Genomic DNA, 57,671 nt, shown 5'->3' with positions numbered 1-57,671 from the left:
TTGATCGTGATGTCAGTAGTAAGCAAGGAAAAATTATGACGTATCTTACAAAAAAACGAAGTAATATGTTGATTAATGTAACTATTTTGTTACTATTTATCTCTCATTTGACTTTATAATATAATGGGGGATTGACTATGATAATGTCGAAAATAGTACAATAGATAGGTAGCGTTTCTCGACAGTATCTGCTAAAATATGTAAGATAATATGTAAGATTAATAACTTCGAAAGGAGTGTAGGAGGAGACAGCATGAGGAAAATAGTTACATCAATTACAGTACTAGTATTGATATTGCAAATGTTTAGTTTTAGCTTAGTTGCTCAAAAAGCAAGTGCTGAAAGCTATTCTCAAAACCTATTAGACCAGTTTCAAGTTTCACCTGGTGTTACATATAAAAATATGAAACTTCAATCATCATCAACTACACAGGTTGCAAATGTACTAGACATTCAGTTGAGTGACCCATTCACGTCGATTGAAGTAGGAATTCCATCACCTCTAGATAAATTAACTACTGTTTCTAGTAGTGCAAAAGCGAACAGTAGTAATGAGCATCAAGTAGTTGGGGCAATTAATGGTTCTTTCTATCATACTAGCAATGGTTTACCAGCTTACTTAATTGCTAAGGATAATCAAATTTACAACGGAGGCACGATTGCATCAGGACGTGAGCATTATGTCAATGAAGCAATTGCTTTTGGTATTTTAAGTAATGGACAAGCTGCAATAGATCATTATGAAGTTAACATATCTCTTGCACACAACGGATCGACATATCAACTAAATGGGATTAACCGCGGTCGTGACTATGAAGAACTGATCGTATATACACCTAGTCATTCAAATGGTTACACGAATACGAATGAGTATGGAACTGAATTTGTTGTGACGACAGATCAACCGTTAGAAGGCTTACCGAGTTTTGGCGATGTATACAATGGTACTGTTCAATCCATTCGTCAATATGGGGATAAAACCAATACTGCTATCCCAAAAAATGGCTTTGTTCTTTCTATGACAGGAAAGTGGAATGAACGACTTCAACATGTAAAAGTAGGGGACCAGCTTCAAGTATCATTAGGAATTGATTCTCAATGGCAGAATGCTAAGTATATGTTAACGTCTGGACCTATGCTAGTGAAGGACGGCAAACCATACTTAACAATTGATGAAAACAGTTCCCGTGCAAAAGAAAAGGCACCTCGTTCAGCTGTTGCCATTGACAGTAGTAAAAATCGAGTGTTTTTTGTAACTGTTGATGGTAGACAATCTGGCTATAGTACAGGAATGAACCTTAAAGAATTCGCAGAATATGTTGCGAGTCTAGGTGCAGATCGTGCCATCAACCTTGATGGCGGTGGTTCAACGACGATGGTCGTCCGTGAGCATGGTGATCAATATGCATCAGTAGCAAATAAACCATCAGATGGCAGAGAACGCGCAGTATCGACGTCACTTCATGTCGTAAGCTCAGCGGCAAATGATGTTCCTGCAACTATTGAACTTCATATGAAGGAGCAAGGAAAAGTTGTAGAAGGTGCTTCGGTAGAAGTTGTCTTTGATTATGTAATTGACAAATATTATAATCCATTATCCTACGATTCTACTAAACTCTCATTACAAGTAACAAATAACCTTGGTAGGTTTGAAGGAATGAAGTTTATAGCAGAAAAAAGTGGTACTGGAAAAATTATTGCAACATATGAAGGCGCTGTGAAAGAACTACCAATCACTGTCGTTGATACGATTGACAAATTAACGATTTCTCCTGATTCATTAGTCGTCGCTTCAGGACAGACTCAGCAAATGAATTTACAAGCTTCAGATTCAAATGGTGACAAGCTTATCTATGATAGTAGCTTAGTTTCTTGGTCTGTAACGGAAGGGATAGGTACAATTTCAAACAGTGGATTATTTACTGCAGCAGACGCTGAAGGGTCTGGAAAGATTACTGCAACGTTAGGAAAAACGTCAGTATCCGTACCCGTAACTGTGAACAATAAGCCGTTAAGCCTTGATAGTTTTGACGATGTATCAAAATGGGTTGCTGAAAGTGCTCGTGCCTCAGCATCTATTGCTAAGAGCAGTGAATCAGAACCGCGTCATGAAGGTTCTGCATCTCTAAAGCTTACCTATGATTTTTCAGTTGGTGAGGAAGGAGTAGCAGCTGCATATGTAACTGCGAAACAACCGATCAAAGTATCTAGTAAACCTTTAAAGCTAGGTCTTTGGGTTTACGGTGATGGAAATAACCACTGGTTACGCGGAAAAATTAATGATAGCACGGGTAAGACCCATACGATTGATTTCACTTCCGAAGGTGGTTTAACTTGGACAGGATGGAAATACGTTGAAGCTGATATTCCACAAGATATTACAGCACCAATTGAGGTTAGTAAGGTATATGTAGCTGAAGGTGTAAAAGAGAAGCAAGGCAGTGGTGAAATTTATTTTGACAAGCTGCAAGCTGTTTTCAGTGAATCGTATAACGAGCAATTATTTTCAGATGTTCCAGAAGATAGTTGGGCAGTAACAGAGATTGAATATTTAGCGAGTAAAAAGGTTATTAACGGTTATCCAGATGGTAGCTTCTTACCATATAGTAACCTAACCCGAGCTCATGCTGCAGTCCTGCTAGATAGAGCACTTAACCTTGACACAAGTAATGTTACTAATCCGAACTTTAAAGATGTTCCAACAGACCATCAATATTATAAGACGATTGCAGCTGTAGCAAATGCAGGAATTGTCAAAGGGAAAGAAGATGGCACATTTGATCCAGAAGGGACTTTGACTCGTGCCCAAATGGCAGCCATATTACAGCGCGCGTATGATTTAGCTGGACAAGCAGGAACAGACTTTAAGGATGTCCCTGTCGATCATTGGGCTTATAAAGAAATTTCTGCATTAGCAGCAAATGGTGTGACGACTGGATATGAAGATCAAACTTTTAAGCCAAATAATTACGTCAATCGAGCACAATTTAGTGCATTTTTATACCGTATTTTCACAAAGTAAAGCTACTTCAAGCGGGAGGTAGCTCTCGCAAAGGATTTTTCAAAGAGGGTTCTTTTTAGCAACGCGTGAACATTGATGTTTTCAATAGAGCGTAAGAGGAACCCTCTTAAACTATTTAACAAGGCGTGGAACAACGATTGAGGACAGTGATTACCTTTTGTATCCGTCTTTTTTACATACTCAATATGACCAAGTATAAAAAATTCATAGCCGACGCTAACTTTAATCGTTAAGCTGTCTGCTATAGAAAGGGTGTAACTCGTGGGGAAAAAACTATCTTTATGGATATTGCTGCTTTGCTTCTCTACATTTTTCCTAGGTGCGCAAGTCAGTGCAGAGTCTGATCTTAGTGCGACTAATAACTCAGAGCCTTTGACACAGGTTGACCCTGAAGATCCACCTGAGGACGAGGGAGAAGAACCATCGGACGAGGATACAGGTGATTCGGTTGATGAGGAAGGGCAAGAAAATAATGAAGCATCTGATGAGGAAAACGAAGAAGGTTCTGATGAAGAAACAGCAGAAAATGATGAAGAAAATGTAGAAGGTTCTGATGAGGAAGAGCAAAGTAGTGATGAAGCATCGGAAGAAAATAGTGATGATGAAAATGCAGATGAAGAAGAAACTGAAGAAGATCAAACGGATGTAAATGAAGATCCAGAAAATGAAGAGGAACCTTCTGATCAGGAAAACGATGAACAGTCCGATGATTTTGATCAGCCAACACTTGAAGATTTTGTTGGTCAAGAGCAAGTGTTTATCGATATTAATAATGAACATTGGGCTATGCCAAACATTCATTATTTAGTATCACTAGGAATAATATCAGGCTATACTTTAGAAAATGACGATAAGCAATTTTTGCCAGAAAACAACGTAACCCGAGCGCAGGCAGCAAAAATGATTATTGAAGCGTTAGGGGAAAGTCAACTTGAGGTAGCAGAGGCAACTTTTACGGATGTACCAACGAATCACTGGGCATCAGGCTATATCGAAAAGGCTGTGCAGTTAGGTGTCATTTCAGGATACGGTGATAAATATCAACCGAATGACACGTTGAAAAGATCACAGATGAGTAAGATTATTACAGAGGCTTTTTCTCTACAGCAAACACAAGCAGCGCAACAAATCGATGCAGTATTTACAGACGTAGACGCTAATTATTGGGCATCTGGTTACATATCTGCATTGTATTATCAAGGAATTTCAAACGGAAGTAATAATCAATTTAAACCAGAAAAAGCTGTATCAAGAGCTGAGTTTTCAGTGTTTTTATCGAGAACATTAAATGATAACTTTCGAATGACTGTACCGAAGCCAGCTTCAGAGCCTGAAAGTGAAACTGGAGAGCTAAAGGGAGTCGTTACTGTTGACACGACGTTAAATGTTCGTCAGTCGCCATCAACAGAAAGTGAAGTGGTTGGCAAGCTGTGGAATGGAGACATCGTTGATGTAATGGACTTAAACGGTAACTGGGCACATATTCAATTTAACAATGAAACTGGATATGTACACAAAACATATTTGAAGCTTCTATCAACAGATAAAAACAATATGATTGAAGGTCGCATTATCGTCATTGATGCTGGACACGGTGGAGAGGATCCAGGAACGTCTGGCCATAATGAACAAGAAAAGAATATAAATCTTAAGGTTGCTAAATTAGTTGAGCAAAGACTTGACGAATTAGGAGCTCATGTCGTTATGACGAGAGATGGTGATACGAAGTTAGAGCTTCAGGATCGTGTTGATATAGCGAAAGAAAATTATGCAGATATATTTGTTAGTATTCACTCGAATTCGGCGTCCAATGAAGATGCAAACGGTACTGAAACTTACTATGATACTTCTACGAATGAAAATGGAGCGGAAAGTAAATTATTAGCTAGTGCTATACAATCTGAAATTGTGAAAATTGTTGGGTCGGCTGATCGTGGTATTAAGGATAATGAATTATATGTAATTAAGCATAATGATATCCCGAGTGTTCTCGTTGAGCTTGGTTTTCTCTCTAACGAAATCGATGCTGCATTACTGCTAGATGATAATGTTTTAGTGAAGTATGCAGACGGAATTGTTTCAGGAATTCAGTTATATTATCAACTATTTTAATATCAACATAGCAACGAGCTGCTTAGCTCGTTGTTTTCTTTAGGCTCAGGATATCAAAATAAGAGGACCTTTATATATGAACATATTATAAGTCTGTATATCGACTGTTACAAGCTATATGCGACCTTAAGCTATAAAGTAGAACGAGATTTAATTGTATACGTGACGATATTATTTGAAGACATAGCAATTACTTCGAAAACAGCGACAATGTAAACGGGTATTTATACGTGTTTATATTACGAAAAGTAACAATTAATGCATATATTAGACAATCAATGTGTTAGTTTTAAAAAAGAAAAAATCCCTATGCACATAGGTGTGGACATATCTATTCTTGTACGCAGAACTAGTTGATATAATCATATTCAGTAGACCAACAGTTTTATTATGACATATGTATGGTATAATATTCGTGGTATTTTTAATAAGAAAAGGACGAATAGACATGAAAATTGGGATTGTGGGTAATTATGGGAATAATAATAACGGAGATGAAGCGATCCTGTTAGGGATTATTCAACAATTAACGACACATTTTGATGTAAATAGACAAGATATAACGGTCTTTAGTGATAACCCGGATTTTACAAAGCAAAAATATGGGACGCAAGCAGCCTCTCTTTATTATAAAAAAGGGTCTGCTGTTAAAACGTTATTACATACCGTGAAACATAATCGGAAAGTAATGAAAGGGTTGGATGTTGTCATTATTGGTGGTGGCGGCATTTTGATGGACTTATACAAGCGTGAAGCACCGTTGTTTGGAACATATGGCTTGTTAGGACGGTTTTATGGGGCTAAAGTGATTGTGTACGGCTGTGGAGTAGGCCCATTGAATACGTCGATTGGTAGATTATTTATTAGACTACTTACGAGAGCTGCCGATAGTGTATCGGTGCGTGATCCTCAGTCTAAGGAGTTACTAAGGAAAATTGGTGTTAAAAAGGACATCGATGTCATTGGTGATCCTGCATTTTCTATTACTCCCGAAAGAACACACAAAAGTAGTGAGAAGGTAAAAAAAATTGGTGTAACAAGCTTGCCATATTATAACTTGAAATATTGGCCAGAAGCTAATGATGAAAAATATGAAATGTATGTAAATGGGATGGCTCAAAATTTAGATGCGCTTATTAAAGAAAAAGGAGTAGATATTACTTTCTTTTCTACAAAATTTCCACAAGATGTTTGGATGACGCAGGAAATTTATAATCGTATGAAATATAAAGATCATGCTACTGTCATTGATGAGCATTTGCAACCGCATCAACTGATTAATATATGTGCAGAACAGGATGTTGTTATTGGAACGAGACTTCATTCAATTATCTTTTCATATCTAGTAGAAACACCTTCCATAGGTGTTGCTTATCATCATAAGGTTGAGCATTTTATGAAGATGATTGACCAAGAAAATGCTTGTATTCCAATAGATAACTTATCATCGAAGGATACGATATTTTTGTCATCTGTTAATGAGATGGAACAGAACTGGAAACAAACAGAAACAGTTGTTAAGAAAATATCTGTTCAATTAAAGGAGAAAGCAGCACAAGGGTTAAAGCAATTTCATATGTTGCCGAGAAAAGAGGGTAAATGGCATGAAGAAAAAAGTACTTGTACTAAGTAATATGTACCCTAATGATGACGGCATAACTTTCGGTATCTTTGTGAAGAATCAGGTGGAAGCACTGAGGAAGCAAGGACTAAACGTAGATGTCATTGCGATTAATGACCCAAGTAATCAAAAAGTGAACGTAATAACAAAATATTGTAAGTGGTTGTTGCAAGCGTTGTGGACTTTACTGACGAAAGGAAAATCATATGATGTGGTCCATGCACATTATGTTTTTCCAACAGGGCTTATAGGTCTGTTATTTCAAAAAATTCACCGTACGCCATTAATTGTTACTGCACATGGCGGAGACATAGATCGCATGGCTAAGAAAAATCCACGCATTCGAAAGTGGACTCAAAAAATATTACAACGTGCTAATCATGTCATTGCTGTTGGACAAGGACTATATGATGAGATACACGAGCAATATGGAGTTGAGAAGGACAAACTGTCAATCGTTAACATGGGTGTGAACAGGAAAGTCTTTGTCCCATTCGAGAAACAAGCTATCCGACAACAACTTGGTTTGAAAGAACATGAACGTCCACTTATATTTGTCGGCAATATCATTCGTGAAAAAGGACTTATCGAACTGATTGAAGCATTTGCTTTATTAAAAAAAGAGCATAAGGATGCAGTTTTGTATGTAATTGGTCCAAGTCGTAACGAAAGCTTTATGAATGAGTTACAACAGAAGGCTAATGAACTACAGACAGCTGATATAAAATTTCTTGGTGCATTAACACAGCAGGAACTTGCTAAGTGGATGTCAGCTGGAGAGGTTTTTGTCTTACCATCTCATATGGAAGGGTTCGGTCTTGTAGCAGTTGAAGCGATGTCTTGTCACACTCCTGTAGTAGGTAGTGATGTTGGAGGTTTATCGTATTTGCTAGCAAATCAACATGGGATATTAGTGCAGCCACAGAATGCAGATGCGCTTTATGAAGGAATTAATGCAGTTATGAGTGATGACCAACTTAAACAGCAATTAATTAACAATGGTGAGAAACGTGCAGAAGAAAATGACGAAGATACTCTTATCGATAAGCTAATAAGCATTTATCATAAAGGATGAAAGACATGAAGAATCAACTTTTTAAAGCGATTGGAATCGTTACGATTATTAATATTGTTGCTAGGCTTATTGGTTTTGCTAAAGACGCGGTAGTAGGTATGTTATTTAGTAAAACAGAAGCAGATGCTATATTTTTTGCCTATACGATTCCAAACCTCATTTACCTAGTTGTTGGTGGTGCAATAACAACAGCGTTTATTTCAATTTATAGCAAATTACCGACGAAAGAAGAAAAAACGAAATTTCTAAATATCGTATTTTCTTATATGACGGTTATTTTTATTGCTGTAACTATATTATTAATGATATTTGTCGATCCAATCCTTAAATTATCCTTTAGGCAGCTTTCTAGTGAAAGCTTTGAAATAACAAAAAATCTTTACTTATGGATGACTCCATCTACCGTTTTATTAGTACTATCAATATGGTTAAGTGGAGTATTAAATGTTCATAATCGATTTAGTTTATCGACATTTTCAACGTTACTATATAATTTAGTATTTTTAATATTCGGAGTCGCACTTATGCCGATACTTAGCTTTTATTCATACGGTTTTGGTGCGTTACTCGGTGCAGTTTTTATGATTTTAGTGCTCATATACGGAATAAAAAAAGAAAAGATCCAATTTCGTTTTCAATTTGCATATACAAATGAAATGAAACGCTTAGTCAATATGACAGTTCCACTTATTTTAGGAGGGGCAGCTCTACAATTTTACATTTTTATTCAACGTATTTATGCTGCACGGTTCCCCGAATTTGATGGGTTAACGACACTGTTGAATAATGCTTCCAAACTTACACAGTTCCCTCAAGCTGTATTAATGACAGCTGTTACGACAGTTATTTATCCGTTGTTGTCTAAAAAAGTTGCAGCAAATGAGATGGATCAAATTGAAAGCTTATACCAAAGGGGCTTACGAGTCCTTAGGTTGATGTTATTACCGATTACAGTGTTCGTCTATTTTTACGCACAAGATATTGTAACGATCGTTTTTGAATATGGAAAATTAACAGCAGATGACACAATATTGACAGCTCCACTCGTGCAAATATTAGCCATTTCTATGTATGCTCTTGCCTCAAGCGCATACGTAACGAGATTTTTCTATGCGATGGAAAACACATTTTTACCTGTTTTGATTAACGTTATTTCCGTATTTGGTGTAACAGTTCTTGCAACAAATATTCTTATCGACTATGAAGGCACCAATGCCATTGCCTGGGGAACGACAATAAGTGCTATCTCTAACTACATTTTACTCGTAATGTTTGGACGCTTCATCCTACGATTAAAAGTGTATGGAAAAGATATGAAACAATTAGGGAAGACGTGGCTTTTCATTTTAGTCTTAGGTACAGTTACATACGTATCTTCTTTATTGCTCTCATTTGCTTCTTCTTTCTTCAATGTAGCAATGGGATTAGTCATATTTGTAATCGTAGGTGCACTTCTTATGAAGTTATTGAAATTTCCTGAGCTTGAAATATTTACGCGTTACTTAAGAAGTAAGAGAAATAAGCAAGTTGCTGAATAATTGTGACGGGGGAGGGTAAAAGGATGCTTCATAAAAAAGGATTTTTATTATGTACCATTACCGGCTTATTAATCACGTCTGCTTGTTCACAGGAGCAAAAAACATATGCAGGTAAAAATAACGAGGTAGCAACAGCAGAGTGGACTGAGCAAGAGCTAGGTGAAGTGACTGCAACTACACAAAGTGTAGAAGATAAAGTTACTATACTTGAGCAAGAAGTAGCAGACCTTTTAAATAGTTCAGAACAGCCAATTCAACAGCCGGTTTTCAATGATGTGCAAACTGAATATTGGGCTTTTGGAGAAATTATGAAATTGTATAATGAAGGAATTATTTCAGGCTATCCAGATGAACAGCTCTTTAAACCGGAAAATACAATTACTAGGGCACAAGCAGCAAAGATGATTGTCATAGCACTTAACCTCCCACTATCTGAAACACCGTCTATTTTCCATGATGTAGAGTCAGGTAATTGGGCAGAACAGTTAATTATGACTGCTTATGAACATGGGCTGATTGACGGTAACAACGGTTCATTTATGCCAAATGAACCAATGCAAAGAAAGCATATGGCTGTTGCATTACAAAAAGGTTTTTCTTTACAGCCATTAGATGTTGGTTTTACAGAATATGTGGATGTAACGAATGATAACAGTGATAGTGACATATATGAAGCAGTCAAGATTGTTACCCAGCACGGCATTGCGACAGGAAGCGCTGGCTATTTTAAGCCAGATGAGCCAACGAAACGCTCTCAGTTTTCTGCTTTTCTTGTACGAGCATTGGAAAAGAATTAAACAATTTGCGGTTTTCATAAATAGTAGTAAATACACAACAGCTGAAAATTTGAAACAAAATAGGGAAACATAAAGGAGACTTACGCTTCGTAAGTCTCCTTGTTTATGTTTATGAAGGTGTTAAGCGTTCATATTATCACTTAACTTCTATTCCTGTGTAATAATGCTTTAATATTTGGTCATATGTATAGCCTGCTGATGCCATGCTTCGTGCACCCCACTGGCTCATACCTAGGCCATGGCCCCACCCGTCACCAGTAAATTGATACGCTTGAGTAGATGTTGGATGAAGAGTTGTAGCCGTTTTAGTCTTTAATGTAATGTTGTCGTCAACGATTGTCTCTGTCGTATTGTCTGCTGTTTGCATCTCATAGCCGTAAAGGTTATCTACACTAGTCGTTGAGCCATCTGCAAGCATAATTTTGGCAGATGCATCACCAGTAACCGTAAATTTGGTGCTCTTTAAGTATTCTCCAAAGATGGTGCGGAATCCATCAGAAGAGCTTGTATATGTAGGTTTTAATGAAATGGACGATCTAGTATTTGATTGATTGTCATATACAATGGCTTCCATTTGTTGTACTGCACCAGCTATGCTTCTTTCAGTTACTGTTAATGAAAGTAAGGTGTTTTGTACACCACCAAATAGGCTGTTAGTAATGGTTGTAGCAGGTATGCTCATGCTCCAACCATAATGAGTGTTATCTGAGTGTTGATCAAATGAATCCTCTACAGCTCGAATATAAGGTATAGGATTTGACCAAACATCTTCACTATTTTCAGTATAACCACCACTACTAGAGTGGAAGAAGGCCTGAATCGGTTCGTTGTTATATGTTGCATATATGCCATTTGTTTCAGCAATTGCTTGATTAGTCGTTGGTGCTTCGTTCGTTTTACCACCATAAACCTGGCTAGCAACAGTCATGTTTAAATATTCCGATGTTTTCATTTGCGAGAACGCATAACTACGTGCTGCTACAGCTTGTGCTTTAAGTGCTTCAATTGGCCAATAAGATGGCATCTCACTCGGTACAACACCTTTGATGTAATCTTCAATATGTAATGTGTTAACTAAGTTAGGTGCTTCGTCTGTTAGCTGAGGTGTGATCGAAAACGAACCACGATATAGTACAGGCTTCGGTCCAGAACCTGTTTGGATGTTAGATATTTCTACAGCATTTTGGTCATTTTGTTCCACTTCATAGAGTCCATATCCAGAACTCGATTCGTATGAGTCACCATTAGTTGTTGCAATGACTGTACCATTCTGTTGCTGAAAAATAATATCAGTAGTATAAGGAAGTGTCGATTGATCATCTAGGTTTATAAAATGATATACCCCAAAAATTTTTGCTGAAAATGTTTTTTCTGGTAACAATTTCACCTTAATACTCGTCTCATAGAGTGGAGGTGATATACCGGCTGTCCCAGACCCAGCAGAGATGGTTGGGAGAAGAGTTATGAACATGATTGACATTATAGTGATAGCGAATTTTTTCATCGTATTTACACCCTATCGTTATGAGTTGTTTTCAAGCTTGTTTTTTAATTGATCTACTTGATCTTCAAGCTCTGTCACTCTATGTTCTAGGTTTTCTACCTTCTCACTCAATGGATTAATTTTTGACAAAACCCATTCTACACTTGCAATGACAGGCTCTGTATTAGCTGCAGTCTTAACTGTAAATATTGATAATGCAAGCATACTAGTTACACAGATTGTTAAAATCGATTTCTTAGAGAATTTCATTTTTTATTTCCTCCTAGTAGATAATGGTCAAAAAATGAAAGATTTGCACGAATAATATTATAGCAAAGAATTGATGACCTGCGTTTCACTATTTTTAGTGAATGTTATAAAAATAGCAGTAAGCTGTTAAAAATAGTTGCTTAGTATTCTATTTATCTTGTAAAGTAGTTATGATATAATGCAATTTGTATAACTAGAAAAAAAGATAGAAAATATACTTAAATTTAGAATTAATTGTAAATTTTTATCTAAAAAAGAAAATAGTTTTGAATGAAATTGGGCAACATATATTACTAAGGAGGGTCTACATGATTTATTTGACCTCATTGATTTGTTTAATAATCTCCATATTGATTACGCCACTTGTCAAGAAATTTGCGTATAAAATTGGAGCAACAGATCGTCCGAATCAGCGCAAAGTACATCAAAAAATCATGCCGCGTTTAGGTGGCTTAGCGATATATATAAGTTTTCTAATCGGTGTGTTGATTTTACGACCTCAAGATGAATTTCAATTAGCTATACTTATCGGTAGTGCAATTATTATCCTCACAGGAGTATTAGATGATGTATTTGAAATATCTGCGAAGATAAAATTAGGTGGACAGTTATTAGCTGCCGGTGTGGTTGTATTAGGTGGTGTACAAGTTGAATTCATCAACTTACCATTCGGTGGTGAACTAGAATTTGGCTGGTTCAGTATCCCATTAACAATACTATGGATTGTCGGCATCACGAATGCCATTAATTTAATCGATGGTCTTGATGGCCTAGCTGCAGGAGTATCTGCTATCGCGTTGATTACAATTACTGGAATGGCAATGATTAAAGGGGATATATTTGTTGTCAGTATTGGGCTAATTATGCTAGGAAGTATTTTAGGCTTTCTATTCTATAATTTCCATCCAGCAAAAATATTTATGGGTGATACAGGATCGTTATTCCTTGGTTTCATGATAGCTGTTCTATCGTTACTAGGATTTAAAAACGTTACATTTATCTCCTTGATAGTGCCAATCATTGTGTTAGGTGTACCGATTTCAGATACATTCTTTGCGATCATTCGTCGAATCGTAAACAAAAAACCGTTATCTGCGCCTGATAAATCACACTTGCATCATTGCTTGTTACGACTAGGATATAGTCACCGACAAACTGTTCTTGTTATTTACGGTATGAGTGCCATGTTTGGAATTGCTGCTGTTATTTTCTCACAAGTAACGATATGGTATGCACTCGTCATTATTTCAGTGTTATTACTTGCCGTGGAGCTATTCGTTGAAAAGATCGGCTTAATTGGTGAAAATTATCGCCCACTAATTAATTTTATTCGCGGCATTTTATATGCACCGAATGTAAAAAAATAATTAACGGTAAAGTAGAGGATGACTACTGATCTAACCCATAGGGCATGATCATAGTCATCCTCTTTTTAGCTTATTTTTGCTTTTCATTCATAGGTTCGTAGCATCTTTTCTATTGTTAACATTATTTTTTAGTGAAAAAGCAACAAAGCCTACGAAAAGAGCAGACCTAATCATGTGAAAATAAAACAGCTCTACTCGTCGAATATGGACGAATAGAGCTGTGTTTCTTAATTATTATCAGACGATTGTTGCTCGTTGTTTACAACCGAATCATTTGTTGTATTATCTGCGTTCACATTTAAATGCGTTTTTAATTCTTGCTTAATATTTTCTAATTGTTGATCATCTAGATCATAATAATAAATACCGTCAATCATTGCATTACTACCTTGTAATTGGAGATTATCAATTGTAAAGCTTGATGTTGCATAATCATAGAAAGAAATCATCTCGTCAAAGGTTAAGTTTGTTTTAATGTTGTTACCAAGTGCTTCGATGATTGCACTATATTTTGTAACTGAGCCTAATGAAGCTGCTTTTTCAGCAATTGCTTTCATTACGAGCTGCTGGCGTTCACCACGCTTTAAGTCAGAGTCAATTTTTCTCGTTCGAGCTAAAGCAAGTGCTTCTTCACCGTTAAGTGTTTGTAGCCCTTGTTCAAGATAAATTGCACCTTTACGATCTTGACTGTCTTGCTCAGAAAACGTAATTGGAACATCGACTTCAATACCATCAAGTGCATCAACTAAATCAACGAATGCGTTGAAGTTCAATTTTACAAAGTAATCAACTGGAATATCAAGTAAGTTCTCGACTGTCTCAACTGCACCGTCAGGTCCACCGAAAGCATGTGCATGATTTATTTTGTCATTATATCCAACTGAAGGGATATAAACATATGAATCTCTCGGAATACTTAATAGTTTTACAGACTTTTCTTCCTCGTTAAATGTAGCTAGTAATAATGCATCTGTTCTACTATTACCACTACCTCTTGCTTCACTATCATCTACGCCCATAAATAGAATTGAAATATTATCTGCTTTTGGGTGTACGACTTCTTCGCGTTTTTCTGATTTTTCGCCTCTGACTAATTCTTCATTGGCATCGTTAGCAGCTGATTGTGCCTGGTTTAGTAAAATTGAACCGTATGTTGATACGCCTAATATAATCACTAATAATGGGATAGTAAAAAGATATATTATTCTTCTTCGCTTCTTTTTTCGATGCTTTAACTTAAGATAGCGTCTATCATTATTCATAGCATTCTACTCCTTTAAGTTATAAAGATTGTTCGAATGGGCACAAACAAAGTCTAGAAAAAGAGCCACTATATAAAATGATCGTGGCTACTGTTGATTTCAAAAAAAAGTATAACAGCTTCCATTGTACCTTTTTTTTAAAGTCTCGTAAATGGGGAAAATTAGTAAAATGTTAAGCTAATATTATTCATAGCCAACTAACATGTCTTACTTCTAGGTGCTGTTAGTGGCTATATGTTGTTCCGACTGGTTGCCCAAAACGTAAGCCACTATATTTAGTATAACATGTTAGTGGTTGGTTCTAATATCCAATATTTAGGATGTGTTTTGAACGTTGAAATAGATCATTGGCCGTTATCGGAGCTATCGCTGCTAGGAGTCTCATTGTCTTCTAGATGATCTTGCAGTTCTTTTTTTACTTCTTCTAAATAAGCTTCATCTAATTCAAAAATATATGCTGCTCCAGCTGTTGAATCGTACCCTTGTAGCTGAAGTGTCTCAATTGTAAGATTAGACGTGGCATATTTGTATAATGAAGTGATTTCAGAAAAAGTAGTAAAATTATGCTTTAAGTTGTCTCCAAGTGCTTCAATCATCGTCCCATATTTCGTAATTGAACCGAGTGAAGCGGCTTTATCAATAATCGCCTCAATAATAAGCTGTTGACGCTTTCCACGTTCAAAATCATTATCAAGCTTCCTTACTCGTGCTAAGGCAAGTGCTTCCTCACCAGTTAATGTTTGCAGGCCTTTTTCTATATAAATGCTATTAAGTCGATCCTGACTATCTTGTTCAGAAAATGTGATAGGAACATCAACTTCAATACCACCAAGTGCGTCAACAATGGCAACAAATGCATTAAAATCTAATTTTATATATCGGTCAATCGGTAGATCAAGAAGCTGTGATACAGTTTCAATCGTTGCTTGAGTTCCGCCATTATGAGAATGTGTGATTTTGTCTTTACTATCCTTATATGGAATATATACATAGGAATCACGTGGAATGTGTAAAAGCTTCACAGATTTTTTTTCTTCATTAAATGTAGCAAGAAGTAATGCATCTACATTATTTGCATCCACCCTCGTTTCACTATTCTCTATGCCCATAATTAACAATGAAAAGTTATCTTTTTTCTTTATATCCGTTTCCTGTACTGGTGGAGTAGATGTATCCTCATTAGTTGGAACTTCTCGTGAATTTTCGAATGCGTTTTGCGCTTTCATATATAAATTTGCACCATAAGCAGTGGCAGCTATGATGATAATGAGCACTGGAATGCTGAAATAAATAAGTCTCTTGCGTCGTTTTGGTTTAACCTTTTCAGATTTATTGTCCTGATTGTCTTTCATTCCCTCACCCTTCTTCGTTTCGTATGATTGCTCATATTATAACGGTCTCCTCTAAATATGTGCTTATGCCCTCAGAGATGACAGCTTTACCGTTCGTTAAATCTGTCATCCATTCAATAAATTGTTGTTTTTGATCTTCTTCTACAAATACTTCAATTTCAACATCTTCTAAATAGTGAATTTCTTTTAGCTTGTATATTGAAGAACGTAACTCATTTTCAAGCTTGCCAAGCCAATTATAGTCAATTTTAGTGTGCATAACACGCATCAGCGTTCTTTCGACAATACCTGTCGCTTGAAGCCCCTCAGATACTGCTTTTCCATAAGCTCTAACAAGTCCCCCTGCACCAAGCTTAATTCCACCAAAATAACGAGTGACAACGACGACGGTATCTTTTAGGCCCTTCTTCTTCAGCACTTCAAGCATCGGTACACCTGCTGTGCCACTAGGCTCGCCATCATCGTTTGCTTTTTGAATCTGATCTCTTTCACCAATTAAGTATGCAGAACAATTATGAGAAGCATTCCAATGCTGCTTCTTAATATCTTGTATATATTGTTGCGCTTCTCCATCATCCGTTACTCGTTTTACGTGACAGATAAAGCGGGATTTTTGAATCGTAATTTCATGTTCTCCATTTCCCTTTACGGTATAATATTTTTGTAACAAACTGATAACCCTCCTGATTATGCCCTCTCATGTAACTTATATATTAATTTTAGGCTGTTTTCGCATTAATTGTTGTTTCAAACTAGCGCTTGTGATTATTTTCTGCTCCAATGATTGACAGCCCCTATTTAGTAACATCATTTTAATAAAGAGCCTAACTTTATGTAGCGTTTTCGTCAGCAAACCACTATATTCATTATAAAACGACAACAATTTCACAGCAAATAACTGTGTACAATTCATGCAAAGAAAACCAGCATATCAAATAATTGGTGAACAGGAATATTTTACTATACATTTTCCAATTTGTATAAATTTTATTAAGAAATGTAGCCAAAAAAAGCGAATGTTGTCGTTTGTTAAATGGGACAATATACTTGTTTACTCCATGATATAATGGGAAGTAAGAGGCCTTTTACAACACAATTTGACATTGTGTATACATAAATTGCTAATTGAATGATCAAAAGTCCTGAAAAGCAAATGTGGCGGTTTGCTTATCGGACGAGAGTATGAGGTTACAAGTTGATTGCTTCGTTGACCCCTACTTCAACAATGGGACTTTTCAATCAGGTGGCGTATACGTTCCACATACCCATTGCTCAAGCTCTATGAATGAGTTCACTCATTAAATACAAAGACCATGCTAATTACACCCCATGGCAAAATATAGGTCATCCTTACTTATATTATTTGACAAGGAGGCACAATGACAAAGAAAATTGACACCAAAGCACTAGACAAAATACTAGAAAGAATGATTGAAACTGTCGATAATAGTAAAGGCGAAATTTTTCGAATAAGTGAGCAATCTAGAACAGAGTATGAAAAATTAGTCGAAGAATTATCTAATACGCGTGTTCTTGTAAACGAAGTGATTGAAGATGGTGACAAGTTAGACACACATGAAAAGTTCGCAAGACAACGCTTAGTTGAGGTAAGTAAGCATTTCGAGAAGTATAGTGAAAGTCAGGTTCGTGAAGCCTACGAACAAGCACATGCGTTACAGATGAACCTTTCCATGATTCGTGAACGTGAAAAGCAGCTTAGAGATCGTCGTGATGATCTAGAGAGAAGAATATTAAACTTAAGAGAGACGATTGAACGAGCCGATCACCTTATAGGGCAAATTACAGTTGTTCTACATTATTTACATAGTGATTTTCGTCAAGTAGGTGAAATTTTAGAAGATGCCATCCAAAAGCAAGATTTCGGATTAAGGATCATCGAAGGGCAGGAGGAAGAGCGGAAACGGTTATCACGTGAAATTCATGATGGACCAGCTCAAATGCTTGCGAATGTCATGATGAGATCCGAGTTAATAGATCGCTTGTATCACGAACGTGGAGGAGAAGAAGCATTAAAGGAGATTCGCGACTTGCGAATCATGGTTCGCTCAACTCTTTATGAGGTTAGAAGAATTATTTATGACCTACGACCTATGGCTCTTGACGATTTAGGATTAGTACCTACCCTGAAAAAATACTTATCAACAGTCGAAGAGTATAATAATAATGCAAAGATTGTATTTACTAGTATTGGCAAAGATAACAGACTACCAACTCGTTTAGAAGTCGCGCTCTTTCGTCTAGCACAAGAATCTGTACAAAATGCGATAAAACACGCGGAACCAACTAAAATTCAAGTGAAAATTGAGATTAGAGCAAAAGATGTTATACTGATCATTAAAGATGACGGCAAAGGCTTTAATATTGATCATAAAAAGGAAAATGCATTTGGGCTAATTGGAATGAAAGAACGCGTAGACCTGCTAGAAGGAGAAATGTCGGTTGATTCCAAAATCGGTGGAGGCACGCTTATAATGATTAGGATTCCAGTTACGAATTAATCAGCTCACAAATATGGGGAGGATTACGATGAAGACAAAAATAGTAATTATAGATGATCATCAATTATTTCGTGAAGGTGTAAAAAGGATCTTGGATTTTGAAGATAGCTTTGAAGTAGTAGCCGAAGGTAGCGATGGTAACGAAGCTTTATCACTCGTAGAAACATATAATCCAGACGTTGTGTTAATGGATATAAATATGCCAATCGTAAATGGTGTAGAAGCAACAAAGCTACTTACAGAAGAAAAAACTGAAGCAAAGGTAATTATCCTATCGATTCATGATGATGAAAGCTATGTCATGCACGCTTTAAAAACTGGCGCACGCGGCTATTTATTAAAGGAAATGGATGCTGATGCACTTGTTGAAGCTGTGAAAGTGGTTGCTGACGGAGGATCTTATTTACATCCAAAGGTGACGCATAACCTCGTAAATGAATTTCGCCGTTTAGCTGAAGGTGGACAATCAAGTATGGTTAGTACATTGCAGAAAACAGAAATTCGCCGTCCACTACATATACTTACTAGACGTGAATGCGAAGTACTTCAATTATTAGCAGACGGGAAAAGCAATCGTGGAGTTGGTGAAGCGTTGTTTATAAGTGAAAAAACCGTTAAGAACCACGTTAGTAATATTTTACAAAAGATGAATGTAAATGATCGTACACAAGCGGTTGTCGTTGCCATTAAAAATGGATGGGTTGAAGTCCGTTAACGAAAAGATTGTTGAGTGAATTCTTAAAGATACATCTTTATTTGTTATCCTGCAAATTTGAGGCTGCGTGATACATATTAACATACAGGCGTTATACTCCAATTACTTAAGTGGAATTGGAGTTTCCGGCGGTATCCAATTGTGAAACTCGCTTGAGGGTAAGTGCTGTGCAGCGCTATTTGTTCAATTAATAAAATGTAACCCCTTTCATTAAAGTTGGCATGTTTTCGTAATATGACATCACTCAACGAAACAAATTGGAGGAAGCTCATTGAAGAGTTCTTGTATGGCGCACTCGTATGGTGACATGACTCTATGATTTTTTGTTATTTATTGTAAAATTGGCACGAGTTCTGTCAAGGTAAAGGTGCTACTCTGTACAATATTTTCTTCTTTGTACGAAGAATCGCAAAGGTAGCCTGTGAGAAAAATTAATGTTTTCGCTACATTTTAGTTTATAATTCATGTAAAATACAATATGCAATGATTATTTATTTCATAATCAAATTTTTAACAGTATTGATAAGGATGGGTTAATGTAATGAAAACGGCAATCTTAACTGATAGTACGGCATATATCCCTAAGAAAACACGTGATAATCTACATATATCAATGATCCCACTCGTTGTTAATTTTAAGAATGAATCATTTGAAGAAGAGATTGAAATTACAACAGATCAGTTTTATGAGAAGGTTCGTCAAAACGATGAGCTACCAACAACTTCACAGCCATCTATCGGTTTATTTGTGGAAAAGTTTGAACAGCTAGCTCACGATTTTGATGCGGTCATTAGCATTCACCTTTCCAGTGGAATAAGCGGAACATATCAAGGTGCAGTCGCAGCTGGAGAAATGGTTGACAATATTAAAGTATTTACATTTGATTCCGAAATTAGCTGTATGATGCAAGGTTTCTATGCCATTGAAGCAGCTCAAATGGCCGCTGAGGGAAAATCACCTAACGACATAATAGCTAGACTAGATGAAATGAAGAAAACATTGAAGGCATATTTTATGGTCGATGATTTGTCTCACCTCCAACGTGGTGGGCGCTTAAGCAGTGCTCAAGCAATGATTGGTAGCCTATTACAAGTAAAGCCTATTCTTCATTTTGTAGATAAAATGATTGTACCGTACGAAAAGATCCGTACGAGAAAAAAAGCACTCCAGCGTATAATCGAACTTTTTGAACAAGAAGCGGAAAAGGGTCTGCCTATGAAAGCAGTATTAATACATTCAAATCGTCAACAAGAGGTTGAAAAGCTGCAAGATCAGCTTGAACAGAAATTCCCTCATGTTGAATTTAGCATCAGCTACTTTGGGCCTGTGATTGGCACACATCTTGGAGAAGGTGCCATAGGATTTGGCTGGTATATAAAATAATGATTTTAATACATGACGTTGCAGGGAAACTATCTGCAACGCTATTTTTTTATAATGAGGTGTTTTTGAACAATCGCAGAGATATCACGATTTCAGGTAAATGAATGGGGCTTTGTTGGATTCAGCTGAGAGAAACAGGATCGACCAATAAGATGGAGCTGTTGGACAGTAAACCATAGTATTTCGACAGTAAGAGAGCGGATTCGGACAGTAAAAGAGCCAATTTCGACAGTAAGAGGTCGAGTTTGGACAGTAAAGAGGCATATTTCGACAGTAAGAGGTCGAGTTTGGACAGTAATAGAGCGTTTTTCGACAGTAAGAAGTCGAGTTTGGACAGTAAAGTACTTTTCGACAATAAAACCCTAAATTTGGACAAAAGACCAATGAAATCGGACAGTAAAATAAAAAATCTAGTCAGTAAAACAGCAGGCTAAGCTCAAATCAAAGATCTATACTGAAACATATATATTTTCAATGCTAAGAGGACTACAGTGAAAAATGTCGAATAACTTACTTGTCAAAAAATATACAAAAAGGAGGAATATATGCGCTTTTTAAGTAAACAGGGACTCCTTACCCCCGAACCCCTTGTACTACCCCCGAATCATGAACGAGCGAGATCAATTCGACATGCCACAGTCATTCACACCCCGATCTTAAACACTTCATTCAATTACTCAAAACAATTGCAACAGCTATTAGCAGGAAAACAAACGCTTCTATGTGCTATCACTCACCCGATTGAACAAATTCACGAGCATTATAAGAATGGATATGTATCATATACAAAAGGAATTGCTGAACAGAGAGGTTTACCTACTTGTGCGAGATGTGGGAATAACGACAAATATCTTTTCGGTGAATTTGACTGTACTCGCTGTCAAGAGTCGTGCACGTATTGCAGAAAGTGTATACAGCTAGGGCGAATAAGTTCGTGCACTGCACTTATTCATTGGCTCGGCCCTATTAATGCCCATGTCATAAAAACCCCGCTACAATGGACTGGCACATTATCGAAAGGACAACAAGTGGCTTCACAACGCGTTGTACAAGCAATAACAAACAATAAAGACCTACTAGTTTGGGCTGTATGTGGTGCTGGCAAAACCGAAGTTTTATTTCATGGGATTGAAGCAGCATTACAAACAGGAAAAAGTGTATGTATTGCAACACCACGTACAGATGTAGTGTTAGAGCTTGCTCCCCGTATGAGATCAGCCTTTCCACAGGTCGAAGTCATCGCTCTCTACGGAGGAAGTGAAGATCGCGGGAAAATAGCACCTATCACAATTACTACTACTCATCAGCTGCTTCGATATTATCAAGCCTTCGATATCGTCATTATTGATGAAGTCGATGCTTTTCCGTACTCTATTGATCCGATGCTCCAATATGCAGTCCAACAAGCAAAAAAACCTACTTCTCCAATTATTTATTTAACCGCAACCCCATCAAAAAAATGGCAACGAGAAATATTATCCAATAGGCGTGATGCCGTTACAATCCCAGCCCGTTATCATGGCTTTTCATTGCCACTTCCTACATTTCAGTGGTGCGGAGACTGGCGTAAGCTGTTACAGAAAAAACGTCTACCGAAACCTGTGCTCTCATGGTTGCTAAACCACCTCACTGAAAATAAGCAAGCGCTACTATTTGTCCCTCACATTGAAGCTTTATCGACAGTTGTCCAATTATTAAAACATCACCATTCGAAAATTGAAGGCGTTCACGCAAATGATGTGACACGGAAAGAAAAGGTGTCTGCATTTCGTGATCGTAGCATACCCATTCTCGTCACAACCACCATATTAGAGCGTGGAATCACAATACCTAATATTAATGTTGCGGTGCTAGGTGCTGAGGATCGAATATTTACTGAGAGCGCTTTGGTGCAAATTGCTGGGCGGGTCGGTCGTAGTGCCAAGCATCCAACTGGTGAAATCCGCCTATTTCATTTCGGTAAAACAAAGGCGATGCTTCATGCAAAACGGCATATAGCGTATATGAATGCTGAAGGTAAGAGGATGGGGCTGCTTCATAGGGGGTAATTTTTTGCCAGGTTATTAAAACTAAATTACCATTTTCCCTTGGTAATATACGACTTCTTTCGTTAAATATGTGTTTTAGTAGGAAAGATTACAGGAGGTTTGGTTATGTCATATTGCATACTTTGTCATGAGCCAATTAAACAGGAGGTCAGCTGGCATGACCTGGTTTTTAAAGTTGCTCAGCAAAAAGTTTGTTCAGCATGTCATGAGAGCTTTGCCTACATTGAAGGTGATGTATGTAAGGTTTGTGGACGACCGTTAGCAGAGCTTGCCAACAAATATAAGCACGGTGATTCATGCTATGATTGCATTCGATGGGAAGAAGATATTAGGTGGCAAGGTGTTTTAATGAAAAATAGATCAGTTTATTTGTATAACGATTTTATGAAGGAGAAGTTGAACTTATTTAAATTCCGTGGTGACTTTATAATCGCACATGCATTTAAACAACCGATTCAAGCGTGTTATAACAAGCACTTTAATGAAAACGACTATATTGTGCCGATTCCGTTAAGTGAAGAAAGGTTATACGAACGCGGCTTTAATCAAGCTATGGCACTTGCAAGTTTACTAGAACTCCCCATCCTAAAGCCACTTTCACGAACCCACCATGAAAAACAATCTAAAAAATCAAGAATGGAACGTCTACAATCAACCAATGTTTTTACAATGAATGAGGCTCATAGAAATGAGCTTAACAATAAATGTATACTAATCATTGACGACATTTATACGACTGGTTCAACCGTACGACACGCAGCAGAGGTGCTTCGACAAGCAGGTGCTAAGTCAGTTTCTTCTCTTACTCTAGTAAGAGGATGAGCAAGAGAGTTTATTATACGAGAAGTTTCACTTTATTATTATGACCCACAAACGATATAATAGGGTTATCTATTAGAATTCTACTAATCAACTGAAGAGAATGACGTCTGAAAGGAGAAAGGTGCTATGGCTGAGTTAGATAATTGCCCAAAATGTGACAATATATTTGTGAAAAATCAATTTCGTGATGTATGTGACAACTGCTATAAAGAAGAGGAAAAAGCATATCAAGAAGTATATAATTATATCCGCAAAAGGGAAAACAGAACTGCAACTATGGATCAAGTTGTCGTTGCAACAGGGGTAGAGGAAGAGTTAATCATTAAATTTATTAAAAAAGGTCGCTTAAAATTAGCTCAATTTCCTAACCTAGGTTATCAATGTGAGAGGTGTGGAACAACGATTCGCGACGGTAAAATTTGTCCAAATTGTGTGAGAGAGTTACAAAGTGAATTATATACACATAATAAAGAAGAAACACGTAAACAGGAATTGAAAGAAAAAGAAAAAGAAACCATTACTTATTTTTCGGTTAATAAAAATCGGAATAAGTGAAGCTAATCTATCAAATTACAAGAGGCTACATTTATAGTAGCTTTAAGATTTAACATTGCGCTGAAGGATCTTAACTCGCCTCAATACCTATTTGCTAGGCTGCGAGTTTGATCCTTTAACTGGGTCTATGGTTGATGCTTTTTGTACTGAGGCATATTAAACGATATTTCGTAGCACTTTTTCTTCTATAACAAGGTGAGAACGGTATAAAGCTTTATCTAACAATAGCACGATGTTTACTACAATAATCTACTTAATAACACCTCACAATATTCATACAATAAAATAAATAATTTTTCGTCATGCTACATTTAACAATCTCCCAAATTAACCGATAATAAAAACAAGATGAAACTTCTGCCGCGAGGAAAGTGAGGGATCGGCATGAAAATAAACCAATTCGGGGTATCTGGAATTAACCCGTATAAGCAACAACTGAATAAGCTTGATACAATCAAAAAAAACAACATGATGAAAGATAAATTAGAAATTTCTTCAGCTGCTAAGGAGCTTCAAGAAACGACAGACATGGAAGCTGCTCGTCAAGAAAAGGTTGAGGCAATTAAGCAACAAGTAGACAGTGGGACTTATACGATCAATCGTGAAGCAGTTGCAAGAGGAATATACGACTTTTATTCGAAAAAATAGGAGGGGAAACATTGTCAGTTCAAGCCTTACAATCAACGCTACAAAAAATGTACAAGATCCATAAAAGCTTGTACGACCTAGGCACCAAGAAAACGGATATTGTAAAAAAAGGCGACATTAAAGCCCTCGATACATTATTAAAGGATGAACAAAAACATGTCGCTGCCATTCGTACACTTGATGAAGAACGGAAAAAACAAGTGTACAAAATGGTCAGCGGTCACACAATTGCAGGAAGTGAGCCGACGGTTACAGATTGCATCGACATCGCAGCTGGTGATGACAAACAGCAATTAATTCACATCCAAACACAGCTTACTCAAATCATAAACGAGCTAAAACAACAAAATGAACTTAATCAACAGCTGTTATATCAATCGTTACAATTCGTAAATATCTCATTAGACATGCTCCTGCCACAACCAGAAGCATTTAATTATGAAAAGCCAGCAACGTCAGACGGGCATCAACCAAGTCGCTCATTGTTTGATTCGAAAGCATAAGCGTTTATTAGCATATGATCTTTGATGTGCGTGGAGTGAGACAAATAATAGATTTTAAATTCTACTTTCTTATGTTTTAAAAAGGAGGAAAAACAGCATGACTTCAACTTTTCATGGGTTAGAAACTGCCCGCCGCGGTATGACTACACAACAGTCAGCGTTATATACAGTTGGACATAATATTGCCAATGCCAACACACCTGGCTATACAAGACAACGAGTGAACTTTGTCCAAACAGAGCCATATCCATCAGCAGCGATCAATCGTCCAGATATGCCTGGGCAAATTGGAACAGGCGTTGAGACAGGTTCTGTTCAAAGAATGCGAGATGGTTTTTTAGATGTTCAATATCGAAATGAGAGTAGTAAGCTGGGATATTGGGATTCTCGCTCACAAGCACTTCAGAAGATGGAAGACATTATGAATGAGCCGTCAGATACCGGGTTAGCAAGTATTATGGATAAATTTTGGCAATCTTGGCAAGACTTAGCGGTTAATCCTTCGAACTCAGGGGCCCGCTCGGTCGTCAAGGAACAAGGTATTCTTGTTGCCGATTCGTTTAATTATATTGCAGATTCGCTAACAGCCATTAGAAATGATCTGAAGAATGAACTTGATATTACAAAGAAAGAGATAAATTCACTTACATCACAAATTAATGACCTTAATCGTCAAATAGCTGAAGTTGAACCTCATGGCTATTTACCGAATGATTTATATGATGAACGAGACCGATTAATCGATCAATTATCGTCTTATGCCAATATTAAAGTTACAACAACACCTAGTGGTGGACAAGCATTAGATATAGCAGAAGGGAAAGTAACCATTACAATGGTCAATGATATAGGAGAGCCAATCGGTACATTGGTTGATGGCAAATTCGACATTGTAAATGAACTAGATTATACAGAAAATAATGGTTTCGTGAACGAAATAACATTAGGTAACCCCCCAACTACAACTATTGAAGCCGCTAAATTAGGCGAAGTTGGTGAGTTTTCGAGTCTCATAAGATCATACGGTTATATGGATGGTACTGAAGAAAAAGGCATTTATCCCGAAATGATAGACAAAATAGATCAAATGGCTTTCGAATTTGCTACAGAGCTTAACCGTGTTCATCGAGCTGGGTGGAATATAACTGATATCAATGATGGGACCCACACCCCTGTAGATTTCTTTGAGGATCTTGGAAATGACCCTGCAGGTGCGGCTAGTAAATTAAAGCTAAGTAGTGCGATAGAAGCTTCGCTAGATAATATAGCGGCTGCTGGGGATAAAGACGGAGTCGTATACTCAGGGGATTTTAAAGGATATGCTGAAGAAATAAATGGGACACCAACCGGGAAAAATTTTACAAATATTCGAGTAGAAATCAATTATAAAGGAAGTGGATCTAGAGACAACCTTAATAGCTATACTTTCGAAATTTTTGACAAAAGCGTAGACCCTGAGGTGTCAGTAGGAAATGGGGAGCTTGCGAATTTAGAGAGTGAAACAGATATAATTGTAGATCTATCAGAAATTAGTGATGATTTCCAAACTGACAAACTAGAGATTATCGCTAATGGAATAGGTCCTGTAACAGGGAATCTCGGAGATGGTAGTAACGCGTTAGCATTAGCTGAAGTGAAGAATAAAACTTTAACGATTAACAATGACACTACGACTTTACAAAGTTTTTATGAAGGTATTATCGGTGAAATGGCGGTAGATGCGCAAGGGTCAGAAAGATTGGCTTTTAATAGTGCGGTCTTACGAGACTCTGTAGAAACGAATCGACTATCGGTAAGCGCAGTATCGCTAGATGAAGAAATGACGAACATGATTCAATTTCAGCATGCGTACAATGCCGCTGCACGTATGATTACATTGACAGATGAAATATTGGATAAAGTTATAAATGGTATGGGAACAGGTGGAAGGTAGGTGTTAAATAATGCGTGTCACACAAGGAATGCTAGCGAATAATTCATTACGACATATTAGCAACAGTTATGAAAAGCTTGGTACACTGCAGGATCAACTATCAACAGGGAAAAAAATCACGAGACCGTCTGACGACCCTGTTGTAGCCATGAAAGGTATGTATTATCGGACAAATTTAACTGAGGTTGAACAGTATAAGCGTAATTTGTCAGAGGCATATTTATGGATGGAAAATTCTGAGGACGCCATTTCTCATGCGAACACTGCATTACAGCGTGTGCGGGAACTTATTGTACAAGGGAAAAACGGAACATTAAGCCCTGAAGATCAAGAAGCTATAGCTAATGAAATTGAACAAATTAAAGAGGACCTTGTGTCAGTTGCTAATACAAAGGTGGCAGGTCGTTATATTTTTAATGGAACGGCAATTGACAAAGCTCCTGTGGACGGTAGTGTGATTCCACCTCAAGTAACACATAATACTGATCCATTTGCAATTGAAGTTTCACAAGGCATTCAGCTACAAGTGAATGTTGATCCAAGCAAAATATTTGGACAAGACTTTTTTGCAACTTTACAAGATATTGAAGATAACTTGAATGGAACTCCAAGAACTCCACCTCCTGACGATTTAGATACACTGTTAGAGAAAGTTGATGGTCACCTAGATCAGTTGAATGCGCAGCGCTCAGAGATAGGTGCACGTTATAATAGACTTGAGCTAATCGATGACCGTATTGGTAATCAAGAAATTATAGCGAATCGAATCTTATCTGATAATGAAGATATTGATTTAGAGCGTGTGATTATAGATTTAACTGTGCAAGAAAGTGTTCATAGAGCTGCACTAGGTGTTGGAGGACAAATTTTACAGCCAACATTAATGGATTTTTTACGATAATTTGAATTGATATGAAGATGACTCAAAAGGGTCTGACTCAACAAATCATATACTGTATAGCTTCCTTCATGGATGGAATGATACAAAATATGAAAATGTAGAGTCTGACCTTTTGCTTATAAGGAAATACTATTTGCAAACGAGGTGAGCCATATGCAGCTACCACAAATTCGCATAAATTCAACATTTGCACAAATTGAATTGTCAACTACACAAGCAGAGCAGCTAATTGAGCAGCCAAAAGCTGAGTTATCAATTCAACAACCAAAAGCGGACATGAATATACAAACAATTAAGGGTAAGCTGACGATTGATCAAACACAAGCATGGGAAGATATGGACTTAAAACATATCTCAAAACGAATTGAAGAAGCCGCTGATTTGGGATATCAAGATTGGCTAGATGGGATTGCGAGAAGAGCACAACAAGGTGACGAGTTAATGAAGATTGAAAATGGTGGGAACCCTATCGCTAGGCAAGCGAAGGAAAATAGCCAAGACCCAATGTATAATTTTAATATTGGTTACATTCCATCCCATTTTAGTGTCAAACTAAATTATGATCCTGCACGAGTTAAGATAGATGTGAAGACAAATGAGCCTATCATAGAAGCGGTGCAAAATAAACCAGTTCACGAATATACACCAGGAGACGTGCAGGTGAAAATGGCAAGGTATAACGATTTGCAAATTGATTTTGTGAATTTAAAGCATGTCGGTCCGAATTTTGAACTTGAAATTTAGCTGTGAGGGAATGAAAAGATGAAAATTCAAACAAAATATCATGGTGAAATACAGGTTGAGGAAGAGGGTGTTATCACATTTGAGAATGGCATACCTGGTTTTCTCAAAAAAAAGCATTTTGTCATTTTACCCTTCTCAGATGACACATCATTTTCGATTTTACAATCAACAGCTACAGCAGCTGTTGCATTTGTCATCATTGAAGCATTCACTTATTTTACAGATTATGATTTTCAGCTTGAAGATCATATCATTAAGCAATTGCACATCACATCTGAAAAAGATATCGCTGTTTACAATATATTAACCGTTCAAGATCCATTCGATCAAACAACGGTTAATCTACAAGCGCCGATCGTCATCAATGCCAACAAACACCTCGGTAAACAAGTCATCTTAGCAAATACGCCCTACCAAACTAAGCATGCCTTATTTAAGCAAAAGGCACAGTCGGTCAAATAAGGAGGGAGCACTATGCTAGTATTAACGAGGAAAAAGAATGAAGCAATACATATTGGTGAAGACATACAAATCACGGTTTTAGATATTGATGGCGATCAAATCAAGCTAGGCATAGAAGCTCCAAAGCAGGTTGAAATACACCGACAAGAAATTTATATAGCGATACAGCAAGAAAATAACGAAGCAACAAGCGCTTCAAAGGATTTATTAAGTCAGCTGAATAGTCAATTAAAACGAAACCTCTAACCAACATTGGCAAGGGGTTTTATTCATGATCTACTCTAATAAGAAACATTCCTTTTTCACCTCTTCAACAAAAAAATATCTTTTTCATCAAATTATTATAAAAAACTATTAAAACAACAGAAAAAGCGTCGATATATAAAGTACGAGATGGGAAAAAGGCGGCCGACTTTTTCCTGTCTACAAAAAATCCACAAGGATGTGGACAACACAATTTCAAGGAGGAATTATTAAAATGAGAATTAATCACAATATTGCAGCATTAAATACTTACAAGCAGTTAACAAGTGCTAATTCAGCACAAAGTAAATCAATGGAGAAGTTATCTTCTGGTCTTCGTATTAACCGTGCTGGAGATGACGCTGCAGGTCTAGCAATCTCTGAAAAAATGCGTGGACAAATTCGTGGTTTAGATATGGCTTCGAAAAACTCACAAGATGGTATTTCTTTAATTCAAACAGCAGAAGGCGCATTAAATGAAACTCATGCAATCCTTCAACGTATGCGTGAATTAGCAGTACAAGGTGGAAATGACACAAACGTTACTGCTGACCGTACAGCTATTCAAGATGAATTAAATCAATTGATGTCTGAAATAGATAGAATTAAAGATACAACTGAATTCAACACTCAGAACTTATTAAATGGAAGCTTTAGTGGAACATTACAAATTGGTGCTAATGAGGGCCAAATTATAAATGTTCAAATCTCAAATATGGGGACAGCATCATTAGGTCTTACTACTACATCCATTTCAGTAGGTTCTAATACTTTAGCTAGTGCATCAATTAGTGCAGTAGATGCTGCAATTGAGCTTGTATCTAGTCAACGTTCAAAACTTGGAGCTGTTCAAAATCGTCTTGAACATACGATTAACAACTTAGGTGCAGCTAGTGAAAACTTAACTGCAGCTGAATCTCGCGTGCGTGATGTTGATATGGCTAAGGAAATGATGGAACAAACTAAGAATTCTATTCTTGCTCAAGCAGCTCAAGCTATGCTTGCACAAGCAAATCAACAGCCTCAAGGAGTATTACAATTACTTCGATAATTTAGAGTAGTCATTTTATAGAAATATCGTGCTTTTGTTACGAGCACGATATTTTTATTAAAATGATTACACCTAGGGGGATAACTGAAATGAAACCTTTTATGTCATTATGTATGATTGTCAAAAATGAAGAAAAAGTGATTGATCGCTGTTTATCTTCTGTTGCTCACTTAGTAGATGAGGTTATTGTGGTAGACACTGGATCAACAGACTTTACTAAAAAAATTGTAGAGAAATATACTACTAATATTTATGACTTTAAGTGGATAAATGATTTTTCAGCTGCTCGTAACTATGCAGCATCTCAAGCTACTGGAGAATGGATTCTTGTTTTAGACGCTGATGAATATGTTGATGAAGAGAATTTTAAAAGCTTTATTCAAGAAATAAGAAATGATAATGGTATATATGACGTATATGCGCCAAAAATATTAAACTTTGTGGGTGATTTTGGTGAAGGGTTAGTTCAAAATTCCCATGATAGAATATACATGAATAATGGTGAAATTAGTTATTATCGTAAAATACATGAACAATTTAAAACCCAAAATAACAAGCCGTTGAAAACGAAACAATCGAGTTTATTAATATTTCATTCAGGTTACTTAAAACAAACAGCTGACGAAAAGAAGAAAAATAAGAGAAATAAGGAACTATTAGACAAAGAAATGAAAAGTGGTGCGATTAACGCGTTTGACTATTTTAATTTTGGGAATGAATACATGTCAAAGGGCGAATATTCAAAAGCACTTGAGTCTTATATACAAGCGTATAAGATGAAAGCCGATTTTCGTCTTGCTTGGGTTTCTGCTACTGTAATCCAAATAATCGTCTGTTTAATAAACCTAAAGAGATATAATGCAGCATTAGATGTTATTAACGACTCTGAACAAATATATCCTACATCACCTGAACTTCTTTATTTAAAAGGTGATATATTTTTCCATAGAGGACAACTGGATGATGCTAAAAGAGTGTTGCTCGAATTAATAAATAACAATGAGCTATATGATCATATTATTCTGAGAACAGATTTGAAGGATCAGAAGCCCTACCTACTATTAGGAGAAATTTTTCTTTATGAAGGTGAGTATGAACGAGCAATTTATCACTTCACTAGTGTATTGAATATTAATAAATACAATGGGCAAAGCATTCAAAAGGTAATCTATATCTTAAATAAATTTCATGCGTATGAAGAAATCGCAAAATTCTTGACAGAAAAAGAACTAATAGATGCCAAAAATTTAAAGTATTATATTAAATCAAGTTTTGACATTGGTAATGCTAAACTAGCATTATCTATTCTTGAACATTTTCACGAGCAAAATAATCTTTTACATAAAGTAGGATTGTTAAAAAGATTTTGTATTGATAAAGAAGGAGATATCGAAGAGTTCGATGATATATTAAAGTATCCAGTTATGAAGGAATTGATCCAATCAAATTGGCTTAATATTATTGATGTGATCTTATTAATCAAGAATAACGAACAAAATAGTAATATTGCAGAACTAATTAAAAAAATTGGGGAAATAAAAGAGTTTTCTATATTTATGAAAATTTTTCAAAACGAATCTTTGGATGAAGTGATAGAAGAGAATTTATTGGTTCAGTCTGTACAAATATTGATAAACTATAAGCAATTTTCTCTTTGTGACAAGATCTTAAGTAATATACAAAATATTGAAAAGAGTAGCATTCCTAAAGTAGCTGCTTTATTATTTGCAAACGATTTTCAAGCAAAGGCAATTCAGCTATATGAAAAGGCAGATTGGAACCACTTTGTCGAACAAGATTTTTTAAACATTATAACTAGTTTGTCACAAACAAATCAAATAGATCATGCTATGAAAATAGCTGATTATGCAAAATCTATTTTTAATGAAGATTTTAGATTTTATAAATTGATCTTAGAAAATACACTAACCGGAGATGAACGATATAATCAAACATTGCAAAGTGCAAAACAAACCTTTTTGAACAGCTTTTATTTAGAAAAGTGTTATTAGGTTCATATTAATTTAATGTATTTAGGTGTCTTAGTGAGAGAGAAGGAATAGAAGTGAGAATTTCTTTAACAATGATTGTTAAAAATGAAGAGAGGTATATTGAAAGATGTATTAAGAGTGCTATTGGCTTAGTAGATGAAATAGTGGTAGTCGACACTGGATCATCTGATAATACACTTGAAATATTAACAAGGTTCAATAATGTAGCACTGTATCATTATGATTGGTGTGATGACTTTTCCTTGGCACGGAACTTTGCGATTAAAAAAGCAACAGGAGATTATATCTTTGTACTAGATGCTGACGAATATGTAGTCAAAGGAAGTAGAAGTGAACTAGAGTTTATTATGGATAACAACCTCATTGGTAGAATCCAAATTGATAGTCATTTTAAAAAAGATAATCAACTACTTCATTCAAAGGCATATGTGTCTAGATTTTTTCCTAGAGACATAAGATTTACTGGAGCTGTACATGAACAACTGGATAGTGAGAAACCTAGGGTTAAACTAGACCTTGTAGTCTATCATGATGGATATTTTCAAACGAACAAGAGCCACCGGAATATCCCATTACTTTTAAAAACTTTGAAAAAACAGCCAACTGAAACCTATTATCTTTTTCAACTAGGTAAAGAGTTACGCATAACTAAACAGTTTAATGAAGCTTTTTATTTTTTGAAGAAATCGTATGAACTTATAAATAAAGCTGCTCCGTATTATGGTGAATTAGTAATTGAACTCATTAGTAGTGGAAAAGAATGTGGGAAAGAAGAAGTATTAAGTGTCATAAAGCAAAATGAAAATCTTTTAGATAAAATTACTGATTATCATTTTGCAAAGGGATTATATTATATGGATATTTCATTTAAGTCTCCAGAAAAAGCTGAGGCTTATATTCCAAAAATCGAAGAAAGTTATAAAAGGTGTATAGAGTTACAGAAAAAGGATTACATAGAATATGTGCAAGGGTCGAGTAGTTTTTTACCATTATATAATCTCGGTGTGTTTTATGAGGTGACAGGTAATTTAAACAAGGCACTAGATTATTATGAACAATCAGCTGCATATGGATATGAGTTAGCAATATCACGTATAAAAGCATTAAAAAGAGGATAATTATTAGTTTCTATAATTGGACATAACTAATAAAATAAAGGGCCTCTAGATTTTGGGGGAGAGAAATAATGGATGTCCTTAAAAGAATTACAGACTACATTATTAACGATAAGATAGAAGAAGCATTTAATTTAATTATTGAAGTTGAAGCTGAGTGTGTAAGTCATGCTGAGTATTGGAATTTGAGAGGGGTTTTGTGTTTAAAGGTAGGTGAGTATCAATCCTCAATTGGTTGTTTCGAAAAGGCAATTACAATAGACCATAAAAATAGTGATGTTTATTTTAATTATGCTTATGCGCTAGAGAAATTAAGTAATTTAGAAGAAGCTGCAAAATATTACGGTTTAGCTTTTCGTTTTACCAAAGATAATGAATTGGAAACTGAGCTAGAGTCAATGTATGAAGGAACTGAGGAACTACAAAACATATTTGAATCAGCAATTGATGGCGATATAAACAAACTTGTATTTCCTTCAGTAAGCATAATTATACCTTCATATAATCAAAAAAACTATTTAAAAGAAGCAGTTGAAAGTGCCTTGTCTCAGGATTATCCTAACTTGGATATTATTGTAGGTGACGATAATTCTAATGATGGTACTGATGAGATAATGCGGGATTATATGGCATATCCTAATCTCACATACATTAAAAGAACAGAAAATATGGGTGCTGGTAACAATTCAAGAGACCTATTATATAATCATTGTAATTCAAGATATGTTATGATCCTTAACCATGATGATTATTTAATAAAAAAGGATTATATTTCACAGGCTGTATATTTATTGCGGATGTATTCTAATATATCATTTGTTTGGGCAAATTGTTTTGCGAAAAATGAAGAAAATGGTGATTTAATAAGATTAGAACGTAATATTCCGCTAATCACAGATGGAAAAGAGTATTTTATCAATTTTGAAACCAATGAATATCCACAAATAACAGGGTTCTTAACGACTGTTTTTGATCGAGAAATGGCACTTGAATTAAACTGTTTTAAAGAGCGTACAAAATCTAAGGATCTCTTTTTACATTTAAAGCTAATGCTAGCAGGAGATGTTGGGTTTATTAAAGAACAGGTCGCAGTCTATAGAATACATAATCAAAGTCTTACCTATAACATGCCTTTAGAATACGATTATTCTACGATTGATGAACTGAAAAGCTTACAAGGTATTGCTTTAGAAAAAAATGGCTATAGTAAAGAAGCTTTGCATGAATGGTTAATGCTAAGACTAACTAATTATTTTGAATGGCGACTAGGTATTTTAAATGCTACTGGAGAACATGAACAAGCTTCCCTCATGCTTAAAGATATTATTACTAAATATCCTCAACTCTCTGAGTATTTAAATAAAACTCGCTAGCCTATAATTGATATATTTAATGGTTTGTATTCTTTTTCCAACATTAATTAGAGAAATAGAAAACCGGGTAATGATTTTACCTGGTTTTTCTTAATAGTTCGGTACTATGTGGATAATATAAAGAATGAATAGCTGTATTGTGAAAGCTATTTAAATGACATACATATATAGAATTTTTTCTAAAGGTTAAGAAGAATCACAGAGGTGAAATCTATGAATAAAATTCAAGTATCATGCCCTTCAATGCCGGTTTTCGAAGATTACATAACAGAGATAAAAGAATTGTGGGAAAGTCGTTGGTTAACTAATGTGGGTGTCAAACATAGGAACTTAGAAGAAGAACTATCAAAATTTTTAAATGCTCAATATGTTTCACTTTTTACTAATGGTCACCTTGCATTAGAGCTTGCGATAGAAGCCTACAACCTTTCTGGAGAAGTTATTACTACCCCTTTTACTTTTGTATCAACAACACATGCAATTATTAGAAATGGCTTGAGGCCAGTTTTCTGTGATATAAGCCAAGGTGACTATACGATCAATGTAGACAAATTAGAAAGTCTAATTACTGAACAGACTTCTGCTATCATTCCAGTACATGTGTACGGTAATATTTGTAATGTTAACGAGATAAATAGAATTGCACAGAAATATAATTTGAAAGTCATATACGACGCCGCACATGCTTTTGGAACGACTGTGGACGGTGTGGGGGTTGCAAATTTTGGAGATGCTTCCATGTTCAGTTTTCATGCTACAAAGGTTTTTAATACTATTGAAGGTGGTGCAGTAGTTTCTAATGATAAAGGGTTGATGAAAAAGTTAAATAGCTTAAAAAACTTTGGTATCACAGGTCCAGAGACTGTTGATTACGTTGGGTGTAATGCAAAAATGAATGAGTTTCAAGCAGCTATGGGGTTATGTAATTTACGTTCTATAGATAAAGAGATTTATAAACGAAAAATTTTAACTGAAAGGTATATTGATAGGTTGAGCAATGTAAGAGGGATTAAGATATGTAAACCACAACCTAAAGTGGTAAGCAATTATTCATATTTCCCAGTCGTCTTTGATGGATTTAATTTGAATAGAAACGAGATAATAGAGGAACTTGCAACAAAAAATATTTATTCACGAAAATATTTTTATCCACTTATTAATGATATGGAATGCTATAAAGGAATATTTGATGTAAACGATACCCCTGTAGCAAAATATATTGCGGAAAGAGTACTTACATTGCCCCTATACTCTAGTTTAGACTTAAAAGATGTTGATAGGATTTGCGACATTATTTTGAATAATGGTAGTTAGCATATATACAAATATTAATTATTGGAGGATTCAAGTGAAAGGAATAATACTAGCCGGTGGTTCAGGTACGCGCTTATATCCATTGACAAAAGCTGTGTCAAAACAAATACTTCCTGTGTATGACAAACCAATGATTTATTATCCACTATCAGTTTTAATGCTCGCTGGAATAAAGGAAATTCTCATTATATCAACACCAAGAGATGTGCAAGTTTTTGAGGAGTTATTAGGAGATGGTAGTAAACTTGGTTTAAGGTTTGAGTATACCATTCAAGAGGAGCCGAATGGCTTAGCTGAAGCATTTATAATTGGAGAAGATTTTATTGGTGACTCACCGGTTGCTCTAGTTTTAGGTGATAATATATTTTATGGCTCTAACTTCGGTAATAAGTTACAAAAGGCTGCTAAGTTAAGAGATGGGGCAATCATCTTTGGTTGCTACGTCAAAGACCCTCAAGCGTATGGTGTTATTGAAGTAGACAACGAGCAGAATGCAATATCAATTGAAGAGAAACCACAAAGCCCAAAATCTTCGTTAGCAGTACCTGGTTTATACTTTTTTGATAGTAATGTTATTGAAGTAGCAAAAAAAGTTGAACCATCTAAAAGAGGAGAAAGGGAGATTACTTCAATTATAGATGAGTACTTAAAGCGTGGTAAATTAAAGGTTGAAATTACAGGTAGAGGTATTGCTTGGCTAGATACAGGAACGCATGAATCATTAAATGAAGCATCAAATTTTGTTGAAGCAATTCAAAAGCGCCAAGGTTTATATATTGCTTGTATTGAAGAAATTGCTTTCAGAAAAGGTTATATTACTACCGAGGATTTATGTGAGCTAGCAAAACCATTGTTGAAAACAAATTATGGAAAATACATAGAAGAAATTGCTCGAGCCTCAAGGCACAAAGAATTAACGTTATGAAATTGTGAGGGAATTATATATGAACATATTAGTAACTGGCGGTGCAGGGTTTATAGGTGGTAACTTTGTTCATTATATGGTTAACAACTATCCTAAATATAATATATATAATTTAGACTTATTAGGATATGCAGGAGAACTAACAAAACATAAAGATATAATAAATAAAGATAACTATCACTTTATTAAAGCAGATATCGGCGACCGGAAAAAAATTATTTCCCTTTTTAAAGAGCTAAAGTTTCATTATGTTGTGCATTTTGCTGCAGAAAGTCATGTTGACCGATCTATTATTGAACCAGATATATTTGTACGATCTAATGTGCTAGGTACTCAAGTGTTACTTGATGCTGCTAAAGAAACGTTAGTAAAGAAATTTGTCCATATTTCTACAGACGAAGTCTATGGAGAACTTGATTTTCACACGAAAAGCCTTTTTACTGAAGAAACTCCTCTTCAGCCAAATAGTCCATATAGTGCAAGTAAAGCATCATCTGATTTTTTAGTACGAGCATATCATCAGACATATGGACTACCAGTTAATATTACAAGATGCTCTAATAATTATGGTCCATATCAATTTCCAGAAAAATTAATCCCATTAACTATATGTAAAGCATTAAGTAATGAAAAAATCCCAGTGTTTGGAGATGGAAAGAATATACGTGATTGGTTGCATGTTTATGATCATTGTTCGGCAATTGATATTGTTTTACATACAGGAGTAATTGGTGAAGTTTATAATATCGGTGGACATAATGAAAAAACAAATTTAGAAGTTGTTCAAAAGATTATTAAGTCCTTAAATAAATCAGAGTCCTTAATTGAATTTGTAACTGACCGGTTAGGCCATGATAAAAGGTATGCGATTAATTCAACAAAAATATGTAATTTGGGGTGGAGTCCCTTATACAACTTTGATTTAGGATTAGAACAAACTGTTCAATGGTATTTAAATAATACAGAATGGTGGGAAAGAATTACTAAAAATAATCAGAGTTAAAGTAATAGTACTTATGAGATTTATTAAAATTAAGGGGAGAAAATAAATGAAACTAGCAATTATGCAGCCTTATTTATTTCCTTATATTAGTTATTTCCAGTTGATACATGCTGTCGATCAATTTGTTGTATACGATGATGTGCAATATATAAATAGAGGTTTTATTAATAGAAATAGAATATTACTAAATAATAATGCTCACTTATTTACATTTAGTGTAAAAAAAGCACCTAGACACTATAAAATAAATGAAAGGCACTATTCGGGTAACTTTTATACAGAACGAGATACTTTTCTGAAGACTATCGAAAGAGCATATAAAAAAAGTAATAACTTTATAGATATTTATAATCTATTATCTGCATGTCTTAATATAGATATTGAAAACTATAATGTGGCACAAATAAATGAAAGAGTTATAAAACAGCTTTGTGAATTTTTGGATATAAATACCCAGTTCAAAAGATCTTCAAGCTTGAATATAAAAAGTGAGTTGAAAGGACATGAACGTATACTAGCTATCAACTTAGCATTAGAAAGTTCTCATTATATCAACTCTATTGGTGGCAAAAGCATTTATTCAAAAGAGTATTTTTCGGAGTTTGGAATAAACATGAGTTTTTTAGAGGCTAAAAAAATGAAGTATAACCAAAAAAGTAAAGAATTCATTGAGAATTTATCAATTATTGATATCTTAATGTTCAATCCAAAAGAAGAAATTAAAAAGAAATATTTAAATCACTATGAACTTATATAGATTACGAAGTTAGTGGGCGTATGGGACTGATTTATTTAATAATTATATTGGAGGAACCTACATGTCTTTTAATGACATTATTTCAATTCACGGTGTTCCGAGATCAGGAACAACTTGGTTAGGCCAAGTTCTAGACAGTTCACCACAGGTTAGGTACAAGTACCAACCACTGTTTTCATATGCTTTTAAAGACAGATTAAACTTACAAAGTAAAAATGAAGAAATACTGAACTTTTATCGAGAGCTATACTATAAATCTGATGATTTTTTGGATCAAGTTAAACAAAAAGAGATTGGCATTCATCCAAAGTTTACTGTAAAAAATAAACACCCAAAATATCTTGTTACAAAAATGGTTAGATATCATTATTTAATTCCGCATTTAATATCTAATGTTAGCAATATAAAATTTTTACTAATTGTTAGAAATCCATGTGGTGTATTGAACTCATGGAAAAAAGCACCTCGAGAATTTAATAGAGAATGGGACTTTAAAGATCAATGGGAATTTGCTCAAAATAAAAATATGTTTAGACCAGAAGAATATTTTGGTTTCAATAAATGGAAAGAAGCGACAAAGTTATTTTTAGAAATGGAACGTCTTTATAAAGAGCGTGTTATGTTAATTAAGTATGAAGAATTGGTAGAAAATCCAATGAAAGTAACTAAGCATATTTACAAATTTTTTAATATTGACCTCTCAATTCAAACTGAAGATTTCATTGATAGTTCTACAAAAATTTTTCTAGATGATATTTATAGTGTTTATAAAGGTCAAAAAGATGTGAATGATTGGAAAGGAGAATTGGACCAAAATATAGTTAGAAAAATATATGAAAGTTTAGAAAATACTGAATTTGAAAGGTTTTTATATGTTGAAAATTAATAGTATTAGAGGAGGCACTCACCATGACTTCACTAACTCACCTTGACCGACTAGAGGCTGAAGCGATTTATATTATACGCGAAGTAGCTGCAGAGTGTGAAAAACCAGTTATGCTTTATTCAATTGGAAAGGATAGCTCTGTCATGCTTCATTTAGCAATGAAGGCTTTTTTTCCTGAAAAACCGCCGTTTCCTTTTATGCATATTGATACAACATGGAAGTTTAAAGAAATGATTGAGTTTCGTAATAAGAAGGCTAAAGAATTAGGAATTGAAATGATTATACACACGAATCAAGACGGTGTAGATCAAGGAATTAATCCATTTGATCATGGTTCTGCTTATACAGATATTATGAAAACTCAAGCGTTAAAACAAGGGTTGGATAAGTATGGTTTTACTGCTGCTTTTGGTGGTGGCAGACGTGATGAGGAAAAGTCACGAGCAAAAGAAAGAGTTTTCTCATTCCGAAACAAATACCATGCGTGGGACCCAAAAAATCAAAAACCTGAAATGTGGAAACTTTTCAATACGCAAATTAATAAAGGTGAGAGTATGCGTGTTTTTCCGCTTTCAAACTGGACTGAAAAAGATATATGGCAATATATAAAAAGGGAAAAGATTGATATTGTTCCACTATATTTCGCAAAAGAAAGGCCAGTTGTTTTCCGTGATGGAAATATTGTCATGGTTGATGACGAACGTATGAAGTTAGAACATGAAGAAAGAATAATCATGAAAAAAGTACGTTTTCGCACTTTAGGCTGCTACCCTCTTACTGGCGGTGTTGAATCTAAGGCAGACTCTTTAGAAGAAATTATTGAAGAGACACTTGGTGCTGTTTCTTCAGAGCGAACGAGTCGTGTGATTGATCAAGAAGCTGCTGGTAGTATGGAAAGGCGTAAGAGAGAGGGGTATTTCTAAGTGAATGGTTTATTAAAGTTTATTACGTGCGGAAGTGTGGATGATGGGAAGTCAACATTAATAGGTCATATGCTTTACGATGCAAAATTACTATTTGCTGATCAGGAAAAAGCGTTAGAACTTGATAGTAAAGTAGGGAGTCGTGGTGGAGATATTGATTATTCGCTACTTCTTGATGGTCTTATGGCTGAACGAGAACAAGGTATTACAATTGATGTTGCATATCGTTATTTTACGACCGATTATCGTTCATTTATAGTTGCAGATACCCCGGGTCATGAAGAATATACTCGTAACATGGCAGTTGGAGCATCCTTTGCTGATTTAGCAATAATTCTTGTTGATGCCACGAAAGGAGTTATTACGCAAACAAAGAGGCATGCAATGATTTGTGCTCTAGTGGGAATTAAACACTTTGTATTAGCTGTTAACAAGATGGATTTAGTAGGATTTGATCAGCAACGATTTGATGAAATAAAAAATGATTTTTTTCAGATGACGTACGAATTTAACCTTAAAAGCATTCAAGTCATCCCTGTTTCCGCTACAGAAGGGGATAACATTACAAAAAGATCGAAAAATACACCTTGGTATAATAATTTGCCGTTATTATCCTATTTAGAAGCTGTAGATATTAACAAAGAAAATCAACAAATAAATTTTGTTATGCCGGTGCAACGAGTATCCAGACCAAACCATTCTTTCCGTGGATTTCAAGGGCAAGTTGAAGCTGGGCATATTACAGTTGGAGAAGAGGTCATTACTCTACCAAGTAATGAAAAAGCTAAAGTAAAAAGTATCTTTGTCACTGATCAAGAAACAACCTCTGCAATTGTTGGACAGGCCATCACACTTCAATTGGATCGTGAAGTCGATGTATCTCGTGGGTGTGTGTTAACTACATCTGACAATATTCAAGTTGCTAACATGTTTACAGCAACGATTCTCTGGATGGATAATACTGAACTTGTTGCAGGAAGAAATTACTTGGTGAAAGTAGGAACGAAAATTCTTCCAGGTAAGGTAATGTCGATAAAACATAGAATTGATATTAATACAGGAGAGCATCTATCAGCAGACAGAATCATAAAAAATGAGTTAGTAGAATGCGATATTGCCTTATCAGAAAATATCGTATTTGATTTATTTGAAAAGAATGAGGCCTTAGGTGGTTTCATTTTAATAGATCGTGTAACTAATATGACATCTGCATGTGGAGTAATTAATGATGTTCCCCGTAAATCAACTAATGTTTTATGGCAAAATACCGATATTACTAGAGAGATCCGTGCTCAACAAAAAGGGCATAACCCTTTAACGTTATGGTTTACGGGTTTATCCGGATCAGGAAAATCAACATTAGCAAACGAAGTAGAAAAACGTTTAGTATCTCTTGGATATCATACAATGATATTAGATGGAGACAATGTTCGTCATGGATTAAATAAAAACTTAGGGTTTAAAGAGAGTGATCGAGCCGAAAATATTCGACGTATTGCTGAAGTAGCCAAATTGATGAATGATGCAGGACTTATTGTGTTAGCTTCACTTATTTCGCCATATAAAAATGACCGTAATCATGCGAGAAATATTATTGGCGATGGATATGTAGAAATATTTGTTTGTACACCAATTGAAGAGTGTGAAAGACGTGATGTAAAAGGTTTATACAAGAAAGCACGTGCAGGTGAGATATCGAATTTCACAGGTATCTCAAGTTCGTACGAAGAGCCAGAAAGTCCAGATATTAAAATTGATACAAGTAAGTATTCATTAGAAAAAGCCACAGATTATATTTTGAAGCAAATTATAAAATATTTAGCTTAGAAAAATACATAGTATTGAAATATCTTTTGTAGTTTGAATGGTTGAAAAGGGAGCTCTACTTATGTCATTAGAAATGATATATGTGCTGGTAATGATAATTGCCATGTTTATTGCTTTATTATTAGATTTAGCTCGACCAGAAATTATTGTATCTACTATAGCGATGATATTTTTAATGACGGGAGTATTAACTGCAGAAGAAGCTCTGCTAGGTTTAGTTAATCAAGGTATGCTTACAATTGCATTATTGTTCATTGTAGCAGGTTCGATACAAAAGTATGGCACGATCGAACAAATGATGATGAAGGGGTTAAACAGTAGTAAGAATGTTAGAAAATCGATGTTTCGTTTCTTTTTACCACTACCATTGTTTTCTGCATTTTTAAATAATACACCAATTGTTGTAATATTTACTCCTATGATAAAGAAATGGTGTGAAGAACATGAGGTAGCTCCTTCTAAATTTCTAATCCCATTGTCGTATATTACTATTTTAGGTGGAACTATTACCTTGATGGGAACTTCCACCAATCTAGTTGTTCAAGGTATACTATTTGATTATCACTTAGATGGTTTTTCGCTATTTCAACTAGCAATTGTTGGGATACCTATTACAATTATTGGTTTTATTTATTTGTTTACCATAGGATATCGGCTTCTACCCGATCATGTAGGGTTTCGTAGACAAGCGATAAATAAGTCAAAAGAGTATATTGCTGAAGTAACTGTCTCCTCAGATTTTGCCTATGTAAATCAAACTATTAAAAAAGCGGGATTAAGGGAACTGAATGGTCTGTATCTATTCGAAGTCATCCGTGGAGAAAAACGAATTTCTCCAGTATCCGCGACGACAATTATTCAAACAGGGGACCGCTTAATTTTTACTGGGTTGATTTCTACAATAGCTGATTTACAAAACATAAAAGGATTAACACTTGAAACAGGATCTGAGTTCAAACTGGAAGGTTTAAAGAATGGAAATACTCAATTGGTTGAGGCAGTGGTATCAAATCAATCTTCAGTATTGTCAAAGTCTATCAAGGAGTCACAATTTCGATCCAGATTTGATGCAGGTGTGTTAGCCGTACACCGTCATAATGAGAGAATAAAAAGTAAGGTAGGGGACATAATTCTGCGACCTGGTGATACCTTATTACTACTTGTAGGAAATAGCTTTATTAGCAAATATCAACAATCAAGTGACTTTTATGTTGTGTCATCTATAGATGCACCTACAAACCTACATTATGATGAAAAAAAAGGGTGGTTTTCCATTGGGCTGCTAGTAGCAATGATACTACTTGTCAGCTTTGATTTGTTAAGTATGTTTAAAGCGATGCTACTCACTGTATTTTTATTGATTTTTACAAAGATAATCACTCTTGAGGAAGCAAAACAATATGTTCAATTTAATGTGCTTTTGTTAATAACTAGTGCGTTTGGAATAGGTGAAGCTATGACTAAGAGTGGCTTAACTGAATGGCTAGCTAGTGTTTTAATAACAGTAGCTGAACCATTAGGAATAACTGCCCTCCTTCTAATTGTATATTTATTAACAAACATATTTACAGAGATAATTACGAATAGTGCTGCAGCAGTTTTGATGGTTCCAATTGGTTTAGAAATAGCAGCTACTTTAGATATTTCATATATAAGTTTTGCTGTCGTAATCTCTATTGCAGCATCAGCGAGTTTTATTACCCCAATTGGATATCAAACCAATTTAATTGTTTACGGACCAGGAGGATATACATTTAAGGACTATGTTAAGGTTGGAACCCCTTTAAGCATTTTAGTGATGATTATTACAGTTATGATTGTTAAATTAATTTGGTTTTAAAATTACGCATGCATAATAGAGTCTTGGAGTCAAAGTGAATCCCATCCAAAATGTCACATCAAAAAAACTAGAGCAATAGAATTACTAATGAAAATGAGTAGAAAATAAGTACTAATTATTCAAATGGTGGTGTAAAGATGACAAACAAAATATTTTGTATTGGAAGAAATAAAACAGGGACAACTTCTCTAAAAAAAGCATTTGAAGATCTTGGTTACCATGTTGGGGATCAGCGAGAAGCTGAGAATTTATTGGTGAATTTTTTAGAGAAGGATATTGAGACGATAATTGATTATTGTAATTATGCAGAAGTGTTTCAAGATTTCCCATTTAGTTGGCCTGAAACCTATAAATTTCTAGATAAGGCATTCCCAAATAGTAAATTTATTTTATCTGTTAGAGATGATGCTAGCCAATGGTATAAATCAATTACTAAATTTCATTCTAAGTTATTTGCTGATGGTAAACGAATTCCTACAAAAAAAGATTTAATGAATGCAACATATATATTTAAAGGCAGACCTTGGATTACACATAAAGCTATTTTTGGAGATACAGGTAATGATACATATGATAAAGACATACTAACAAAACATTATAATCAACATAATAAAGATGTAATTGAATATTTTAAAGATCGACCTAATGATCTATTGGTTATTAATCTAGCAGAAGCTGGTTCATATGAACGATTTTGTAAATTTTTAGACGTTAACCCTTTGTATGATGATTTCCCTTGGGAAAACAGAACATCAGCCATTAGAAAATAAAACTTTATAAAGACATAATTACTTTTATGAAAAATATGTTTTTTAAACGGCAAGAATATGTAAATTTGAGTTATAAAATAAATCATGGTTTTAAAGCCATGATTTTTATTTTTTTAAAAAAATTGGAGATCTGAAGTTTCATTTATTTGTTGTAAAAAACTCTTGAAATTACCCAAACAAAACTTACAACACAAGATTATTTATTCACCAATATCTTAGAACACAATGCCCTAAGATTAGTATTACCTAAATGTATGAGTTTTGGTTAAATAGTGTTCATGTGGTTGATATATAAAATTAGTAATTTCACTTTTTACTCAATAATTAACAATTTTAACCGATATTAAAGGAAAGTATGTATAAGGGAGCGAGTTTCATGGACATTGGAAATAATACTATAAAATCTCCATTACCCACATCCTCAACTGAGATAAAAATTACACAGCTAGAAACTCAGCTAAAATCTCAGCAAGAAACGAAACCTACAAATGAGACACAACAGATACTAACTAAGGATAAAGTTGAAGAAGTTATAGTAGGAATAAATGAATTTTTAGAGCCAACATACACATCCTTAAAATTTGAACTACATGAACAACTGAAAGAGTATTTCGTAGTTGTAGTTGATAAGGATACGAAGGAAGTTATTAGAGAGATTCCACCAAAGAAGTTACTTGATATGTATGCAGCTATGACAGAATTTGTAGGATTAGTAGTAGATAAAAAAATATAACGAGAAGAGGGGTATAAATGACTGGTTTACGTATAGGTGGTTTAGCTAGTGGGATGGACACTGACCAAATTATTGCTGACTTAATGAAAGCAGAGCGAATGCCACTTGATAGATTAACACAAAAAAGACAGATTTTAGAATGGCAACTTGATAGCTATAGAGAAATGAATACTCTATTATTGGATTTTCGTGAGGAATTAACACGAATGAAGATGCCGTCTACATATAGTGCTCGCACTATTACATCAACAAATGAAGCAATGGTTACTGCAATTGCAAGTAGCGCATCCCCTCAAGCAACCTATGCAATTGATAATGTGACGCAGCTTGCAACCGCAGCAACAAAAGTCAATGCTGGAGCAATTTCAGCGGATGCAGATAATAAAATTAATGTGGATAAAGGGTTATATTCTAACTCGAGCGCTTTTGCAGATGGTACAGCTTTTAACTGGAGAGTAGGTGCTGTAGAGTCAAAATCTATCTCAGTAGAAGTGGAAGGTGATTCTTTTCAGCTTTTTGAAGCTGGTGAAGTTCATCCTCCACTAAAAGATTTTGAATCTTGGAGTGTTACAGTAGATGGGAAGAGCTATAAAGTAGTCACTTCACCAGCCGAGCCACCTAAAGAAAACGAAGTATTTATTGATACTGATGGTTCAATGAAGTTTGGTACAGAATTAAAAGCAGATAGTTCAATTAATGTTAACTATATAGCCGATTATAAAACTGAAACAAAAACGTTAACAGAAGGGACGAAAGAATGGCAGTTACCGAATGGATCAATTAACTCTGTAACATCTTTTATAATTGAAGGGAACGAAGAATTCGTTCTCGGTGGATCAGATGGTGATGTTGAAAGAGACCTTGTTCTTAAGGATGATAGCAATGTCGTGATAGGGAAAATAAATACCGAAACAGGTAAAATTGTCTTTAACATGGACGAAGGTTTTCCTCAAGATACAGAAGTTGAAATTATATATGATCATAATTATACCAATTTTTCAATAGATACATCTACATCTAAAGGTGATATGCATCACAACTTCATTATTGGAGGAAATGAATCCCTAAATACTGTCATAAGTAGAGTAAATAATTCTGAAGTCGGTGTTACGATGTACTATGATAGTTTTTCAGATCAAGTAACACTAACAAGAAATGAAACAGGAGATTTTACAGATTCTGGTGATGAGATAAGAACGAGTGGAGGCTTTTTAAATGATGTGTTACGGTTTCGTGATGCAGATGAAACAGGTGGCACGAACATTAAATTTGAGGTGAATGGTCTTAGTACAGAAAGAAATTCGAACACATTTAACATGAGCGGTGTCGAATTTTCGATCAAACAAACATTCTCTAATAGCCCAGTCAGCATATCTGTTAATAATGATAGCAATCAAGTCTTAGAAAATATTAAGAGCTTTGTAGAAAAGTATAATGAATTGATTGACAAGATTAATCAAAAAGTATCAGAGGATAGATATCGTGATTACCCACCATTAACAAGTGAAGAACGTCAAGCTTTAAGCGAGAGAGAGCAAGAATTATGGGATGAAAAGGCAATGAGTGGGTTGATTCGCAATGATTCCATTTTGACAGGAGTTCTTTCACAAATGCGAACTGATCTATATGCTCCTGTGGATAATGATGATGTATCATCTATATATAATCAATTAGCTAGTATAGGAATAACCACTACTGCAAACTATTTAGAAGGTGGAAAATTAGAAATAAATGAAACGAAACTACTAAATGCTATACAGGAGGACCCTAGCTCTGTTGAAAAATTGTTTAACGCTGATGGAAATACTAGCTCTGAACAAGGGGTTATTCAACGACTATACGATTCAGTCAATGTAGCGATGGAAAAGTTAACAGATAAAGCTGGGAAATCATATTCTGCTGCTGAGTCGTTTGCAATTGGTAAAGAAATGTCGTATCTTGATGACCAAATAGATTCTTTTGAAAGACGTTTAATCCAAATTGAAGACCGTTATTGGGGTCAATTTACGGCAATGGAACTTGCAATACAACAAGCTAACGAACAAGCAATGTTTTTAGCAGGTCAATTTGGATATTAATAAAAATAGACATATCTCATATTATAAACATTATTATTGTTATAGAGGAGTTTATAAAAATATGGAATCACAGAACCCTTATCAATCATACCAACTTAACGCTGTGACAACAGCATCACCAGGGGAACTAACCTTAATGCTTTATAATGGCTGTTTGAAATTTATCAATTTAGCACGACAAGCGATTCAAGATAATAATATAGAGGAAAAAAATACGAATCTATTGAAAGCACAAAATATAATCCATGAACTGATGGTCACACTTAATATGGATGTTGAAGTGTCGAAAAATATGATGTCAATGTATGATTATATGCACCGTCGTTTAATTGAAGTAAATATTAATAATGATTTAAATGCTCTTTCAGAAATAGAAGGTCACGTAATAGAATTTCGAGATACATGGAGACAAGTCATTCAAAAGAATCGCCAAAAACAATTTGCACAAGGCGGTCAAGCTTAGTGAGTGTCGTTAAAGAGCTACATGAAGTAACAAAACAATTATTAGCGTTTTTACAAACAGACATTAGTAAAAGTGATCGTGAGGAACAAATAGACCGTATTCAACATTTTTTGAATGATCGCACACAGCTAATTGAGAAGTTGGAGCCTCCATATTCAAATGATGAAAAACGTATTGGGACTGAAATTGTTACTTTAAACAAAAAAATAGACGAGAAGCTTATTGCGATGAAGGATGAAATTAAGCTCGATATTGCTAGTTTAAAGAAGAAAAAACAGTCACAAAAAAAATATATCAACCCATATAATGCAGGTACTGTAGATGGTGTATTTTATGACAAACGGAAATAGGTGAGTACATGGTGAATTTAGACGCACCACAATACGATATGTTAAAACAGTATATCGAATTATTAGATACAATTGAATTAGGATTTGACTATGTTAAGGTGAGTTTTGACAGCCTTGAACGTAACGAAGGAGATCGGGTATTAGCTGACATATTTACTGCTTTTTCAAAAATTAATGATACGAATGAACAACTGTTAATCCTCTTTTCAAAAGATGAGATTGTTCGAAATCAAGTCAATCAATTCCCAGGAGTCATTGCTGAGTGTGTCAAGCTGGAGCAGCACTTCTCGAACCCAACGGAAAAGCAAGCTATTATTAATAAAAATATTATTCCAGCCTTTCTTGCATGGAAGGAACCCATTCAACATACATTTTCACGTTATATTACACAATAGTAAAATGCTCCTATACAAATGTATGGGAGTGTTTTTATTATAAAGAAGGATATAATCGTGACATCTAAGAAGTCATTTACTTTATTTAAGGTTGTTTTCGCATTAATTGTTGCTTTTCAATCTATGATATAAGCACGTATATATTTAGCATTCGCGACACTTTTACTACTTTCGTAACTATTGTTTGCCATAAAACGCATCAAACTGACCATTATTAGTAAAAATAGCAACAAAGTTTACGAAAAGAACCTTTAAATTTCGGAAAAAGGAATTTCCTCTCACATATCATTTTTCCTTACTGCATAACAATAAATACACATCAATTTTAACAATATATCGGTTATGTAAATAATGAAAATCGTCACAATTTATTCACAGATAATTTCACGTTTAAGAAGGAATTGTTAAGGGTATTGTAGAAATGTATATACATAGCTTAAGAAAACCGCTTAGCGGATTTCTAGAGATAAGAAATGGAAATGTGGATTTAATGTTTTAAGCATTTTCACACAGCTTAACTCGAATAAGTTATAAGTTTCAAGAAAATGAGGATAAGAAGAATGGGGAAAGAAAAGTCACACTAAGTGCCGTCACGATAAGTGGCGAATGAGTGGATTAGATCTTGTACAAGTTCATTTTTCCGAGACTTATTTGATCATCCTTTAAAAATGGAGTTCAAAAGGAGGAAAAAAAGGACGAAGAAGATTAAGGCGGTGTAGCTTTGAGTACCAGAGTGTACGTTTGAAGGGTACATGAGGAACGGAAAAGCAAACCAACGCAAATATTCACTGTCATTTTTCCCGGACTTTTTTGAACATCCTCAAGTTAACTAAAGGAGGAGTTCGTGTATGATTTACAACATTCGTGGTGAAAACATTGAAGTAACTCCAGCATTGCGTGAGTATGTTGAGAAAAAGATTGGTAAATTAGAAAGGTATTTCGATGAGTCTTCAGATGCCACAGTTCATGTTAATTTAAAAGTTCATAGTGATAAGCATTCTAAAATAGAAGTAACAATTCCCATGTCTCAACTACTGTTAAGAGCAGAGGAAAATCATGAAGATATGTATGCAGCGATTGACCTTGTTCTTGATAAACTTGAGCGTCAAATTCGCAAACATAAAACAAAGGTGAACCGTAAGTTCCGAGATACTGGAACTCCTAAATATATGTTTACAAATGAGCCTGTAGCGATTCCTGATGAAGAAGAGGATGACTTAAAGCTTGTCCGTACTAAGCGCTTTAACTTAAAGCCAATGGACAGTGAAGAAGCAATCCTGCAAATGAATATGCTCGGTCATAATTTCTACGTATTTACTAACTCAGAGACGAACCGTACAAATGTCGTTTATTTAAGAAAAGATGGCAAATACGGTTTGATTGAACCGAATTAATAATAATGATTAGAAAACGTTAGGTTGTTTAGAACCTAACGTTTTTTGATGTTAAATGTACTGTAGGATGTTTTTTTGTAGTTTATTGGTCAATTTCTCATTGCTCTTTTATCGAATGTTACTTTTTCAATATGATATAATAAAACATGTCTACAAACCTCATTTGTAGTCAATGGAAGGCTAGTTCGAGGATTATCTTTGATAATGAATGGAGGTGAATATGATGGAGAAGCTGTTACTAGAATTTATGAGCGAAATGCGCGAATTTAGAACAGAGGTAAATGGATGCTTCACAAAGCTAGAACATGAAATGAACGATCGCTTTACAAAAGTAGATGAACGTTTTACTCAAGTGGACAAACGCTTCACAAAGCTAGAAGGTGAGATGGACAAGCGCTTTACAAAAGTAGATGAACGTTTTACTCAAGTGGACGAACGCTTCACAAAGCTAGAAGGTGAGATGGACAAGCGCTTTACAAAAGTAGATGAACGTTTTACTCAAGTGGACAAACGCTTCACAAAGCTAGAACATGAAATGAACGAGCGCTTTACACAAGTAGATAACCGTTTTACTACAGTAGATATGCGACTATCAAAAATTGAAAACGATGTAACGGTAATTAAGGAAGCTGTTGTAAATAACCTTTCTGAGTCAAGGAGTCATTTCAAACATATCGAACAATCTCTTCAGCAACATCACTCCATGTTCCAGTTAATGACTGATGAAATTAATAAAAAATACCGCTATTAATATGTACTACTTCATTCAAAAACAATAATGTATACAAGTAAAAACAAAGTTGTTAAGACTCAACTTTCTAGGTCACTTTATAATAACACTTCATTAAACACACCACACCTCCAATTGTTAGCAATTGATCAGGCTTGGACGTCTACAGCCGATTATAAATAATTTACAATGAAGAAACGATGTGGTTGTCACATACCCCTCTGTTAACAGTACTTTTCGTAAACTACGTGAGTTATTAAAAAATGCTCTTATATGAATGATCTAACTCTTTTTCATACAAGTTTTGTTAAGGTTTTTGAATGAAATATAAAATATTCATATGATTCTGCCTTCTTATGCTCCCACATTCCTCCAAAATGTTGTTCACTTTGTCTCAAAATGTTAATATTAGAAATAGGATTTCTATAAGGGAAAAAACTTAGTATATACATTATTATATATCCAGTGTGTGTATATGTCGTATTGGGTGTAACTTATATGAAAATAGAGGAGCGTTTTGAATGCTTGGAATGATAAAGAAAGTATTTGATGGCAATAAACGTCAAATTACTAAATTAGAAAAGCTTGCAGCACAAATTGACTCATTAAGTGCAGATATGGCGAACTTAACGGATGAGCAGTTACAATCAAAAACAGCAGAATTCAAAGGTCGTTATGATAAAGGGGAAAAGCTTGATGACATGCTTGTTGAAGCCTTTGCGGTTGTTCGTGAAGCAGCAAAGCGTGTGTTAGGCTTATATCCATACAAGGTACAATTAATGGGGGGTGTTTCCCTTCATGACGGTAATATCTCTGAGATGAAAACAGGTGAAGGTAAAACATTAACAGCGACAATGCCAGTATACTTAAATGCGTTGACAGGTAAAGGTGTGCACGTTGTAACTGTCAATGAATACTTAGCAAGTCGTGATGCTCATGAGATGGGTCAGTTATATGAATTTTTAGGATTAACTGTCGGTCTGAACTTAAACGGCATGTCTCGTGAGGAAAAAATTGAGGCGTATGCTGCTGATATTACATATGCAACGAACAATGAGCTAGGCTTTGATTATTTACGTGATAATATGGTGCTTTACAAAGAACAGATGGTTCAGCGACCGCTATATTATGCGGTAATTGACGAGGTTGACTCAATTCTTATTGATGAAGCAAGAACACCTTTAATTATATCTGGTTCAGCACAAAAGTCAGCACAATTATATGTACAAGCTAATGCGTTCGTACGTACGCTCAATAAAGAATCAGATTTCATTTTCGATGAAAAATCAAAAAGTGTTCAACTAACTGAAGAAGGTATGAACAAGGCTGAACGTGCTTTCGGTATTGATAACCTTTTTGATATTACACATGTTTCGTTAAATCATCATATAAATCAAGCGTTAAAAGCGCATGCTAGTATGCATAAAGATATTGATTATGTTGTTCAAGATGGCGAAGTTGTGATCGTTGATCCTTTTACAGGACGTTTGATGAAAGGCCGTCGATATAGTGAAGGCTTACATCAAGCAATTGAAGCAAAAGAAGGACTTGATATTCAAAATGAAAGCATGACACTGGCAACAGTAACGTTCCAAAACTATTTCCGTATGTATGAAAAGCTTTCTGGTATGACGGGTACGGCAAAAACAGAAGAAGAAGAGTTTAGAAATATATATAATATGCACGTTGTTGGAATTCCAACGAATAAGCCGATCGTGCGTGATGATCGTGCCGATCTTATATATAAAACGATCGAAGGGAAGTTTCGAGCAGTTGTTGAAGATATTGCTGAACGTCATCAAAAAGGGCAGCCAGTACTTGTCGGAACAGTGGCTATTGAAACTTCTGAAATAATCTCTAAGTTTTTGAAGAAAAAAGGTATTCCTCATCACATCTTAAATGCGAAAAATCATGGGAAAGAAGCACAGATTATCGAAGAAGCCGGTCAACCTGGTGCGGTAACGATTGCAACGAACATGGCTGGACGTGGTACGGATATTAAACTTGGTGAAGGCGTGAAGGAAGCTGGAGGACTTTCGGTAATTGGTACAGAACGACATGAAAGTCGCCGAATTGACAATCAATTACGTGGTCGTTCTGGTCGTCAAGGAGATCCAGGTGTGACACAATTTTATTTATCTATGGAAGATGAACTCATGCGTCGCTTCGGATCAGACAATATGAAAGCGATGATGGAGCGACTCGGCATGGATGATACACAGCCTATTCAAAGTAAAATGGTTTCAAGAGCCGTTGAATCAGCTCAAAAACGTGTAGAAGGAAATAACTTTGACGCTCGGAAGCAGCTTTTACAATACGATGACGTATTACGTCAGCAACGTGAAATTATATATAAACAGCGATCTGACGTCCTTTCATCAGAAAACCTTCGTGATATCGTTGAAGGTATGATTAAGTCAACGATTGAACGATCTGTTGGATTGCATACACCGAAGGAAGAGCTTCCAGAAGAGTGGAATCTTAAAGGCATCATTGATTATACAAATGCAACAATGCTTGCTGAAGGTGATGTCACACTTGACCAAATTAAAGGTCAGGAGCCTGAAGAAATTAGTGAGCTTATCTATGCAAAAGTAAAAAAACGTTATGATGAAAAAGAACAGCAATTAGAGCCAGAGCAGATGCGTGAGTTTGAGAAAGTTATCGTTCTGCGAGCAGTTGATAGTAAATGGATGGATCATATTGATGCGATGGATCACCTTCGTCAAGGTATTCATCTACGAGCTTATGGCCAGATTGATCCATTGCGTGAGTATCAAATGGAAGGATTTTCAATGTTTGAAAATATGGTGGCTTCCGTTGAAGAGGACGTTGCGAAGTATGTGATGAAGGCGCAAATTAGAAACAACCTTCAACGTCAAGAAGTCGCAAAAGGACAGGCGGTTAATCCAAAGCAAGACGGAGAAAAGCAAAAGCGCAAACCAGTTAAAAAAGCAGTTTCGATAGGCCGAAATGACCCATGTTATTGCGGAAGTGGGAAGAAATTCAAACAGTGCCACGGCAAATAACAAGGGTAAAACCACTGATGCTTTAAAGAGATAAGGTGTATTTTTCTTTACTGTGAACAAAGGTGAGTTGGCAGTGGATGCTTGCTCACCTATTTTCTATGATAATGTGTTTTGATGTATTTATTTTACAGTCAACAGGATATACATGTAAGGTAGGTAAAAATTTTTATTGAGGTGGAAAATAAATGGATTTAGTTGAAATTAAGCAAGAGCTTGACAAAATGGCTACTCGTTTAGCTGATTTTAGGGGGTCTCTTTGACCTCGATACGAAGCAAGCTCGAATAGATGAGTTGGAAGAATTAATGGCAGCACCACCCTTTTGGGATGATCAACAAGCGGCTCAAACAGTCATAAATGAAGCAAATGGCTTAAAGGACTTAGTTAATAAGTTTACAGAGCTAAATGAGACATATGAAAATCTCGAAGTGACTCATGAACTTGTCAAAGAAGAGCCAGATGATGAGTTACAAAAAGAGCTTGAAAATGAATGTAAAGCATTAACGAAGGACTTAAATACATTTGAATTAGAACTGTTATTAAGTGAACCGTATGACAAAAATAATGCGATTTTAGAGTTACATCCAGGTGCGGGCGGTACTGAGTCACAAGATTGGGGTTCAATGCTATTGCGCATGTACACACGATGGGCAGAGAGAAGAGGTTACAAAGTAGAAACCTTGGATTATTTACCTGGAGACGAAGCTGGTATTAAAAGTGTCACACTGTTAATTAAAGGGCATAATGCATACGGTTATTTAAAAGCGGAAAAAGGTGTTCATCGTCTCGTTCGAATCTCACCTTTTGATTCGTCAGGTCGTCGTCATACGTCTTTCGTATCATGTGAAGTGATGCCAGAGTTTAATGAAGACATTGAAATTGACATTCGTACTGAAGATTTGAAAATAGACACGTACCGTGCAAGTGGGGCGGGTGGTCAGCACGTCAATACGACAGATTCGGCAGTAAGGATTACTCATACTCCAACGAACGTTGTTGTTACGTGCCAATCGGAACGTTCACAAATTAAAAATCGTGATAGAGCGATGAAAATGCTAAAAGCAAAACTCTATCAAAAGAAAATTGAAGAACAACAAGAACAGCTTGCTGAAATTCGTGGTGAGCAAAAGGAAATCGGTTGGGGGAGCCAAATTCGTTCTTACGTATTCCATCCGTATTCTCTCGTGAAAGATCATCGTACGAATACTGAAGTTGGTAACGTACAAGGTGTGATGGATGGTGAGCTTGATTCATTCATAGATTCGTACCTTCGTTCAAAACTTAACTAAACAGATGTTGCCCCATTCAATACGAGTGGGGTTTTTGTATATCTTATTATGATGAGAATAGTTTTTTCTGTGCTTACTACTTAGGTAAGTAAATCTTCATATTTGGACAGTAAACCAAAAGGTATGACAAATAAAAGCATACAAATGGACAATCACAAACATGTTCAACAAATAAATAATAGCCTTACACAATATACAGAACATATAACCCAAACACATATCCTGACGAGTGTACGATAAATCGTATATAATCAAATCAATTTGACACAAAAAACTACTATACATAAGTATCAGATTAAATTAATGCCTCGGAATTTCCTGCTCTATCTCTTGTTATTTCCTGTTTGTTAAATAATTTTTCATTTTTTACCACTTATAAGATAGTTCTTCAAACAAAAAATAAGCAATAAGTTCCTTCAATTGTTTACTCCTTTAACACGTTATATGGTTAGCATTTACACTATATTTCCACCATGCTATACTCTCATAGGCAATTAGTAAAATTGTCTACATGACTTTTAGAATTGTGTTTAAAAAGGTGGAGAAAAAAGGATGAAGAAACGAAGCCGTAAGAGTCAAGCATTGGACCCGAAAATAATCGCAACATTAGACATATTTTATATACTGATTGGATCGGCTATTGTTGCTCTTGCTTTTAACTTATTTTTACTACCCAACAACGTTGCCTCTGGTGGGGTAAGTGGGATTAGTACGATTACAAAAGAGATGTTTGGATGGAAGCCTGCTTATGTACAATGGGCATTCAATGTTCCATTATTTATCGCTGGCATAATGTTGCTCGGTCGGAAATTTGGAATGAAAACATTAATTGGTACAGTATTTTTGCCGTTTGTTGTTTATTTATCGGAAAACCTCGAGCCTGCTACTCAAAATCCTCTACTGGGAGCTTTGTTCGGAGGAATGGGTGTCGGACTAGGGTTAGGAATCGTTTTTCGTGGACAAGCATCAACAGGTGGAACAGATTTAGCTGCGCAAATATTTCACAAGTATACAGGTATTTCACTTGGAACATGCGTCGCATTTATTGACGGTTTAATCGTTATTACAGCAGCAATTGTATTTGATATTGAGAGTGGTCTATATGCAATTATCGCATTATTTGTTACGAGTAAAACGATCAATTTCATACAAGTTGGGTTCGGCTATTCAAAAATGGCAATGATAATTACAAGTGAGCAAGAGGAAGTACGCAGTAAAATATTGCATGAACTTGATCGAGGAGTGACAAAGCTTTCAGCTTTTGGAGGCTATACAGATGACGAAAAACCAATTCTCATGTGTGTTGTCAATCAAACAGAGTTCACTAAATTGAAACAATTGGTTAAAAGTATTGATACATCAGCATTTGTCGTTGCTATGGATGCCACTGAGGTCCTTGGAGAGGGTTTTAAAAGGGCTTAAATTGGGTATAATAAAGTTATATTTTACTAATTTCAGACATGAGGGGGAATCGCAAATGAAAAAGAAATTACTTGCATTATTGATGGGTACATCTCTTGTTTTAGCTGCTTGTGGTGGCGGAGATGAAGCTACAGAACCAAAAGAAGAGGCTGAAACTACACCAACTGAAGAAACTGAAACAGAAACAGGAGATACAGGTGCAGTGAATGTTGCTGCAGAAGATGTTTATAAACAAAGCTGTGCTGGTTGTCACGGTGGAAATTTAGAAGGCGGATTTGGTCCACAGCTAGAGGATATTGGCAGTAAGCTTTCACAAGCAGACATTGAAGATATCATTGCGAATGGTCAAGGTTCTATGAGTGGTGGAATCATTACTGGCGATGATGCAGTAAATGTTGCAGCATGGTTAGCTGAGAAAAAATAAGTTATTGATAAAAATTAGCTTTTACATAAAAAGTCATTCCATTAACTAAAATGTACCCTATAGAGTAGACACTTAAAAAAAGTCTCCCTATAGGGTACATTTTTGTATAATGGAGAAACACAACTAGAGAAATACTTCGGATTGGAGAAAACTATGAGTAAAAAGATTTTTTCGGAGAAAGAGATCAAACTTTT

The 57,671-nt window shown here is 35.4% G+C and carries 49 protein-coding genes; 44 read left to right on the top strand and 5 right to left on the bottom strand.

Annotated features, from left to right (window positions below):
• The first annotated feature begins 253 nt into the window (after positions 1 to 253).
• The 6 genes from ACSVDA_RS14800 (at position 254) to ACSVDA_RS14775 (ending at position 10,165) form a co-directional block, all read left to right on the top strand.
• On the top strand, positions 254 to 3,022 hold the full coding sequence (locus tag ACSVDA_RS14800) for an S-layer homology domain-containing protein (protein WP_485884207.1): 2,769 nt from the start codon (positions 254 to 256) through the stop codon (positions 3,020 to 3,022).
• Between the two features lie 261 nt (positions 3,023 to 3,283).
• Positions 3,284 to 5,134, top strand: coding sequence for an N-acetylmuramoyl-L-alanine amidase (locus ACSVDA_RS14795; RefSeq protein ID WP_485884206.1), 1,851 nt, complete (start codon positions 3,284 to 3,286; stop codon positions 5,132 to 5,134).
• A 448-nt stretch (positions 5,135 to 5,582) separates the two neighbouring features.
• Positions 5,583 to 6,767 carry a polysaccharide pyruvyl transferase family protein gene (locus tag ACSVDA_RS14790; RefSeq protein WP_485884205.1) on the top strand — a complete coding sequence of 395 codons (1,185 nt, stop codon included), beginning with the start codon at positions 5,583 to 5,585 and terminating at the stop codon, positions 6,765 to 6,767.
• The gene (locus ACSVDA_RS14785) at positions 6,739 to 7,830 is read left to right on the top strand and encodes a glycosyltransferase family 4 protein (protein ID WP_485884204.1); all 1,092 of its coding nucleotides are present in this window, start codon (positions 6,739 to 6,741) and stop codon (positions 7,828 to 7,830) included. Before ACSVDA_RS14790 ends, ACSVDA_RS14785 begins: the two co-directional genes overlap by 29 nt.
• Positions 7,831 to 7,835: 5 nt before the next feature.
• Entirely contained in the window at positions 7,836 to 9,368 is a 1,533-nt protein-coding gene (murJ, locus tag ACSVDA_RS14780; protein ID WP_485884203.1) for a murein biosynthesis integral membrane protein MurJ, read from the top strand.
• A 23-nt stretch (positions 9,369 to 9,391) separates the two neighbouring features.
• Positions 9,392 to 10,165: an S-layer homology domain-containing protein gene (locus tag ACSVDA_RS14775; protein WP_485884202.1), complete on the top strand. Its 774-nt coding sequence runs from the start codon at positions 9,392 to 9,394 to the stop codon at positions 10,163 to 10,165.
• A 136-nt stretch (positions 10,166 to 10,301) separates the two neighbouring features.
• Here ACSVDA_RS14775 and ACSVDA_RS14770 read toward each other — a convergent pair whose 3' ends face one another.
• A complete protein-coding gene (locus ACSVDA_RS14770) occupies positions 10,302 to 11,669 on the bottom strand; it encodes a SpoIID/LytB domain-containing protein (RefSeq protein WP_485884201.1) in 1,368 nt (455 codons plus the stop codon).
• A gap of 18 nt (positions 11,670 to 11,687) precedes the next feature.
• On the bottom strand, positions 11,688 to 11,918 hold the full coding sequence (locus tag ACSVDA_RS14765; RefSeq protein ID WP_485884200.1) for a hypothetical protein: 231 nt from the start codon (positions 11,916 to 11,918) through the stop codon (positions 11,688 to 11,690).
• 308 nt (positions 11,919 to 12,226) lie between these two features.
• On the opposite strand from ACSVDA_RS14765, the gene ACSVDA_RS14760 reads away from it, so the two are divergent.
• Positions 12,227 to 13,285, top strand: coding sequence for a glycosyltransferase family 4 protein (locus ACSVDA_RS14760; RefSeq protein ID WP_485884199.1), 1,059 nt, complete (start codon positions 12,227 to 12,229; stop codon positions 13,283 to 13,285).
• 227 nt (positions 13,286 to 13,512) lie between these two features.
• Here ACSVDA_RS14760 and ACSVDA_RS14755 read toward each other — a convergent pair whose 3' ends face one another.
• The 3 genes from ACSVDA_RS14755 to ACSVDA_RS14745 all read right to left on the bottom strand — a co-directional run bounded on the left by ACSVDA_RS14755 (position 13,513) and on the right by ACSVDA_RS14745 (position 16,569).
• Positions 13,513 to 14,547 carry an LCP family protein gene (locus tag ACSVDA_RS14755; RefSeq protein WP_485884198.1) on the bottom strand — a complete coding sequence of 345 codons (1,035 nt, stop codon included), beginning with the start codon at positions 14,545 to 14,547 and terminating at the stop codon, positions 13,513 to 13,515.
• A 344-nt stretch (positions 14,548 to 14,891) separates the two neighbouring features.
• A complete protein-coding gene (locus tag ACSVDA_RS14750; protein WP_485884197.1) occupies positions 14,892 to 15,899 on the bottom strand; it encodes an LCP family protein in 1,008 nt (335 codons plus the stop codon).
• Between the two features lie 31 nt (positions 15,900 to 15,930).
• Positions 15,931 to 16,569, bottom strand: coding sequence for a YigZ family protein (locus ACSVDA_RS14745; protein ID WP_485884196.1), 639 nt, complete (start codon positions 16,567 to 16,569; stop codon positions 15,931 to 15,933).
• Positions 16,570 to 17,278: 709 nt separating this feature from the next.
• Between ACSVDA_RS14745 and ACSVDA_RS14740 the strand changes: the two genes are divergently transcribed.
• The 37 genes from ACSVDA_RS14740 to cccB all read left to right on the top strand — a co-directional run bounded on the left by ACSVDA_RS14740 (position 17,279) and on the right by cccB (position 57,477).
• Positions 17,279 to 18,418, top strand: coding sequence for a sensor histidine kinase (locus ACSVDA_RS14740; protein ID WP_320207523.1), 1,140 nt, complete (start codon positions 17,279 to 17,281; stop codon positions 18,416 to 18,418).
• 28 nt (positions 18,419 to 18,446) lie between these two features.
• A complete protein-coding gene (locus ACSVDA_RS14735; protein WP_320207524.1) occupies positions 18,447 to 19,133 on the top strand; it encodes a response regulator transcription factor in 687 nt (228 codons plus the stop codon).
• A gap of 541 nt (positions 19,134 to 19,674) precedes the next feature.
• The gene (locus ACSVDA_RS14730) at positions 19,675 to 20,517 is read left to right on the top strand and encodes a DegV family protein (protein WP_485884195.1); all 843 of its coding nucleotides are present in this window, start codon (positions 19,675 to 19,677) and stop codon (positions 20,515 to 20,517) included.
• 545 nt (positions 20,518 to 21,062) lie between these two features.
• Positions 21,063 to 22,565 carry an ATP-dependent helicase ComFA gene (locus ACSVDA_RS14725; RefSeq protein WP_485884194.1) on the top strand — a complete coding sequence of 501 codons (1,503 nt, stop codon included), beginning with the start codon at positions 21,063 to 21,065 and terminating at the stop codon, positions 22,563 to 22,565.
• A 105-nt stretch (positions 22,566 to 22,670) separates the two neighbouring features.
• Complete coding sequence (locus tag ACSVDA_RS14720) at positions 22,671 to 23,387, top strand: ComFC family protein (RefSeq protein ID WP_485884193.1); 717 nt, start codon at positions 22,671 to 22,673, stop codon at positions 23,385 to 23,387.
• Positions 23,388 to 23,513: 126 nt separating this feature from the next.
• Positions 23,514 to 23,942, top strand: a complete 429-nt coding sequence (locus ACSVDA_RS14715) for a TIGR03826 family flagellar region protein (protein WP_485884192.1) — start codon at positions 23,514 to 23,516, stop codon at positions 23,940 to 23,942.
• A 384-nt stretch (positions 23,943 to 24,326) separates the two neighbouring features.
• Positions 24,327 to 24,590 carry a flagellar biosynthesis anti-sigma factor FlgM gene (gene flgM, locus ACSVDA_RS14710; RefSeq protein WP_485884191.1) on the top strand — a complete coding sequence of 88 codons (264 nt, stop codon included), beginning with the start codon at positions 24,327 to 24,329 and terminating at the stop codon, positions 24,588 to 24,590.
• A gap of 11 nt (positions 24,591 to 24,601) precedes the next feature.
• Positions 24,602 to 25,093: a flagellar protein FlgN gene (locus ACSVDA_RS14705; RefSeq protein WP_485884190.1), complete on the top strand. Its 492-nt coding sequence runs from the start codon at positions 24,602 to 24,604 to the stop codon at positions 25,091 to 25,093.
• 97 nt (positions 25,094 to 25,190) lie between these two features.
• Positions 25,191 to 27,026, top strand: a complete 1,836-nt coding sequence (gene flgK, locus ACSVDA_RS14700) for a flagellar hook-associated protein FlgK (protein WP_485884189.1) — start codon at positions 25,191 to 25,193, stop codon at positions 27,024 to 27,026.
• 10 nt (positions 27,027 to 27,036) lie between these two features.
• Positions 27,037 to 27,927, top strand: a complete 891-nt coding sequence (flgL, locus tag ACSVDA_RS14695; protein WP_485884188.1) for a flagellar hook-associated protein FlgL — start codon at positions 27,037 to 27,039, stop codon at positions 27,925 to 27,927.
• 153 nt (positions 27,928 to 28,080) lie between these two features.
• Positions 28,081 to 28,671: a DUF6470 family protein gene (locus ACSVDA_RS14690; protein ID WP_485884187.1), complete on the top strand. Its 591-nt coding sequence runs from the start codon at positions 28,081 to 28,083 to the stop codon at positions 28,669 to 28,671.
• An 18-nt stretch (positions 28,672 to 28,689) separates the two neighbouring features.
• Positions 28,690 to 29,133, top strand: a complete 444-nt coding sequence (gene fliW, locus ACSVDA_RS14685) for a flagellar assembly protein FliW (protein ID WP_485884186.1) — start codon at positions 28,690 to 28,692, stop codon at positions 29,131 to 29,133.
• A 12-nt stretch (positions 29,134 to 29,145) separates the two neighbouring features.
• On the top strand, positions 29,146 to 29,379 hold the full coding sequence (gene csrA, locus ACSVDA_RS14680; protein ID WP_485884185.1) for a carbon storage regulator CsrA: 234 nt from the start codon (positions 29,146 to 29,148) through the stop codon (positions 29,377 to 29,379).
• A gap of 232 nt (positions 29,380 to 29,611) precedes the next feature.
• Positions 29,612 to 30,427, top strand: a complete 816-nt coding sequence (locus ACSVDA_RS14675; protein ID WP_485884184.1) for a flagellin N-terminal helical domain-containing protein — start codon at positions 29,612 to 29,614, stop codon at positions 30,425 to 30,427.
• An 89-nt stretch (positions 30,428 to 30,516) separates the two neighbouring features.
• A complete protein-coding gene (locus tag ACSVDA_RS14670; protein ID WP_485884183.1) occupies positions 30,517 to 32,439 on the top strand; it encodes a glycosyltransferase in 1,923 nt (640 codons plus the stop codon).
• Between the two features lie 53 nt (positions 32,440 to 32,492).
• On the top strand, positions 32,493 to 33,557 hold the full coding sequence (locus ACSVDA_RS14665) for a tetratricopeptide repeat-containing glycosyltransferase family 2 protein (RefSeq protein ID WP_485884182.1): 1,065 nt from the start codon (positions 32,493 to 32,495) through the stop codon (positions 33,555 to 33,557).
• A 68-nt stretch (positions 33,558 to 33,625) separates the two neighbouring features.
• Positions 33,626 to 34,927 (top strand): glycosyltransferase family 2 protein, encoded by a 1,302-nt coding sequence (locus tag ACSVDA_RS14660; protein WP_485884181.1) that lies wholly within the window; start codon positions 33,626 to 33,628, stop codon positions 34,925 to 34,927.
• Between the two features lie 213 nt (positions 34,928 to 35,140).
• Positions 35,141 to 36,241 carry a DegT/DnrJ/EryC1/StrS family aminotransferase gene (locus ACSVDA_RS14655; RefSeq protein ID WP_485884180.1) on the top strand — a complete coding sequence of 367 codons (1,101 nt, stop codon included), beginning with the start codon at positions 35,141 to 35,143 and terminating at the stop codon, positions 36,239 to 36,241.
• A gap of 34 nt (positions 36,242 to 36,275) precedes the next feature.
• Positions 36,276 to 37,166: a glucose-1-phosphate thymidylyltransferase RfbA gene (gene rfbA, locus ACSVDA_RS14650; RefSeq protein ID WP_485884179.1), complete on the top strand. Its 891-nt coding sequence runs from the start codon at positions 36,276 to 36,278 to the stop codon at positions 37,164 to 37,166.
• Positions 37,167 to 37,185: 19 nt separating this feature from the next.
• Complete coding sequence (rfbB, locus tag ACSVDA_RS14645) at positions 37,186 to 38,169, top strand: dTDP-glucose 4,6-dehydratase (protein ID WP_485884178.1); 984 nt, start codon at positions 37,186 to 37,188, stop codon at positions 38,167 to 38,169.
• Between the two features lie 46 nt (positions 38,170 to 38,215).
• Positions 38,216 to 38,926 carry a WbqC family protein gene (locus ACSVDA_RS14640; RefSeq protein ID WP_485884177.1) on the top strand — a complete coding sequence of 237 codons (711 nt, stop codon included), beginning with the start codon at positions 38,216 to 38,218 and terminating at the stop codon, positions 38,924 to 38,926.
• Between the two features lie 61 nt (positions 38,927 to 38,987).
• Positions 38,988 to 39,812: a sulfotransferase family protein gene (locus ACSVDA_RS14635; RefSeq protein WP_485884176.1), complete on the top strand. Its 825-nt coding sequence runs from the start codon at positions 38,988 to 38,990 to the stop codon at positions 39,810 to 39,812.
• A 23-nt stretch (positions 39,813 to 39,835) separates the two neighbouring features.
• Positions 39,836 to 40,735, top strand: a complete 900-nt coding sequence (gene cysD / locus ACSVDA_RS14630; RefSeq protein ID WP_485884175.1) for a sulfate adenylyltransferase subunit CysD — start codon at positions 39,836 to 39,838, stop codon at positions 40,733 to 40,735.
• Positions 40,736 to 42,562 carry an adenylyl-sulfate kinase gene (gene cysC / locus ACSVDA_RS14625; RefSeq protein ID WP_485884174.1) on the top strand — a complete coding sequence of 609 codons (1,827 nt, stop codon included), beginning with the start codon at positions 40,736 to 40,738 and terminating at the stop codon, positions 42,560 to 42,562.
• A 61-nt stretch (positions 42,563 to 42,623) separates the two neighbouring features.
• Positions 42,624 to 44,402: an SLC13 family permease gene (locus ACSVDA_RS14620; protein ID WP_485884173.1), complete on the top strand. Its 1,779-nt coding sequence runs from the start codon at positions 42,624 to 42,626 to the stop codon at positions 44,400 to 44,402.
• A 137-nt stretch (positions 44,403 to 44,539) separates the two neighbouring features.
• Complete coding sequence (locus ACSVDA_RS14615; protein ID WP_485884172.1) at positions 44,540 to 45,172, top strand: sulfotransferase; 633 nt, start codon at positions 44,540 to 44,542, stop codon at positions 45,170 to 45,172.
• Between the two features lie 376 nt (positions 45,173 to 45,548).
• Complete coding sequence (gene flaG / locus ACSVDA_RS14610) at positions 45,549 to 45,905, top strand: flagellar protein FlaG (protein ID WP_485884171.1); 357 nt, start codon at positions 45,549 to 45,551, stop codon at positions 45,903 to 45,905.
• Between the two features lie 17 nt (positions 45,906 to 45,922).
• Positions 45,923 to 47,983: a flagellar filament capping protein FliD gene (fliD, locus tag ACSVDA_RS14605; protein ID WP_485884170.1), complete on the top strand. Its 2,061-nt coding sequence runs from the start codon at positions 45,923 to 45,925 to the stop codon at positions 47,981 to 47,983.
• 61 nt (positions 47,984 to 48,044) lie between these two features.
• The gene (gene fliS / locus ACSVDA_RS14600) at positions 48,045 to 48,446 is read left to right on the top strand and encodes a flagellar export chaperone FliS (RefSeq protein WP_485884169.1); all 402 of its coding nucleotides are present in this window, start codon (positions 48,045 to 48,047) and stop codon (positions 48,444 to 48,446) included.
• Positions 48,446 to 48,796: a flagellar protein FliT gene (gene fliT / locus ACSVDA_RS14595; RefSeq protein WP_485884168.1), complete on the top strand. Its 351-nt coding sequence runs from the start codon at positions 48,446 to 48,448 to the stop codon at positions 48,794 to 48,796. Before fliS ends, fliT begins: the two co-directional genes overlap by 1 nt.
• 11 nt (positions 48,797 to 48,807) lie before the next feature.
• Positions 48,808 to 49,191, top strand: a complete 384-nt coding sequence (locus tag ACSVDA_RS14590; protein WP_485884167.1) for a DUF8042 domain-containing protein — start codon at positions 48,808 to 48,810, stop codon at positions 49,189 to 49,191.
• Positions 49,192 to 50,039: 848 nt separating this feature from the next.
• Complete coding sequence (gene hpf, locus ACSVDA_RS14585) at positions 50,040 to 50,585, top strand: ribosome hibernation-promoting factor, HPF/YfiA family (RefSeq protein ID WP_320257593.1); 546 nt, start codon at positions 50,040 to 50,042, stop codon at positions 50,583 to 50,585.
• Between the two features lie 223 nt (positions 50,586 to 50,808).
• Positions 50,809 to 51,336, top strand: a complete 528-nt coding sequence (locus ACSVDA_RS14580; RefSeq protein ID WP_485884166.1) for a hypothetical protein — start codon at positions 50,809 to 50,811, stop codon at positions 51,334 to 51,336.
• Positions 51,337 to 51,836: 500 nt separating this feature from the next.
• Positions 51,837 to 54,344, top strand: a complete 2,508-nt coding sequence (gene secA, locus ACSVDA_RS14575) for a preprotein translocase subunit SecA (RefSeq protein WP_485884165.1) — start codon at positions 51,837 to 51,839, stop codon at positions 54,342 to 54,344.
• Between the two features lie 185 nt (positions 54,345 to 54,529).
• Positions 54,530 to 55,631 (top strand): peptide chain release factor 2 gene (gene prfB, locus ACSVDA_RS14570; RefSeq protein ID WP_485884164.1). Its coding sequence is split into 2 segments (ribosomal slippage): positions 54,530 to 54,601 and positions 54,603 to 55,631, totalling 1,101 coding nucleotides; the frame shifts between segments, so codons are not numbered across the junction.
• Positions 55,632 to 56,183: 552 nt separating this feature from the next.
• Positions 56,184 to 57,053, top strand: a complete 870-nt coding sequence (locus ACSVDA_RS14565) for a YitT family protein (protein WP_485884163.1) — start codon at positions 56,184 to 56,186, stop codon at positions 57,051 to 57,053.
• A 55-nt stretch (positions 57,054 to 57,108) separates the two neighbouring features.
• A complete protein-coding gene (cccB, locus tag ACSVDA_RS14560; RefSeq protein WP_485884162.1) occupies positions 57,109 to 57,477 on the top strand; it encodes a cytochrome c551 in 369 nt (122 codons plus the stop codon).
• The last annotated feature ends 194 nt before the right edge of the window (positions 57,478 to 57,671 follow it).

Source organism: Cytobacillus sp. Hm23 (assembly GCF_051842895.1).
GTDB lineage: Bacteria > Bacillota > Bacilli > Bacillales > SM2101 > Nanhaiella.
This window is presented reverse-complemented; position numbering and strand designations above follow the sequence as displayed.

Coding starts and splice junctions, on each gene's coding strand:
- secA (WP_485884165.1), top strand. CDS start 51,837: ATGCTTGGAATGATAAAGAAAGTATTTGATGGCAATAAACGTCAAATT.
- ACSVDA_RS14655 (WP_485884180.1), top strand. CDS start 35,141: ATGAATAAAATTCAAGTATCATGCCCTTCAATGCCGGTTTTCGAAGAT.
- ACSVDA_RS14720 (WP_485884193.1), top strand. CDS start 22,671: ATGTCATATTGCATACTTTGTCATGAGCCAATTAAACAGGAGGTCAGC.
- ACSVDA_RS14670 (WP_485884183.1), top strand. CDS start 30,517: ATGAAACCTTTTATGTCATTATGTATGATTGTCAAAAATGAAGAAAAA.
- flgM (WP_485884191.1), top strand. CDS start 24,327: ATGAAAATAAACCAATTCGGGGTATCTGGAATTAACCCGTATAAGCAA.
- ACSVDA_RS14760 (WP_485884199.1), top strand. CDS start 12,227: ATGATTTATTTGACCTCATTGATTTGTTTAATAATCTCCATATTGATT.
- cysD (WP_485884175.1), top strand. CDS start 39,836: ATGACTTCACTAACTCACCTTGACCGACTAGAGGCTGAAGCGATTTAT.
- ACSVDA_RS14775 (WP_485884202.1), top strand. CDS start 9,392: ATGCTTCATAAAAAAGGATTTTTATTATGTACCATTACCGGCTTATTA.
- ACSVDA_RS14770 (WP_485884201.1), bottom strand. CDS start 11,669: ATGAAAAAATTCGCTATCACTATAATGTCAATCATGTTCATAACTCTT.
- ACSVDA_RS14660 (WP_485884181.1), top strand. CDS start 33,626: ATGGATGTCCTTAAAAGAATTACAGACTACATTATTAACGATAAGATA.
- flgL (WP_485884188.1), top strand. CDS start 27,037: ATGCGTGTCACACAAGGAATGCTAGCGAATAATTCATTACGACATATT.
- ACSVDA_RS14715 (WP_485884192.1), top strand. CDS start 23,514: ATGGCTGAGTTAGATAATTGCCCAAAATGTGACAATATATTTGTGAAA.
- flgK (WP_485884189.1), top strand. CDS start 25,191: ATGACTTCAACTTTTCATGGGTTAGAAACTGCCCGCCGCGGTATGACT.
- ACSVDA_RS14785 (WP_485884204.1), top strand. CDS start 6,739: ATGAAGAAAAAAGTACTTGTACTAAGTAATATGTACCCTAATGATGAC.
- murJ (WP_485884203.1), top strand. CDS start 7,836: ATGAAGAATCAACTTTTTAAAGCGATTGGAATCGTTACGATTATTAAT.
- ACSVDA_RS14565 (WP_485884163.1), top strand. CDS start 56,184: ATGAAGAAACGAAGCCGTAAGAGTCAAGCATTGGACCCGAAAATAATC.
- ACSVDA_RS14765 (WP_485884200.1), bottom strand. CDS start 11,918: ATGAAATTCTCTAAGAAATCGATTTTAACAATCTGTGTAACTAGTATG.
- flaG (WP_485884171.1), top strand. CDS start 45,549: ATGGACATTGGAAATAATACTATAAAATCTCCATTACCCACATCCTCA.
- fliD (WP_485884170.1), top strand. CDS start 45,923: ATGACTGGTTTACGTATAGGTGGTTTAGCTAGTGGGATGGACACTGAC.
- ACSVDA_RS14640 (WP_485884177.1), top strand. CDS start 38,216: ATGAAACTAGCAATTATGCAGCCTTATTTATTTCCTTATATTAGTTAT.
- ACSVDA_RS14800 (WP_485884207.1), top strand. CDS start 254: ATGAGGAAAATAGTTACATCAATTACAGTACTAGTATTGATATTGCAA.
- fliS (WP_485884169.1), top strand. CDS start 48,045: ATGGAATCACAGAACCCTTATCAATCATACCAACTTAACGCTGTGACA.
- ACSVDA_RS14580 (WP_485884166.1), top strand. CDS start 50,809: ATGGAGAAGCTGTTACTAGAATTTATGAGCGAAATGCGCGAATTTAGA.
- ACSVDA_RS14620 (WP_485884173.1), top strand. CDS start 42,624: ATGTCATTAGAAATGATATATGTGCTGGTAATGATAATTGCCATGTTT.
- ACSVDA_RS14675 (WP_485884184.1), top strand. CDS start 29,612: ATGAGAATTAATCACAATATTGCAGCATTAAATACTTACAAGCAGTTA.
- rfbB (WP_485884178.1), top strand. CDS start 37,186: ATGAACATATTAGTAACTGGCGGTGCAGGGTTTATAGGTGGTAACTTT.
- cccB (WP_485884162.1), top strand. CDS start 57,109: ATGAAAAAGAAATTACTTGCATTATTGATGGGTACATCTCTTGTTTTA.
- ACSVDA_RS14725 (WP_485884194.1), top strand. CDS start 21,063: ATGCGCTTTTTAAGTAAACAGGGACTCCTTACCCCCGAACCCCTTGTA.
- ACSVDA_RS14615 (WP_485884172.1), top strand. CDS start 44,540: ATGACAAACAAAATATTTTGTATTGGAAGAAATAAAACAGGGACAACT.
- ACSVDA_RS14690 (WP_485884187.1), top strand. CDS start 28,081: ATGCAGCTACCACAAATTCGCATAAATTCAACATTTGCACAAATTGAA.
- ACSVDA_RS14740 (WP_320207523.1), top strand. CDS start 17,279: ATGACAAAGAAAATTGACACCAAAGCACTAGACAAAATACTAGAAAGA.
- ACSVDA_RS14730 (WP_485884195.1), top strand. CDS start 19,675: ATGAAAACGGCAATCTTAACTGATAGTACGGCATATATCCCTAAGAAA.
- csrA (WP_485884185.1), top strand. CDS start 29,146: ATGCTAGTATTAACGAGGAAAAAGAATGAAGCAATACATATTGGTGAA.
- hpf (WP_320257593.1), top strand. CDS start 50,040: ATGATTTACAACATTCGTGGTGAAAACATTGAAGTAACTCCAGCATTG.
- ACSVDA_RS14790 (WP_485884205.1), top strand. CDS start 5,583: ATGAAAATTGGGATTGTGGGTAATTATGGGAATAATAATAACGGAGAT.
- ACSVDA_RS14735 (WP_320207524.1), top strand. CDS start 18,447: ATGAAGACAAAAATAGTAATTATAGATGATCATCAATTATTTCGTGAA.
- ACSVDA_RS14635 (WP_485884176.1), top strand. CDS start 38,988: ATGTCTTTTAATGACATTATTTCAATTCACGGTGTTCCGAGATCAGGA.
- ACSVDA_RS14755 (WP_485884198.1), bottom strand. CDS start 14,547: ATGAATAATGATAGACGCTATCTTAAGTTAAAGCATCGAAAAAAGAAG.
- fliW (WP_485884186.1), top strand. CDS start 28,690: ATGAAAATTCAAACAAAATATCATGGTGAAATACAGGTTGAGGAAGAG.
- ACSVDA_RS14750 (WP_485884197.1), bottom strand. CDS start 15,899: ATGAAAGACAATCAGGACAATAAATCTGAAAAGGTTAAACCAAAACGA.